This window comes from Shinella sp. M31, assembly GCF_049199205.1.
Classification (GTDB): domain Bacteria; phylum Pseudomonadota; class Alphaproteobacteria; order Rhizobiales; family Rhizobiaceae; genus Shinella.
The window spans coordinates 54824-111405 of sequence record NZ_JBLZPH010000170.1 but is presented as its reverse complement, the minus strand read 5'-3'; the positions used below and the strand labels follow the sequence as shown (position 1 = coordinate 111405).

The window sequence follows — 56582 nt, the reverse complement described above, 5'->3', positions numbered from 1 at the left end:
TTCCGACGTGACCTGTCCGGACACTTCGCCAAAGCTTGCCATAACGCTTTCCTTCGGCGTCGTGCTGGAGAAGCCTATGCGCTTCGCCGACCAGTTCGCCGAGGTGAAATAGAGGAGTTCCGGATCGTAGATCCCGTCCATCTTCATCGTATCGACGAGATAGGTGAAGGAGCCTTCGCCGCGCATCGTGCCCTTGATGTCGAAGCTGTCGCTCGATTCGAATCGATAGGTGCCTTTCGGCTGCGGGCGCAGATAGGCCGTCATCGGCTTCAGGCCCTCGACCTTCACCGAATTTTCCTTCGCCTTGTCCAGGAGGACGGTCGGATTGAAGCGCAGCTCGTAGAAGGAGGAGGCCGCTTTTACCGTGATGAGGCCGGCATCGACCATGTCCTTCGGCAGGTAGTGCGTCAGGCGCTGCTGGAGGCTTTCCGCACCGGCAGGCGAAATCTCCTGGGCGGCGGCGGGGCTTACCGAAACAAGCGCAAGGGCGGCCGAGGCCATCAGGATCTGTCGTCTCATTCTATTCTCCTTCACCGAAGCGTTCGCCACCGAACATCCAATCGCGGCGGCAGCATGTCAATCCAGGGTCGAGCCGGCCCCGCCCCTTGCATTTCCGGGCATTCTTGTTTATGCAGCCCCCGTCCGCGTAGACACCCTTGGAGGCAACGTGGATGAGGCTTTCACGAAATCCTCAAGCCTTTTGCATCGCCGGGCGCAGCCCGATGCGCGAAAGGCTCTCCAGTAACACACGAAAGGTAAAGCCATGAGCCACGAAACTTACGAGCTCAAGGCCGAGACGCGCGAACGGGTTGGTAAGGGGTCCTCCCGTGAACTTCGCCGCAACGGCCTTATTCCTGCAGTTATCTATGGCGACAAGCAGGCCCCCCTGTCGATCGCCCTCTCGACCAAGGACGTCACCCAGCGTATCCACGCCGGCGGCTTCAAGACGACGGTCGCCACGATCGACGTCAACGGCGAGAAGATCAAGGTTCTGCCGAAGGACTTCCAGCTGGATCCGGTCCGCGACTTCACCATGCATGTCGACTTCCTGCGCGTTTCGGGTAACACCCACGTCGTCGTCGAAGTGCCGGTTCACTTCATCAACGAAGAGAAGTCCCCGGGCATCAAGGCCGGCGGCGTCCTGAACATCGTTCGCCACGCAGTCGAGCTGCACGCTCTGGCCGGCGACATTCCGGAATTCCTGACGGCTGACCTCTCCGGCCTCAAGGTCGGCGACGGTATCCACATCTCGCACATCAAGCTGCCGAAGGGCACGAGCCCGGTCATCTCCGACCGCGACTTCACCATCGCAACGATCGCCACCCCGGCGGCCGGCGTGAAGGAAGAAGAAGAAGCCGAAGGCTCCGCAGAATAATCCCATTTCCGGGATCTTCTCGAAACCCCGCGTCTTACCCAAGGCGCGGGGTTTTTCTTTGCCGGAACGGACCACACTACCGTTGCGGGAAGTTTGGATTACCAGCACTTTTGCGGGTCGCCATTTCAGCAACATTTAAGACTTTGATGAAAATCTAGCCCCTGGGGAAAATGGCAAAAGCCAAAGAGGGGCATATGAGCTGGCTTTGTAACGCGGCAGAGGGGCGACCGGCATGAAAATGCATTCGGTTGAAAGCCGCTTCATCGCCATCGTCATCGGCGCCCTGCTTGTCTTCGTCGCCCCGCTCTTCCTGCTGTTCCTGATCCTGTCGTCCGACCGCGTCGCGCGCGAGCGGCTGCAAAATACCGAAGTGCTGCTCCAGGCCAATGTCCAGGCACTCGGCAAGCCGCTGTGGGATTTCGACAAGGACAGCATCGACCAGATCGTCACCGCGCTACAGGCCGATGCCGATATCAGCTATGTGCAGGTGCGCGACACCTCCGATGTCATCGACATCCGCAAGCCGGCCCTCTCGCCCAATCCGGATGACGCGCGCTCCATCGTCAAGACCGATATCCTCTACAAGGCGACCGACGGCATCAAGAAGGTTGGCACGGCGGAAATCTGGATCCGCAAGGAAGGCCTCTTCTCGCGTTTCTCGGCGGATGAGCTGAGCATCTTCGCCATCTTCTTCTTCGCCGTCGCGACGCTCTTCACCGCCGCCATCATCGGCAACCGCATCACCATCATCCGTCCGCTGATGCGGCTGACCGCGGCCATCGAAGCGACGCGCCGGCTCGGCTCGCGCCACCATGTCGACTGGACCTCGAATGACGAGATGGGCGCACTCGCCCATAACTTCAACGAGATGCAGAGCAAGCTGGAGCGCGAGGAGAACGAGCTGAAGCTCGCCCATGCCCGCGCCACCGATATCTACAACCTGACGCCGGCCATGCTGTTTTCCATCGATGCGCAAAACCGCATCACGGCCGTCAGCGACTATTGGCTGACCGCGACAGGCTATCGCCGCGAGGCCGTGATCGGCCAGGAATTCACCGACTTCGTCGTCGAGGAATGCCGCGAGACCTATCGCAAGCGCCATACCACGAACATGGAGGACGGCGGCATCTGCGAGGTGACCCTGCGCTTCCTGTGCGCCGACGGCAGCGTGATCGACGTGCTGATCCTGGAAACCGGCGTGGAGGCGAGCCGCAACCGCCAGGCGCTCTCGCTCTCGGTCATGACCGATGTCACCGACCTCAAGGAAGCAGAGACCCGCAACCATCGCCAGGCCATTACCGACCACCTGACCGGCCTGCTCAACCGCCAGGGCTTCGAGACCGTGTTGGACGAACTGATCGGCGAGGTCGACGCGCATGGCCAGCAGCTCGCCTGCCTTTTCGTCGATCTCGACCGCTTCAAATGGATCAACGACAATCTCGGCCATGCCAGCGGCGACGACGTGCTCTGCCAGGTCGCCATGCGGCTGCGCCGTCAGCTGCGCGCCAATGACGTCATCGCCCGCCTCGGCGGCGACGAATTCGCCATCCTCCTCTCGGCACCGAATGCGCGCCAGCTTGCGATGGATATCAGCGACAGGCTGGTCGCCAGCCTGCGCGCACCGCTCATCGTCAACGGCGCGGAACTCAATGTCAGCGCCAGCATCGGCATCGCGGTCTATCCGGACCACGCCGCCACCGCCGCCTGCCTGCTGCAGAAATCCGACATGGCCATGTATGCGCGCAAGCGCGGCGGCAAGAACGGCGTGCAGCTCTTCGACAACAACATGGTCGATATCGCCCGCAAGCGGCTCGAAATCGAACAGTTTATCGATCAGGGCCTGCGCGACGACTGGTTCACCACCCATCTCCAGCCCATCGTCAGCCTCGCGGACGGCCGCGTCGCCGGGTTCGAGGCGCTGATGCGCCTGCATCACCCCGAGCGCGGCATCCTGCCGCCGGCCGAGATCATCGGCATCGCGGAGGAGAACGGCACGATCGCGCGGATCGGCGACTGCATCCTCTCGAAGGCCATCGCCAATCTGGCAACCATCTCCAAGCTCGACGGCCTTGGCGACACCTATCTCGCGGTCAACTTCTCGCCGCTGCAATTCGAACAGGCCCTGCCCGCCCGGATCGCGACCCTCCTGCTCGAAAGCGGGATCACGCCATCGCGCATCGTCGTCGAGATCACCGAGGCCGTGCTGATGCTGGACAATCCCGTCGTGCGCGAGGTGCTCGACGCGCTCTCCGATCTCGGCTGCCGCATCGCGCTCGACGATTTCGGCACGGGCTACTCTTCGCTCAGCTATCTCAACCGGTTCCCGGTCGATATCGTCAAGGTCGATCAGTCCTTCACCCGCTCGCTCTCCTCCGACCAGCCGGATGTGCGCCGCAAGAGCCGCATGCTCGTCGAGGGCATCCGTACAATCTCGCACCAGATGGGCTGCGCGGTGGTGGCCGAAGGCATCGAGACGACGGAGCAGTGGGATATCCTGCAGAGCATGGATATCGAATTCGGCCAGGGTTACCTGTTGAGCAGGCCCTTGCCGCTTGACGCGCTGCTCGAAAAGCTCGACGAATTTGCAAAGCCCGACGTGCCCGAGCGTCGTGCCATGGCCTCCTGACGGGCCCGAGGGACAGGACGATGAAGACACTGCTTTTGACGCTCTGCCTGTCGCTTGCCCCGCTTTCCTCAGCCCTTGCTGGCACGCTGCATTTCGTGACGGAAGAATATGCCCCCTTCAACTACACCAAGGACGGCAAGATCACCGGCATCGCGGTAGACCAGGTGGAAACGATCGCCAAGGCTGCCGGCATCGACTACACGCTGGAGATCATGCCCTGGGCCCGCGCCTTCGCCATGGCCGAGAACCAGCCGAACACCTGCGTCTTCACGACGGGTCACAACCGCAAGCGCGCCGACCGCTTCGCCTGGGTCAATCCGCTGCTCAAGGACCAGATGGTTCTCGTCAAACGTCAGGGCGATACGCATGACGGCCTGACACCTGCCAAGGCACTCGAACTCAAGGTCGGCTCACAACGCGGCGATTTCGCCGTAGAGGCGCTCGAACGCCTCGGTTTCAAGGATATCGACCTCGCCGCCGATATCGACATCACGCTGCGCAAGCTCCTTTCCGGCCGCATCGACCTGATGCCGACCTCCGTCAAGACCTACAAGAAGCTGCTAAAAGACGGGATTCCGGTCGAGAAGGCCATGCTTATGGATGGCCAGATTTATGGCCTCGCCTGCAACAAACAGACGCCACAGGACCTGATCGTGAGTCTCCAGGCTGAATTGGACAAGCTGATCGTGAACGGCGACCAGGACCGCATCTTCACCGCCTACGGCCTGCCGCCGGATACGCGCACGGCCGACAACGGCATGAAGAATTGACCCAAGGCGGTTGACTTCCAGCCGCTTTCGCGGTGGTGAAGACACGGACACCTCCACTTGCGGACCACTTCCATGCAGATCATCGCGGGGCTCGGCAATCCGGGCGCAAAATATGCGGGCAACCGCCACAATATCGGCTTCATGGCGCTGGATGCGATCCACCGCAAGAACCCGTTCTCGCCCTGGTCGAAGAAGTTCAAGGCCGAAATCGCCGAAGGCGAGATCGCCGGCGAGAAGGTGCTGCTCGTCAAGCCGCAGACCTTCATGAACCTTTCGGGCGAATCCGTCGGTGAGGCGATGCGCTTCTACAAGCTCGCTCCCAAGGACATCGTCGCGATCTATGACGAACTCGATCTCGCACCCGGCAAGGTGCGCATCAAGGTCGGCGGCGGCCATGGCGGGCATAACGGCATCAAGTCGATCGACGCCCATTGCGGCAGGGACTACCGGCGCATGCGCCTCGGCATCGGCCATCCCGGCACTAAGGAACTGGTGACAAACCATGTACTCGGCGATTTCGCCAAGGCCGATCATACATGGCTCGATCCACTGCTCGACGAACTGGCGCTCAACATCGACATGCTGGTGCGGGGCGATGATTCGCAGCTGATGAACAAGCTGGCACTCGCCACCGGCGGGAAGCCGGAGGAGAAGGCCGCGCCCGAAAAGAAGCCGGCCGGCCAGTCCCATATCCGCCAGGCGCGCAACCACAATCAGCCGAAAATCCTGCCGACGACAGGACCGATGGCGGAAATGCTGAGGAAGCTGCTCGGCAACAAGGGCGACTGACGTGCCCCGCGACGCCATCCTTCGCCCCGCCGGTCTTGATGACCTTGCCGGCCTGCTCGCTCTCTATGCCGAGCTCAACCCCGACGATCCGCCGATGGATGCGGCAACGGCACAGGCGCACTTCGCCGTCATCCTCGCCCAGCCGGGCATGACGATCTATGTCGCAGTCAAGGATAGCATCCCCCTCGCCTCCTGTACCCTCCTCGTGGTGCCGAACCTCACGCGCGCCGGCGCGCCTTATGCGCTGATCGAGAATGTCGTCACCGCAAAAACCGCGCGCCGAACGGGTCTTGGCCGCGCTGTCCTCAAACACGCCGTCGATGCGGCATGGCAGGCCGGCTGCTACAAGGTGATGCTGCTGACGAGACGCGGTGAGATGGGCGCGTCGGACTTCTACACGCGCTGCGGCTTCGAGCAGAACAAGACCGGTTTCCAGATCCGCCGATCCTGAGGCCTACTCCTCCGGCTCCGTCTGGAACAGCAGCGGATAACCCGCCTCCTTGGCGAGGTCCGTCGCCTCTTTCGCCTTGGTCTCGGCGATGTCGCGCGCGCAGATGACGACGACGCAGGTGCCCATCTTGTGGGCGGTCATCATCACCCGGTAGCTCGTCTCCTCGGCCATGCGGAACACGGCCTTCAACACCAGCACGACGAATTCGCGCGGCGTGTAGTCGTCGTTGACGAGCAGAACCTTGTAGAGCTTCGGCCGTTCGAGCTTCGGCTTGGTTGATGTCTTCGGGGTGAGGGTCGTGTCACCATTGCTCATGGGAAGCTCCTCATGACGTTGGCTTCGAGCGATGTTGGCCCATTGTGCACCGCAAGAGGTGCGAGTTCAAGGCCCCAAGGCCGCCAAGCTCTTGACCCTGCCCCTCCCATCCCCCATAGCGAGGGCAACGATTTTCTTACGACGAATGGACCATCTCCATGGGCTTCAAATGCGGTATCGTCGGTCTGCCGAATGTCGGCAAGTCGACCCTCTTCAACGCGCTGACCAAGACGGCGGCCGCCCAGGCGGCGAACTATCCCTTCTGCACCATCGAGCCGAACACCGGCGAAGTGGCGGTTCCCGATCTACGCATGAAGGCGCTGGCCGCCATTGCCGGCTCCAAGGAAATCATCCCGACGCGCATCTCCTTTGTCGACATTGCCGGCCTCGTGCGCGGCGCGTCGAAGGGTGAAGGCCTCGGCAACAAGTTCCTCGCCAATATCCGCGAAGTCGACGCCGTCGTGCACGTGCTGCGCTGCTTCGAGGACGACGACATCACCCATGTCGAAGGCCGCATCAATCCGGTGGGCGATGCCGACACGATCGAGACCGAGCTGATGCTCGCCGATCTCGAAAGCCTGGAGCGCCGCGTCGAACAGACCCGCAAGCGCGCCGCCAGCAAGGACAAGGACTCGCTCGCCCAGCTGCCGATCATGGAAGCCGTGGTCAAGCTGCTCAACGAGGGCAAGCCGGCCCGCCTTCTCCTGAAGACGCTGGCGCCGGAAGAGATCGAGGTCCTGAAGGGCCTGAACCTCCTGACCTCCCACCCCGTTCTCTATGTCTGCAACGTCGCGGAAGCCGATGCCTCGACGGGCAACGAACACACCGCCGCCGTCGCCGCCATGGCGAAGGAGCAGGGCGCGGAATGCGTCATCATCTCGGCTGCGATCGAATCCGAAGTCGCCCAGCTGCCGGAAGAGGAAGCCGAAGAGTTCCTTTCGGCGCTCGGCCTCACGGAAGCCGGCCTCGATCGCCTCATCCGCGCCGGCTACCACCTGCTCGACCTCATCACCTATTTCACCGTCGGCCCCAAGGAAACGCGCGCCTGGACCATCGTGCGCGGCACCAAGGCCCCACAGGCCGCCGGCGTCATTCATACGGATTTCGAACGCGGCTTCATCCGCGCCTTCACCATCGCCTATGACGACTACATCGCCTACAAGGGCGAAGTCGGCGCCAAGGAAGCCGGCAAGGGCCGCGACGAAGGCAAGGAATACGTCGTCAACGACGGCGACGTCATCCACTTCCGCTTCAATACGTAAGACGACGCGGCAACCTCTATTCGAAGCCGCCGTCCCTCGGCTCGAGGGGCTGCGGTTTTTCTTTGCGCTTGAAGGACGTGGGTGTTCCACCGTCCCCACCCGCGCTTGCAAAAGCCCGCCGCCCTCGCCATTGTTCACCCGCAATGGAACGGATCGCGACATGCCCCACTATACGTTTGAGGACTTTACGCCGGGCCGGCGCTTCGACTTTTCGAAGCGTACGATGACGGCGGACGAGATCATCGCCTTCGCGCGGGAATTCGACCCGCAACCGATGCACATGGACGAGGCCGCCGGCCGCGCCAGCATTCTCGGCGGCCTTGCCGCCTCCGGCTGGCACACCAGCGCCGTGATGATGCGCATGCTGTTCGAGGCCTATATCGATGGCTCGACCTCGGAGGGCTCGCCCGGCGTCGATCTCATGGAGTGGAAGCGCCCGGTGCTGGCGGGGGATACGCTTGGCGGCCATTGCGAGGTGCTGGATGCTCGCGTCTCGCGCTCGCGGCCGGAGATCGGCATCGTGCGCATGCGCGCCGAGGTAACCAACCAGCGCGGCGAGCTGGTCGCGGTGTCCGAATATATCAATATGATGCGTGTTGCTGCGAAGGGAGCCGACCATGCGGATGGCTGAGCTTTATCCGTTCGGCGAGGCCGTCGAGATCGGGTCCAACACCTTCACCGCCGAAGACATCATCCGTTTCGCCAAAAACTTCGACCCGCAGCCCTTCCATCTCGACGAGGAGCTGGCCAAACACGCCTTGTTCGGCGGTCTCTGCGCCTCGGGCTGGCATACCTCCGCCGGCTGGATGAAGTGCTTCGTGCCGTTCTGGCTTGGCGAGTGCAAGCGCCTCGCCGCCGAAGGCACCGTGCCCCCGAGCCTCGGCCCCTCGCCGGGCTTCATCAAGCTCGCCTGGCTGAAGCCGGTCTTTGCCGGCGACACGATCACCTATTCGGTGACGCTGCTCGCTTCCCGCGAACTGGCGACGCGCAAAGACCGTCTGATCAATTCGATCCTCTGCGCCGGCCGCAACCAGAACGGCGAACCGGTCATCCGGTTCGAGAGCACGGTTCTGGAATTCGTCTGATCTCGTCTGTAGGCGATTTGCGGAGCTTGCCCCTCACCCTAACCTTCGCCCCGCTTGCGGGGAGAAGACGCCGGCAGGCCGGGTGAGGCGCTACCTCAATGCCCGTCGAAGGCCACCAGCGTGCGCACTTCCACGCCGAGCGCTTCCAGTTTCTTGCGGCCGCCGATTTCTGGCAGATCAATGACGAAGCAGGCGGCGACGATGTCGGCGCCGATCTGGCGCAGCAGCTTGACGGCCGCTTCCGCCGTGCCGCCGGTGGCGATCAGGTCATCGACGAGGATGACCTTCTCGCCCGGCTTGATGGCGTCCTTGTGCATCTCCATCTCGTCCACGCCGTATTCCAGGCTGTAGGCGATGCGCACGGTCTCGTGCGGCAGCTTGCCCTTCTTGCGGATCGGCACGAAGCCGGTCGACAGCTGGTGCGCCATGGCGCCGCCCAGGATGAAGCCGCGCGCCTCGATGCCAGCCACCTTTGCGATGCCGATGCCCGCATAGGGATGCACAAGCTCGTCCACCGCGCGGCGGAAGGCGCGCGGATTGCCGAGCATGGTGGTGATGTCGCGGAAGATGATGCCGGGCTTGGGATAGTCCGGGATGCTGCGGATCGCGGCGACGAGTTCTTGTTCAACGGTAGGCATGGAATTTCCCGACTGCGGAAGGATTTTTCGGTTATCGCAGGTGCGTCACCGCCCCACAACAAAAAAGGCGGCCCGGAGGCCGCCTTTCGAACCCAAGCGATCGGATCGCTCAGTGTTCCTTGTTCGCGTAAACCGACTTCTTCGTCAGGTAGATCAGGCCGGTGAAGATCACCAGGAAGATCATGACCATGAAGCCGGTGCGCTTGCGTTCTTCGAGGTGGGGCTCGGCGGCCCACATCAGGAAGGATGCGACGTCGCGGGCATACTGGTCGACCGTCTGCGGCGCGCCGTCGTCATAGGTGACCTGGCCGTCGGAGATCGGCTTGGCCATGGCGAGTGCGGCGGCATTTGCGAAATACGGGTTGTAGTGCGTGCCTTCGGCGACTTCGAGATGCGCCGGCTTCTCTTCGTCGTAACCGGTCAGCAGCGAGTAGATGTAGTCCGGGCCGCCTTCCTGGTACTGCGTGAAGATGTCGAAGACGAACTGCGGGAAGCCGCGGGTAATGCCGCGTGCCTTGGCGATCAGCGAGAAGTCCGGCGGAGCCGCGCCATTGTTGGCGGCGGCTGCCGCCTCATGGTTGGCAAAGGGCGACGGGAAATGGTCGGACGGCACGGCCTTGCGGGTGAACATCTCACCATCGCTGTTCGGGCCGTCCTGCACTTCGTAGTTCGCCGCGAAAGCCTTTACCTGGCCTTCCGAGTAACCAAGATCTTCCAGCGTGCGGAAGGAAACAAGGTTCATCGAATGGCAGGCCGAACAGACTTCGGTGTAGACCTTCAGGCCGCGCTGAAGCTGGCCCTTGTCATACTTGCCGAAGGGGCCGGCGAAGGTCCACTTTTCCTGCTTCGGATGATGGATCGGGTAGTGCGGGGTGGCATGTTCGGCCTCCGCACCGGCAGCCGGCGCTGCCTCTTCCGCCGTGGCGTAGGAGACGCCGAGACCGGCGACGAGTGCGAGCGACAGAATGCCTGCAACAAGCTTTTTCATTGTCATGGTTCCTAGTCCTCGCTCTCAGGCCTTGGCCAGCTTGGCGTTCTTCTTTTCCAGAACCGCTTCCGTGATCGAATTCGGAATGCGCTTCGGGGTCTCGATCAGGCCGAGGACCGGCATGATGGCGAGGAAGAAGCCGAAGTAATAGAGCGTGCCGAGCTGCGAGAGGACGACGTAGATGCCTTCCGCGGGCATGGCGCCGAGCCAGCCGAGCATGATGGCATTGGCCACGAACAGCCAGAAGAACAGCTTGTACCACGGACGATAGACGGCCGAGCGGACCTTCGACGTGTCGAGCCAGGGCAGGAAGAACAGCACGATGATCGCGCCGAACATCACAAGGACGCCGCCAAGCTTGGAGTCGATCGGGCCGACGTTGAAGGTGATGGCGCGCAGCATCGCGTAGAACGGCAGGTAGTACCATTCCGGAACGATGTGGGCCGGGGTCTTCAGCGGGTCGGCCGGGATGTAGTTGTCCGGGTGGCCGAGATAGTTCGGCATGTAGAAGACGAACCAGGCGAAGACGATCAGGAAGACCGATACGCCGAGCGCATCCTTCAGCGTCGCATAGGGCGTGAAGGGAACCGTGTCGGTCTTGGACTTCACTTCGACGCCGGTCGGGTTGGTCTGGCCGGTGACGTGCAGCGCCCAGATGTGCAGGACGACGACGCCGGCGATCATGAAGGGCAGCAGGTAGTGCAGCGAGAAGAAGCGGTTCAGCGTCGGATTGTCGACCGCGAAGCCGCCGAGCAGGAACTGCTGGATCCACTCACCGACCCACGGGAAGGCCGAGAAGAAGCCGGTGATGACGGTCGCGCCCCAGAAGGACATCTGACCCCAAGGCAGAACGTAGCCCATGAAGCCGGTCGCCATCATCAGAAGGAAGATGACCACGCCGAGAATCCAGAGGATTTCACGCGGCGCCTTGTAGGAGCCGTAGTAGAGGCCGCGGGCGATGTGCAGATAGACCGCGATGAAGAAGAAGGACGCACCGTTGGCGTGCATGTAACGCAGCAGCCAGCCGTGGTTCACGTCACGCATGATCTTTTCGACCGAGTTGAACGCGACGGTGGTTTCGGCCGCATAGTGCATGGCCAGAACGACGCCGGTCAGGATCTGCACGATCAGCATCACCGACAGCATGGCGCCGAAGGTATAGGCGTAGTTCAGGTTGCGCGGGACCGGGTAGGAGACGAAGCTGTCATGGATCATGCGCGGCAGAGGCAGGCGCGAATCGACCCACTTCTCGATGCCAGTCGTCGGCTGGTAGGTGGAATGTTCAGCACTCATTATCAGGTGTCCCCTCAACCGATCTTGATGACTGTGTCGGATACGAACGAGAAGGTCGGCACAGCGAGGTTCTGCGGGGCCGGACCCTTACGGATACGTCCAGCAGTGTCGTAGTGCGAACCGTGGCAGGGACAGAACCATCCGCCGAAATCGCCGGCCTGGCCGAGCGGAACGCAGCCCAGATGGGTACAGGAGCCGATCATGATGATCCAGTTTTCCTTGCCCTCACCGGCGGAGCGGTCGAGGTCCGTCGCTTCGGCGTCGGCAGCGATATTGGCATTGCGCGCGACCGGATCCTTCAGATCCGAAAGGGCTACGGCCTTGGCTTCTTCCACTTCCTTGTCGGTGCGGTTGCGGATGAACACCGGCTTGCCGCGCCACTTGGCCGTCAGCGACATGCCGGGCGTCAGGCTGGAGACGTCGACCTCGATGGAGGCGAGCGCCAGCGTGGACGCATCCGGACGCATCTGGTCGATGAACGGCCATGCAACCGCAACGCCGCCCACGACGCCCGCCATACCCGTGGTCAGGTAAAGAAAATCACGGCGAGTGGGCTCGCCCAGGGATTCGCTTGTTGTCTCGTGTTCGCTCACGGCTAAACCATCCTCTCACGCAAAGTCTGCGGAAAACCGCAACGCCCCTTTGGAAACCGGCAATTCCGGACACAATACGGCCATAGATTCCCCGTCAATCCGGCGCGTTCTATGCTTGATCGCAAATTATGTCCAGCCTTGGCAAGGGGTGGTGGGCACATTGTCGCGGGAAAAACGGAGCATCTTGACAAGGCACAGCCATCGCCTTGAACCTCAAGCGCTTCCCGGCTGAAAAGACAGTCGCGAAACGACGCTTTGCGGCACTATTGCGCCGCTTCCTCGTGGCTGAGGAACCCGCCCGACTGGCGTGACCAGAGATCCGCATAAAGCCCGCCCTTGGCGACGAGCTCGGCATGGCTCCCCTCCTCCACGATATGGCCGCGATCCATGACGATCAGACGGTCGAGTGCCGCGATGGTGGAGAGCCGATGGGCGATGGCAAGCACGGTCTTGCCGCGCATGAGACGTTCGAGGTTCGACTGGATCGCCGCCTCGACTTCGCTGTCGAGCGCCGAGGTCGCCTCGTCGAGCACCAGGATCGGCGCATCCTTCAGCATGACGCGGGCAATGGCGATGCGCTGGCGCTGGCCGCCGGACAGTTTCACCCCGCGCTCGCCGACATGGGCGTCGTAGCCGGTACGGCCGCGCTGATCCTCGAGCTGCAGAATGAAATCATGCGCCTCGGCCTTTTTCGCCGCCTCGATCATCTGGGCTTCGCTGGCATCGGGATTGCCGAAGAGGATGTTGTCGCGGATCGAGCGGTGCAAGAGCGCCGTATCCTGGCTGACCATGCCTATACTGGCGCGCAGGCTCTCCTGCGTGACGGCAGCGATATCCTCGCCGCCGACGAGGATGCGCCCGCCTTCCAAATCGTAGAAACGCAGGAGCAGGTTGACGAGCGTCGACTTGCCGGCACCCGACCGGCCGACGATGCCGACCTTCTCGCCGGGGCGCACCACAAGCGTCAGGTCGTCGATGACGCCGGAGGCGCGGCCGTAGTGGAAGCGCACGTGATCGAAGCGGATTTCCGGATGCGTCACCGCCATGACCGTGGCGTCCGGCCGGTCGACGAGGCCAATCGGCTGGGAGATCAGGTCCGCGGAGTTCTGGATCGTGCCGATATTGCGCATGATGCCGTTGAGCTGCGTCATCAGCCGATTCAGCAGGAAATTCAGCCGCAGCACCAGCGCCATGGTGAAGGCGACGGCGCCCGAGCTGATGATGCCGGTCAGCCAGAGATGGATGCACAGCACCGCCATGCCCGCGATCATAAGGCCCGAGAGAAACGCAAGAGAGGCGCGCAGCGACGTGAGAAGCCGCGTGAAATTCAGGATCGTCGTCTGGAAGATATCGAAACCGTCGCGCATGTAGCGGTCGTTCGCATCGTCGCGGCCGAACAGCTTCAGCGTCTGGATGTTCGAATAGGCATCGACCATGCGGCCGCTGATCATCGACCCGGCTTCCGCCGATTGGCGCGCGTGCTCGCGGATGCGCGGCACGAAATAGCGCGCGAGCACCGCGAAGATCGACAGCCAGACAAGCAGCACCACCGCCAGCCGCCAGTCGAGCTGGCCGAGCAGCACGAGCGTCGAGACCGTATAGATCGAGACGAACCAGATGCTCTCCATGAAGGAGGTGATGACATCGCCCGTCGCCTGCCCCGCCGACCAGACCTTCGTGACAATCCGCCCGGAAAAATCGTTCTGGAAGAAGGAGAGCGACTGGCGCGCGACATGCACATAGGACTGCCAGCGCACAAGATTATAGAAGCCCGGCGTGATGACCTGCTGGTCGATCAGCGCCGTCAGAAAGGCCACGACGAAGCGCACGACGCCGATCAGCCCGAGCATGACAAGCAGTTCCGGCCCGTGCGCCGAAAGTAGCCCGCTCCATCCCTCGCCCGGCGTCACCGTCGCCAGCATGTCGACCAGCCGCCCGACAAACCAGAACGTCGCCGCCTCGATGCCCGCCGTTATGCCGCCGAGCACCAGCAAAGCCGCAAACGGCGCCTTGGCCTGGCGCACATAGAACCACACGAACGCCACCAGCCCCTGCGGCGGCCGAAGATCATCGCGCCGTGCGAAGGGCTGGATCCAGGTCTCGAAGAAGGAGAAAAGCGGGCGGAAGGTCATGCCCTGGATATAGGCTGTTTTGGATGGCGGGCAAATTAAAGATCGGAAGGAAAGAGGCCGATCCCGTATCAGGATCGGCCTCCCTTTTTACTCCGCCGCCGCTTCCGCCTCAGCTGCGTCATCCGCTATGAACCCGCCCGACTGGCGGGTCCAGAGGTCGGCGTAGATGCCGCCTTTCGCGACGAGTTCGGCGTGGGTGCCGGTCTCCGAGAGGCGGCCCTTGTCGAGCACGACGATGCGGTCCATCTCCGTTAGCGTCGACAGGCGGTGGGCGATCGCGATCACCGTCTTGCCCTGCATGAGGGCGAAGAGGTTGTCCTGGATCGCCGCCTCGACTTCCGAATCGAGTGCCGAGGTCGCCTCGTCCAGCACCAGGATCGGCGCGTCCTTCAGGAAGACGCGGGCGATCGCGATACGCTGACGCTGGCCGCCCGAGAGCTTCACGCCACGCTCGCCGACCTGGGCATCGAGGCCGGTGCGGCCCTGCTGGTCGGTGAGGCTCTCGATGAAGTCCCAGGCATTGGCGCGCTTGGCCGCCTCGATGATCTCCGCATCATCAGCTTCCGGCTTGCCGTAGGCAATGTTGTCGCGGATCGAGCGGTGCAAGAGCGACGTGTCCTGCGTCACAACGCCGATCTGCGAGCGCAGGCTGTCCTGCGTCACCGTCGCAATATCCTTGCCGTCGATGGTGATCTTGCCCGACTCCAGATCGTAGAAGCGCAAGAGCACGTTCATCAGCGTCGTCTTGCCCGCACCCGAGCGGCCGACAAGGCCGACCTTCTCACCGGCGCCGATATTCAGCGACAGATCCTCGATCACGCCCTTGTTCTTGCCGTAGTGGAAGCGGACATGATCGAAGCTGATGGCGCCCTTGGCGGCAGCAAGAGCCGGCGCCTCGGGACCGTCCTGGATGTCGTGCGGCTTGGTCATCATGCCCATGCCGTCATAGACCGTGCCGATATTTTCGAACAGCGCGGTCACTTCCCACATCACCCACTGCGACATGCCATTGATGCGCATGACGAGACCCATGGCCACCGCCACCGCACCGACCGAGACATCGCCATGCATCCAGAAATAGATGCCGATCGCCGCCGTGAAAAACATCGTCAGCACGTTGTTGATGTCGATCGCGATGTTGAACAGCGTGATCTTGCGCATCTGCTTGTGCACGGTCTGGAGGAACTCATCCATGCCATCGCGGGCATAGGTCTCCTCCCGGCCGGCATGTGAGAACAGCTTGACGGTCGCGATGTTGGTGTAGCTGTCGACGATCCGGCCCGTCATCATCGAGCGCGCATCCGCCTGCTCGCGCGAAATCCGCATGAGTTTGGGCACGAAATAGCGCAGGATCGAGACATACACGACGAACCACACGAGCAGCGGCACGACGAGACGCAGGTCCGCTGCGGCGATGATCGCGATCATCGAGATGAAGTAGCTCACCACATAGATGAAGACGTCGATGATCTTCATCACCGTTTCACGCACGGCAAGCGCCGTCTGCATCACCTTCGTCGAGACGCGGCCGGCGAACTCGTTGGAGAAGAAGGTCATGCTCTGGCGGATGAGGTAACGGTGCATCTGCCAGCGGGCGATCATCGGGAAATTGCCCGCAAGCGCCTGGTGCATGGTCATCGTATGCAGCGCGCCGAAACCCGGAATGAGAACGAGCAGCAGCACGGCCATACAGACCAGCGTTCCGCCCTCGCGGGCCAGGAACGTGTGGGGATCGCCGGCCGAAAGCCAGTCGACGATATTGCCGAGGAACTGGAACAGCAGCACTTCGGCAATGCCGAGCGCCATCGAGCAGAAACCGAGCACGAAGAGCCAGGGGGCCGCCGGCTTGGTATAATGCCACAGGAAGGCGGTGAGGCCCTTCGGCGGAAGCGAAGGGGCCTCGGAAGGATAGGGATTCAAACGTCTTTCGAACCAGCCGAACATGGCTATCTCCGTAATATCAAATGACGGAACCGGGCGGACGGCGCAAAACGGGCGCAGTCGGGAACCAGGTTCCGAGAGATGTGCCGATGACGACAGAAGGCGTCACACAGCGAATTGAAATGGGTAGGCGAAGGGAGTTTGGCGGCGAGGTGCCTACGCGAGAAGTGGCGTGATTCCAGCCGGGAGGCGCAGTCGACGTGTGATAACCATCATGATCCTCCCTGTTCTCGCGTTGAAGATGCAGCTTGGGTAACCCGAAACGGCGCAATTTGCCAGCGCCTTCGTCGCAAATTTGCATCTGCGGCCAATTCTGTTGCCTTCCAGCCACATCCCGGCTACCCCCAAACCATGTCCGAACTCCGCATCGCCCTCTACCAGCCCGATATTGCCGGCAATACCGGCACGATCCTGCGTTTCGCCGCCTGCCTGGGGCTCGCCGTCGACATCATCGAGCCGGCCGGCTTCGACCTGTCCGACCGCAACCTGAAGCGGGCCGGCATGGACTATCTCGCGGCCGTGACGCTGACGCGACATGTCAGCTGGGACCCGTTCGAGGAGTGGCGGCAGACGACCGGCCGCCGCCTCGTGCTCGCCTCCACCAAGGCCGCTGGGCTCTATACCGACTTCGCCTATCGGCCGAATGACATCCTGCTCTTCGGCCGCGAAAGCGCCGGCGTGCCGGACAGGGTGCACGACATCGCCGACGGTCGCGTGCTCATTCCCATGGTCGAGGGGCAGCGCTCGATCAACGTCGCGCTCTCCGCCGCGATGATCTGCGGCGAGGCGCTGCGCCAGACCGGGTTTGCCTGATCTAGCCATCGCCCCACCGAAAGAGACGGGCGGCCAAGGCCACGAGGCCGAGCACCAGCACGATCGCACCGACCACGGCATAGGCCGTGCCGTAGCCGGATGCGCCGATCAGCGGCTGCGAGACGATCGGCGACAGGAATTGCCCGGCGAAGATGCTGGAGACCAGAAGACCTGAAATCCGGCCGCGCAGGACGGGCGGCGCGAGCAGCATGGCGCTGGCCGCGAAGTTCGGCATGATCGTGCCCATGCAGATCCCCGAGACGGCCATGGCGGCCAGGACGCTGCCGTAGCTTTCCGCGCCCGACAACAGCAGGAAGGACAGTCCCGAGGAAATGAAGCCAAGGGCGAACACGCCCATCAGGCCGATCCGCCGCCGGACCGGCGCGAAGACCAGCGAGCTGACGACACCGACGAGTTGCCCCGCCCCGATCGCGGCCCCGGCAAGGCTGGGTGCGGCAAAACCGAGGTGTTCCAGATAGAAAGGCAACTGCGTCGGGATCATGTAGAAGGCGATCATGTTGACCGCGGCCGCGGCGAACAGAACACCGAGCAGCATCGTCCTGCGCCCGTCGAGCCCACCCTCGCCTGTTGGGGCAGCGGCAGGGCGAGCCCGTTGTGGCTCGGGCAGGAAGGCGATGGTGGCCGGCAGAAGCAGGATCGCCACGGTGTAGATCAAGAACGGTCCGCGCCAGTGGATTTCGGCAAGGAAGCCGCCGCCGGTCAGGAAGAGCGTGCCGCCGATACCGACGAAGGCCTGCTGCAAACCCATGTACCGATCACGCGCCGGCCCCTGGAAGAAATCGCCGACCAGCGCCGTCGTCGCCGTCATGATGCCGCCGACGGCAAAGCCGAGCACGGCGCGGCCGACGAGCAGGCCGGGCAGCGTATCGAGAACCAGACCGGAGGCACCCGCAACGGCGAAGAGGGCGAGCGAGACCAGCAGCAGGGGCTTGCGCCCGAAGCGATCGACGAGAAGACCCGCGACAGGCGAAAACAGCGCGATGAACACGGCCGGCAGCGTCAAGACCAGCCGGCTGAGCAGCGCGACATTCTCCACGTCGGCAAACCGGGCGGCAATGCCGGGCAGGGAGGCGGAAATCGTCGCCCCCGACATGATGGTCAGCGTGCTGACGAAGAGCAGCGTCGCATTGCGCCAGCGCTCCTGCGGCGAGCGGGCGATTTCCGCCAGGGCGTAGTGTTCCGGTTTCATGCTGCCGCCTCGTCGTAACGTGTCGCGATGCGCGCCGCCTTCAGCGCGTTCGCCCACCAGGTCAGGCGCTTCATCAGCACGGCGAGCTGACCGTTGAGATGGCCGGGACGGAAGGGGTTTCCGGCGGGATCGAACTGCGTCCAGGCATGGGCGAGGCTCACGGTCTCGCGGATCGCCACGGCATGCAGTTCGGCGAAGACCAGCCGCAACTGTTCGACGGCGCGCAGACCGCCCGACACGCCGCCATAGGAAATGAACGCGATGGGCTTGGCATGCCAGGGGCGGAAGCAGCTGTCGATGATGGCCTTCAGAGCCGCCGGATAGGCGTGATTGTATTCCGGCGTGACGATGAGGAAGGCATCGGCCTGTGAAATCCGGCTTTCGACGCTTTCTGTCGAACCTGCATCGAGACCGCCGGGCGTAAAGATCAGTTCCGCCGGATCGATACGGATGACATCGTATTGATGGAAACCCGCGAGCTCCGGTTCCAGCCATCCCGCGATCGTATCGGCAAAGCGTCCCTCGCGGCCGCTGCCATAGATGAGGGCGATGGTCAGTCTGTCTGTCATGCGTCTGGGCTCCATTTTGAAATCAGGGAGCCCGTGGTATAAAACCTCAAGCAAAGTTGAGGTCAACAGTCATGACGGAAAATTGTCCGAACAGCAAAATGTCGCGGGAACTCAGCGTCGGCGAGGTCGCCGAGCGCAGCGGCGTGGCAGTTTCCACCCTGCATTTCTATGAGACGAAGGGGCTGATCCGCAGCCAGCGCAACCGCGGCAACCAGCGGCGCTATCCGCGCAGCATCCTGCGCCGCGTCGCGGTCATCAAGGTCGCGCAGCGCACCGGCATTCCATTGTCTGAGATCGCGGACGCATTGTCCGTGCTGCCGCATGACAGGCCCTTAACGGCCGAGGATTGGCGGGAACTTTCAAAAACCTGGCGCCGCCAGCTGGACGACCGCATCGCACGGCTCACCAAGCTGCGCAACCAGATCGACGGCTGCATCGGCTGCGGCTGCCTTTCGATGCAGGAATGCCCGCTGCGCAATCCGCTCGATACGCTTGGCGCGGAAGGCCCTGGCCCGAGATTGCTCGAGCCCGATCCGTTGGAAAGACCTTAAGGATCCAGACGCGTCGCCAGAAGCTTGTCGACGCGACGGCCATCCATGTCGACGACCTCGAAACGCCAGCCCTGGGTTTCAGTGATCTCGCCGGTTTTCGGCAGCTTCTGCAGCGATTCGATGACGAGGCCGGCGGCGGTCTGGTAGCTGCGGCGGCCGGGCAATTGCAAGCCGAGGCGGTCAGCCATCTCGTCGATCGGCATGGAGCCGGAGATCAGCCAGGAGCCGTCCTCGCGCTGCACCGCATGTTCGTCGTCGCCCTCTTCGATATCGGCGCGGAACACGCCGGCAATCGCTTCCAGCACGTCGGCGGGCGTGATGACGCCTTCGAAATGGCCGTATTCGTCATGGATGAGCAGGATCGGCACTTCGGAACTGCGCAGCGATTCGAGCACCCGCATGGCATCCATCGTGTCGGGCACGATCGGCGCGGGGCGAATGAAGGCGCGGATATCGAGCGGCTGGCCCGTCAGCATGGCCGACAGCAGCTCGCGTTTCTGCACGATGCCGACGATCGTCTCCGGCCCGCCATCGGCGACCGGCAGGCGCGAATGCTGGCTCTCGATCAGCTGCTGGTGGATTTCCTCGACGGTATCGCCGAGATCGATCCAGTCGACATCGTTGCGCGGGGTCATCAGGCCGCGCGCCTCGCGGTCGGAAAAGCGCATCACGCCGGCGATCATCAGCTTCTCGCCACCCTCGATGACGCCGGCGGCCTCCGCTTCGGCGACGATGGTCTTGATCTCTTCATCCGTCACGATGCTTTCGGCAACCTCGTGCTGGCCGAGCAGGCGGAAGATCAGGCGGGTCGAGGCGTCGAGAATCCAGACCGCCGGTGCGCCGACCTTCGACAGCAGCGACATGGCGGGTGCCACGAGCGTCGCGAACCGCTCCGGGTTCTTCAGCGCGATCTGCTTGGGCACCAGCTCGCCGACGACGACGGAGAGGAAGGTGATGATGAAAATGACGATACCGTAGCCGAGAGGATCGGCCAGCCAGTCCGGCACACCCTCGGCAAAAAGGATGTCACGCAGGCGTCCACCGAGGGCCGCACCGGAAAACGCACCGGCGAGAATGCCGATGAGCGTGATGCCGATCTGGACGGTGGAGAGGAATTTACCGGGATTTTCCGCCAGTTTCAGCGCAGACGCAGCACCGCGCGAGCCCTGGGCCGCCATAGTCTTGAGGCGAGGCTTTCTTGCGGAAACGATGGAAAGTTCGGAAAGAGCAAAGACCCCGTTGAGGAGGATCAGGAAGACGGCAATCGCGAGTTCGAACAAGGACTGTGAGCCGTGCTTGAGAACCGCAACGGCGCCTTTCTATTGATGACGATGGCCGCAAGATAAGGGCGCGACGGCCCGCCGTCAATCGACGTTGCAGATCACAGGCGCGTCAGACGGGTGTACAAGCGCCGTGTGACGCTTTAATCCGCGCTCGGCAGCCGGCGCATGGTGAACTCGATGCGGTCGCCATCCAGCATCCGCCAGCTCTCCACTTCGGTCCAGTAGGCGGCCTTCGGCCAATGGTCGAACCATTCGCGCGCCTTGTCGCGCGCCGCCTGCCGCTCCATGCAGAAGGTCTCGCGCACGAAGTTGCTCTCCCGCGCCGGCTTCTCGCGCCGGTGGCGCTCGATCTGGCGGCGGAGCCCGTCGAGGGGCGGCGGTCCGGGAACACGCGCCATGTCGTTTCTCCTGGCAGCACATTCTACAAGGCAAACATAGGCCGCCGCCGCGCATTTTGCGAGTCCGGCCGTCCCCAGCGAAAAATCCGTTTTTGTTGCCAAACGGGCCAAAGTTAACGAGGGTGACCGAAATGCGATTCGGCGGCTCTGCCGCCAGCGGGAAACACCCCGGCGAGACATATCCCAGCGAGACATACCATGGAACGACCAGACCTGCCGAAAGGCCTTCCCGACGACATCGAGGACAAGAAGGACGCCGCCCGTACCTGGTTCGAGCACCTGCGCAATGCGATCTGCTCCAGCTTCGAGGCGCTCGAGGACGAGTTGGCCGGTCCGCTTTCCGATTTGCCCGCCGGTCGTTTCGTCGCAAAGGACTGGCAGCGCGACGGTGGCGAAGGCGGCGGCGGCCGCATGTCGATGATGGAAGGCCGCGTCTTCGAAAAGGTCGGCGTGCACACCTCCACCGTCCATGGCGAGTTCTCGCCGGAATTCCGTAGCCAGATTCCCGGAGCCAGCGAAGACCCGCGCTTCTGGGCCTCCGGCATCTCGCTGATCGCCCACCCGGTAAACCCCAACGTTCCTGCCGTGCACATGAACACCCGCATGGTCGTCACCACCAGCCGCTGGTTCGGCGGCGGGGCTGACCTGACGCCGGTGCTCGACCGCCGCCGCACGATGGACGATCCCGATACGCAGCTCTTCCACAAGGCGATGGAGATCACCTGCAACCGGCATCCGGTCGCCGATCACCAGAAGTTCAAGGCGTGGTGCGACGACTATTTCTTCCTGAAGCACCGCAACGAGCCGCGCGGCACCGGCGGCATCTTCTATGACTGGCTGCATTCCTCGGAAGAGCTTGGCGGCTGGGAGGCGGATTTCGCCTTCACGCAGGATGTCGGCCGCGCCTTCGCCATGGTCTATCCGCGTATCGTGCGCAACAATTTCAACAATGGCTGGACGGAAGAGGACCGCGACGAACAGCTCGTGCGCCGCGGCCGCTATGTCGAGTTCAACCTGCTCTACGACCGCGGCACGATCTTCGGCCTGAAGACGGGCGGCAATGTCGATTCCATCCTCTCGTCGCTGCCGCCAGTGGTGCGCTGGCCCTGAAGATTCAAGCGGCGATCCCGCTCTTGTGATGGCGGCTTTACGCCCTTCATGGTAGAATGCGCCTTGCATGAGTCCATGGAGGAGGCAGTCATGATCCCCACATCCCAGGATGCGGCGATCGCGGACCTCAATCCGCAATTCGCCGATTTTCTCGACCGTTTTGCCGAAACCATGCGCGCCGAAGGCGGCATGGATCTTCCGCACGCCTATTTCGTCGAAGAGGCCAGGCGGCAGCTGGCCGGCAGCACGGTCTATCATCTCGCCGATCACCACACCAAGCCGGAACAGTTCCAGTCGTCCGCCTGCTTCGATGCCTGGGCAAAAGACGAAAACGCGGCGTGACGGCGTTTCCGATGCGAGACTATTCACGGGCCTTGGGGGGAACTCCCAGGCCCGATTTTCGTTTCCCGTACGGCGCGGTTTGGCCGATCCCGCCTTATCTGCTATATTGATCCCGTTGAAACGACAGGAGATAGGTCATGAGACTTTTTGAATGCGGTTCACTCGTCCCCGGATGCGAATGGCATACGCGGGCCAGCGACGATGCGGAAGTCGTGCGTCGTGCCGTCGAGCACATGCGCTCGGCCCACGGCGAGACCATGATCCGCGAAAGCATGGTCGATCATATCAAGGAACGCATCGTCGACGAGAAGGCGGCCGACGCCGCCTGACGTCCGGGCTGATCGACATTCAGTCCAGGCTGTGGCGAAAATGGCGGTTTTCCGTGATCCGGAGCACAGCGTACTAAACGTACGCGAGCACCGGAAGCGCCGGAAAGCGCCATTTGCAGACCTGCATGGGCTGAATGACGACCGGCCCGGGGCAATCAGCCCTCTTTTGCGAGAGCTTCCAGCCGGGCAAGCAGCTTTGCCCGGCTGTCATGGAAGTTGCCCGCCACCCACTCATCCTCGATCACGCGCAAGAGCGCCCCGACCTTCCGTCCTGCGGGGATGCCGGATGCCAGTACATCCGCGCCATTGAGCGGAAAGGACGGCTTCTGCCATTTCTGCGCCCGCGCCAGCAACCGCTGGCAAAGACCGGCAAAGGAGAGTGCTTCGGGATCGCCGAGGCCGCGCGCGCGGGCGGAAGCGAGCGCCAGCTTCACCCGCATCGTGAGCCCCTGCTGGCCGTGGCGGTAGAGCAACCGGTCGAAGGCCGTTTCGGCAAGTTTCGGCGCGATCTCGGGGGCGGACGCCCAATAGTCCATCGTCGCGACCTCGGCCTTGGAAAGCCGCAGGCGCTCGGCCATGGCCTTTAGCCGTTCGCGGTCCGGCGGCACCATGGCGGCAAGCCGCAGCAGCGCATCGGGCGTCCAGCCGAAGGCCTTCTCCGCCTCGATCAGGCCGGGAATGGCATCGATGCCCCACTTTTCCGTCTCGGGCAGGATTTCCGTGAGCACGCCGGCCTGGCGCATCCAGAGCAGCGCGCGGCCCGGATCGGGCGCGGCGAGCAGCTTCTTCGTCTCCGACCAGACCCGTTCGGCCGAGAGCTTGCCGAGGCTGCCCTTGGCGCGCGCGCAGGCCCGCAACCCGTCGGCATCCGGCCGGCCGCTGCCATAGAGCGCGAAAAAGCGGAAGAAGCGCAGGATGCGCAAATGGTCTTCCGAAATGCGCGTCGCTGCATCACCGATGAAGCGCACCGTGCGGCTTTCGATATCCGGCAGGCCGTTCACGAGGTCGATGACCGCGCCGTCGGCGGTGGCATAAAGCGCGTTGATGGTGAGGTCACGCCGTTCAGCATCCGTCTGCCAGTCCGTGCCGAACGCGACATCCGCGTGGCGGCCATCGGTCGAAACGTCGCGGCGCAGGGTCGTCACCTCGAAGGGTTTTCCGTCGATGACCAGCGTCACCGTGCCGTGCTCGATGCCGGTCGGCACCGCCTTGATGCCGGCCGCTTTCGCGCGCTCGATCACCATGTCGGGCTTGAGCGTGGTCGCGATATCCACATCGGCGACCGGCAGGCCCATCAGGCTGTTGCGCACGGCGCCGCCAGCAACCCGCCCCTCGCCGCCGTCGCTGTTGAGCAGCGCCAGCACGCGAGAGAGCGCCGGATCGGCAAACCACGCCTCACCCGAAACAGACGTCATGCATAAAGCCTTTCATAGATCACCCGCACGATGCCGGCGGTGATGCCCCAGATGTTATGCCCCTCATAGGGCATGCGATAATAATGCCGCTCGGAGCCCAGCCAGACGCCGCTGCCCCGTTCGTGGTTGCGCGGATCCATCAGAAAGGAGAGCGGCACGTCGAAAACCGTCTCGACCTCCGCAGGGTTCGGGACCAGTTCGAAACCGGGCTGCACCACGGCAAGCACCGGCGTGATCGAGAACCCGGAGAGCGCCTTGTACTGTGGCAGGCGGCCGACAGGCTCGACGAAGCGGCGGTCGAGGCTGATCTCCTCCTCCGCCTCGCGCATCGCCGCCGTCTCGACATCCGCGTCGTCCTCATCGACGCCGCCGCCCGGAAAGGCGATCTGGCCGGAATGTTTTCTGAGCGTCGCCGTTCGCTGGGTGAAGATGACGCGCGCATCGTCGCCGTCATCGACGACCGGGATCAGCACTGCCGCATCCCTGAGCTTCATGCCCTCGATATGCTCGATAACGCCGGGATTGAGCAGGCTGTCGCCATGGTCGCGCCAGCTCCCCTCGCCGAGCGTCAACATTTGCTCCGCCGCGCGACGGCGGAATTCGGCGGCACTATAGGGGGCAAAGCTCATCGCGACAGCGCATCCAGTTCAGCCGCCGGCATGACCGGGAAGACCACGCCGCCGGAGCGCACCGCAAACATCTCGACGCCATCGATTTCAAGGACTTCGCCCAGTTCGACGAGATCGTACATGACCGCGCGCGAGACCAGCGCCTCCAGCCGGCCACGCACGAGAAGATAAGGCTTCAACTCGTTGTTTTCACCCGAAACCACGAAGCGCAACGGATTATCCGCCCCCGCCTCGACGACATCGCCGACATTCGTGCGGAAGGTGAGCCTGCGATCCTCACCCTCCCCGCCGACATTCATCTCGACGGCCAGGAACGGCGCATCGACGATACGGATGCCGACCTTCTCGACCGGCGTCACCAGATAGGTCTTGCCGTCCTCGTCCTTGCGCAGCACCGTGGAAAAAAGCCGTACCAGCGGCGCGCGGCCGATCGGCGTGCCCAGATAGAACCAGGTGCCGTCGGCGCGGATTTCCATGTCGATATCGCCGCAGAACGGCGGGTTCCAGCGCTCGACCGGCGGAAGCCCCCGCCCGCCGGTTTCCGCGGATGCCCGCGCGATCAGCGCGGCCAGTCCCGCCGCGTCGCTGCTGCCTTGAATTTCGCCCGTTGCCATTGTTCCGTCCCGGTTCAACCCTATCTCGGCGAGAGGAAAAGGTGGATACATCCTTTTTCACGAGATAGTCATTTCGTGGCCGCTTGTCAGCCACAGGTGAGCTAATAAGCTTTCTATGTAGGACGCGAACGCGGCAAGGCCACGATTCGCCGCGCGTTTGGAACCGGTACTGGAGATAAAGATGGGCGTTCAGAATTCCTCCGAGTCCGGCCTGGACGAAAAAGCCGTCATCGCCGCGGCCGAACGGGCGCTCTCCGACATCGCCCTCATCCGCCAGGAAGTCGCCAAGGTCATCTTCGGCCAGGAAAGCGTGGTCGAGCAGACCATGCTCGCCGTGCTCTCGGGCGGCCATGCGCTGCTCGTCGGCGTGCCGGGCCTTGCCAAGACCAAGCTCGTCGCCACGCTCGGCACCGTGCTCGGCCTTTCCGCGAGCCGCATCCAGTTCACGCCGGACCTAATGCCGTCGGATATTCTTGGCTCCGAGGTCATGGATCAGGACGACAACGGCAAGCGCTCCTTCCGCTTCGTGCCCGGCCCAATCTTTACGCAGCTTTTGATGGCCGACGAGATCAACCGCGCCTCGCCGCGCACCCAGTCCGCCCTGCTCCAGGCGATGCAAGAGTATCACGTCACCGTCGCCGGCCGGCCGAACGACCTTCCCAAACCCTTCCACGTACTCGCGACGCAGAACCCGCTGGAGCAGGAAGGCACCTATCCACTGCCCGAGGCCCAGCTCGACCGCTTCCTGCTGCAGGTCGACGTGCACTATCCGGAACTCGCCGCCGAACGGCAGATCCTGCTCGAAACCACCGGCGTGCACGAAGCCCATGCGGAGGCAGCCATCACCGCGGCGCGCCTCATCGAGATCCAGACCCTCATCCGCCAGATGCCGGTCAGCGAAAAGGTGCTCGACGCGATCCTGTCGCTCGTGCGTTCCGCCCGTCCCGGCAATGGCGTCGCCTCCACCGACAAGCATGTCTCCTGGGGCCCCGGCCCGCGCGCCGGCCAGGCCATGATGCTCTGCGCCCGCGCCCGCGCGCTCTATGAAGGCCGCCTCGCGCCCTCCGTCGACGACGTGTTGGCGCTTGCCGAACCGATCCTCCAGCACCGCATGGCCCTGACCTTCGGTGCCCGCGCCGAAGGCATGTCGGTGCGCGACGTCATTGCAGGCCTCGTCCGGCAGGCGGGCGGCTGATCAAGGAAAGCGCATGGCATCCGTCGGCCAGATCGTCGCGCCTACCCCGACCCGCGAGGTGCTTTCGCGGGCGCAGGCGCGCGCGGCCCTCATTCCCGATTGCATGGTCGAAGCCCAGCGCCTCGCCAACACCGTGATTGCCGGCTGGCACGGCCGCCGCAAGCGCGGCATCGGCGAGAATTTCTGGCAGTTCCGCCCCTATGTCGACGGCGAAAGCCTGTCGCGCATCGACTGGCGCCGCTCGGCGCGCGACGATCATACCTATGTCCGCGACCGCGAATGGGAAGCAGCCCACACCGTCTGGATCTGGGCCGACCTGTCGCCGTCGATGATGTACAAATCGACGCTTGGCAGTGTCTCGAAGGAAAGCCGCGCGCTGGTGCTGATGCTGGCGCTCGCCGAAATCCTCGCCCGCTCGGGTGAGCGCATCGGCTGCCCCGGCATCATGGAACCGATCGCCGCGCGCAACGCCGCCGAACGGCTCGCCACCGCCCTCATGCACAACGGCACCACCGGCGGCCTGCCGGACACAGGCATGATCCGCGGCAACAGCGATATCGTGCTGATCGGTGATTTCCTCGATCCCGTCGAAGACGTCATGAACCGCCTCGGCCCGCTCGCCCGGCGCGGCCTGCGCGGCCATGTCGTGGAGATCGCTGACCCTGCGGAAGAGACATTTCCTTATGCCGGTCGCACCGAATTCACCGATCCCGAAAGCGGCCGGAAGCTGACGGCCGGCCGCGCCGAAACGCTGAAGGACGACTATGCCCGCGCCTATGTCGCGCGCCGCGAGACGCTGGCCGACAACCTTCGCCATCTCGGCTGGAGCTTCGTGCCGCATCGCACCGACCGGCTCGCCTCCGAGGCGCTGGTCGCCGTGCACATGTATCTCTCCGGCATGCCGGCCATGAAAACGGAGGGCCGCGGCCGATGAGCGCCTTTGCCTTCGCCTTTCCCGCCGTGCTGACGACGCTGGTGCTGCTGCCCGTCATCTGGTGGCTGCTGCGCCTGACGCCGCCGAAGCCACTCACGGAAGTCTTCCCGCCCTTCGCCATCCTCGCCTCCATCCTGAAGCGCGAGGAGACGCCGGCACAGAGCCCCTGGTGGCTGACGCTCTTGCGTATGCTGATGGCCGCCGCCGTCATCTTCGCCATCGCCGATCCGGTCTTCAACCCGCGCATCAACACGCTGGCTTCCAGCGGTCCGCTCGTCCTCGTCGTCGACAACACATGGGCGTCGGCCACCGACTGGCCGCGCCGGGTCGAGACCGCCACCGCGCTGATCGACGACGCCGAAAGCCGCGACGTGCCGATCGCGCTGGTTCTCACCGCCGACCGCCAGCACGACGCGGTGCCTGTCGATGCCATCACCGCCCGCAACCGCCTAGCCGCCGCCGAGCCGCGCCCGCTGCCCGCCGATCGCACCGGCGCCATCGCATCCTTGCGTACCGCCCTCGACGGCACTGCCCCCGGCACTATCGCCTTCATCAGCGACGGCATGGCGAGCGGCGAAACGGATGAGACGGTCGCGGCCCTCAAGGCATTGTCGCCCGCCGAGTTCCGCCTGATCGAGAGCGACGGCGCGTCCGCCGTCGCCATCACCGCCGCCAACAACGGCGCCGATGCCCTCTCCGTTACCCTCACCCGCCTCGATGGCCGCGCGCCGCGCAGCCTGCCGCTGACGGCGCATGACAGCCGCGGCCGGCCGATCGCGACCGGCACCGCCGAATTCGCCGCCGGTGCGACCGCCACGACCGGCACGATCACCGCGCCCTTCGAGCTGCGCAACGATTTCGCCCGCCTCACCGTTGACGGCCTTGCCAATGCCGGCGGCACCTACCTGCTCGACGACGGCTTCCGCCGCCGCCGCGTCGCCTTCCTGTCCGGCGAGGTGGTGGATGCCAGCCAGCCGCTGCTCTCGCCGCTGCACTATATCAACCGGGCGCTCGCCCCCTATGCCGACCTGATCGAACCGAGCGTCGCCGACCTCTCGGTGGCGGTGCCGGAACTTATCGAACAGAACCCCTCCGGGCTGATCATGGCCGATATCGGCCGTCTACCGGAGGATGTGCAGGCCGAGGTGAAGCGCTGGGTGGAAGCCGGCGGCATGCTGATCCGTTTTGCCGGTCCGCGCCTGGCCGCTGCCCCCGCCGACGATCCGCTCGTGCCGGTGCTGCTGCGCAAAGGCGAACGCGCGCTCGGCGGCGCGCTCTCCTGGTCCGAGCCGCAGCCGCTATCGGCCTATCCGGCGGGCAGCCCGTTCTTCGGCATGCGCGCGCCCGACAATATCCTCGTCAAGCGCCAGGTTCTGGCGGAGCCGACGCCGGATCTGGCCGAGCGCACCTGGGCAAGCCTCGCCGACGGCACGCCGCTTGTGACCACCGGCCCGCTCGGTTCCGGCCGCATCGTACTCTTCCATATCAGCGCGGAAACCGGCTGGTCGAACCTGCCGCTGTCGGGCGATTTCGTCGAGATGCTTCGCCGCACCGTGCAGCTGTCGCGCGGCGGCGGCGTCTCCTCCAAGGGGGGCGAGGCGCAACGCCTGCCGCCCTATCGTCTGATGACCGCCAACGGCACGCTGGCCGCCGCGACCGGCGAGGCCAAGCCGCTCGCCGCCAATGACGGCGCCAAGGCTATCGCCACCTTCGACAACCCGCCCGGCCTCTACGGCACCGAGGATGGCTATATCGCGCACAACCTCTTCCCGCCCGGTTACGAAATCCGCCCGCTCGCCGTTGCCGAAGGTGCCGGCGTGCTGCGCGAACCACTCGCCGGCAAGGAGACCTGGTCGCTGAAACCGCATCTCTTCACGCTGGCCGTGCTGCTGCTGCTGGCCGACTGCGCCATCGTGCTCATCATGGGCGGAGCCTTTGCCGCTGCCATCAGCCGCGTGCCGCGCCGCGGCGCGACCGCCGCCGTGCTCTTGGCGCTGATGGCGGGCGTATTGATCGCCCTGCCCGGCGAAAGCCGTGCGGACGATGCCAAGCCCGGCGACGATACGATCCTCTCGCGGCTCGATACGACGCATCTCGCCTATGTCATGACTGGCGAAGGCGAGGTCGACCGCATCTCCGAGCGCGGCCTGGCCGGCCTCACCGAGTTCCTCACCTACCGCACGACGCTGGAGCCCGGCGAACCCGTCGGCGTCGATATTGCCAAGGACGAGCTGTCGCTCTACCCGATCATCTACTGGCCGGTGAGTGCCAGTGCAGAAATGCCCTCCAGCGCCGCGATCAGCCGCATCGACGCCTATATGCGCAATGGCGGCACGGTGCTGTTCGACACGCGCGACCAGTTCGTCTCGCTCGACGGCAATTCGACGAGCCCGAACACCGAGCGGCTGCAGGCGATCCTCGCCAATCTCGACATTCCGCCGCTGGAGCCCGTCCCGGCCGATCACGTCCTGACCAAGGCCTTCTATCTGCTTGCCAATTTTCCCGGCCGCTATGCCGGAAGCCCGCTCTGGGTGGAAGCAGAGCTCGACCGCAAGGAAGACCCGTCGCGGCCGGCCCGTGCGGGCGATGGCGTTTCGCCGATCATGATCACCGGCAACGACTTTGCCGGCGCCTGGGCGGTCGATGCCAACGGCATGGCGCTTTTGCCGACCGTGCCGCCGGACGAGGTGCAGCGCGAGCATGCCTTCCGCTCCGGCGTCAACATCATGATGTATATGCTGACCGGCAACTACAAGGCGGACCAGGTCCATGTGCCCGCCCTCCTCGAGCGGCTGGGGCAGTGATATGACCGTGCAGTTCTCCCCCTTCCTGCCCTGGATCGCGATTGCCCTGATCGGCCTTCTCGGCGCGTTGCTTTCCGCCCTCGGCCTCTGGCGCGGCCTGCGCGGCGCGCTGGTGCGTGCGCTTGCCCTTGCGCTGCTCGTGCTGGCGCTCGTCAATCCCGTGCTGATGCAGGAGGATCGCGAGGCGCTGTCGACCGTGGTACCCGTCATCGTCGACCGCAGCCAGAGCCAGGACAGTGCGGAGCGCACCGCCGAGACGGATGCGGCGCTTGCCGGTCTCAAGGAACGGTTCGCCCGCTATCCACGCATTGAGCCGCGCATCGTCGAAGCCGGCGACGACGGCACGTCGGACACGCCTTCCACCCGCCTCTTCGACGCCTTGAATTCAGCGATCGCCGACGTCCCGCGCTCACGAGTCGGCGGCGCGATCTTCATCACCGACGGCCAGGTGCACGACATTCCCGAGGCGGGCGCCTTCTCGGGCTTCGATGCCCCGGTCCATGCCCTCGTCACCGGCCGGCCGGATGAATTCGACCGCCGCATCGAGGTGGTCAGCGCCCCGCGTTTCGGCATTGTCGGTGAACCCCAGGAGCTGAAATTCCGCGTGGTGGACGATGGTGCCGGCCCCGGCGGCACGGCCCGCGTTACCGTGCGTCTCAACGGCAACGAGATCGCCTCGGAGATAGCCGAGCCGGGTACCGAACAGCCACTCGGCTTCACCGTCCCGCGCGGCGGCAACAACATCCTCGAATTCGCGGTGGAACCGGTCGAAGGAGAGATCACGACGGCCAACAACCGCGCCGTCCATGTCATCGAGGGCATCCGCGAGAACCTGCGCGTGCTGCTCGTCTCCGGCGAGCCGCATGCCGGCGAGCGCGCCTGGCGCAACCTCCTGAAGTCCGATACCGCGATCGACCTCGTGCATTTCACCATTCTGCGCCCGCCGGAAAAGCAGGACGGCACGCCGATCAACGAACTGTCGCTGATCGCGTTTCCGACACGCGAACTCTTCGTCGACAAGATCAACGAGTTCGACCTGATCATCTTCGACCGCTACCAGCACCGCGGCGTGCTGCCGATCCTCTACTACGACAACATCGCGCAATATGTCGAAAACGGCGGCGCGCTGCTGATCGCGGCGGGGCCGGAGCATGCGGGCAACGATTCGATTGCCGGCACGCCGCTCTCCGTCGTGCTGCCCGCAAACCCGACCGGCGAGATGAATGTCGCGCCGTTCTATCCGCGACTGTCCGAGCAGGGCAAGAAACACCCCGTCACGCGCGGCCTTGAAGGCGCCGATTCGGAGCCGCCGCACTGGGGTCGCTGGTTCCGCACCGTCGATGTGCAGCGCCCGCAGGGCAATGTCGTGATGGAAGCCAATGACGGCAAGCCGCTCCTGGTGCTGAACCGCGCCGGCAAGGGCCGCGTCGCCATGCTGCTCTCCGACCAGGGCTGGCTCTGGGCGCGCGGTTTCGAAGGCGGCGGGCCGCATGTCTCGCTCTACAGACGCACCGCGCACTGGCTGATGCAGGAACCGGCGCTCGAGGAAGAGGCGCTGACCGCCCGCACCTTCGGGCGCACGCTGCAGATCAACCGCCAGACGATCGGCGACGCGCCGGGCGAAGCCACGCTGAAGCTGCCCTCCGGCAAGACGGAGCAGGTGAAGCTCGCAGAAGCCGAATCCGGCCTCTACCGCGCGGAACTCCCGACGACCGAGACCGGCCTTTACGAAATCACCAACGACGATCTCAATGCACTGGTGCATGTCGGCGCGGTCGATGCGCCGGAATTCAAGGCGACGATTTCGACGACCGGGACCCTGAAGCCCCTCGCCGATGCCACCAAGGGCACCGTGCGCCGGCTGGTCGGCGAGAATGGAGAGGCCGTCTCGCTGCCGCCGCTGCTCCCCGTCTCCGGTCAGGTCCGCACGGTGGACGAGAACAGGCTGTCGCTGCGCATGACGGATGAGACCGTGCTGAAGGGCATCAACACGCTGCCGCTCTTCGCCGGCTTTGCCGGTGTCGGCCTGCTGCTCCTCGCCTTCTCCGGCACCTGGTATCGCGAAGGCCGTTGAACGGCCGGGAAGGTGCGCCCGCCTTCCCTTTTGCACAACCGAAATCCCGCCCAAAACCGCAGAAATCCGGCCGCCTCCCGCGTGCCGGAAGACGACACCTGCAACTACAGGCTCAGGCAAGCTCACCCCTGTAACGCATACACTGACCGATAGTGGATTTCGTCTGTTCTTTCGTCTCATTTTCTCAGGATTTTACCTATGACGTCGATCGTTTCCTCCTTGAGCATCACCCAGATCAAGGCGCTTTCGACAGCCGCCATCCAGAGCTGGTCGACCGAGGATGTCGCCTCGCTGACGACCTCGCAGCTCAATGCATTCTCCTCCAAACAGATCGCGGCCCTTGAAGCGGAAGACATCGAGGTTCTCGGCTCGCAACAGCTGAGCGCCATCTCCAATACCGCCATCATCGGATTGACGCTGGAACAGCTCGGTGCGCTCGACCGGGCGATCAGCAGTCTCACCCCCAACCAGATCATGGCCCTCAGCACCACGCAGATGAAGGCATTGAATGAAGATCAGGCCGAAGCGCTGACATCGGCGCAGGTGCGCGTCCTGAGCGCCGCCCAACTCGCCGTCTTCACACCTGAGGAAATCGCCACCTTCTCCACCGAGGACATGGCCGCGATCAACTACAAGGCCGTGCAGGGCCTCAGCACGGCGGCCATCGCGCTGCTTTCGGACGAGCAGATCGGCACCCTGAACGCCCAGGCGCTGGCCGGCTTCTCGAACGTGCAGATGAGCGCGCTCACGCCCGAGCAGGTCGCCGCCCTTTCCACCGCGCAAGTCGCTCAGCTGAAGCCCGCGCAGATCGCGGCACTCTCGACCGCAGCCGTCGCCGCCTTCACCTCGACGCAGATTCCAGCCCTGACCAGCACCGCCATCACCGGCCTGAGCGCAACGCAGATTCGCGCGCTCGGCACCGACCAGCTCGAAGCGCTGACGCCGCGCCAGACAAAGATGCTGACCGCCGCGCAGCTGAACGCCATGGGCTCGGATGGCATCCTCACCTTTTCCTCGGCCGATATCGGCGCCATTTCCGTCGGCGCGCTCTCCGGCGTCAGCACCGGTGCGATCGCCGCGCTCACCAGTGAACAGATGGCCGGCCTCACCGCAAGCATCATCGCCGGGCTGACCGCCGCGCAGATCAGCGCCCTGACACCCGATCAGATCGGCGACCTGACATCCGCGCAGATTCGCGCCCTGAGCTCCACGCAGCTTGCCGGCCTGTCTTCCGAGGACATCGCAGCGCTTTCGACAGACGCCATGTCCGCCCTCACCGCCAAGGCGTTGAAGGGCCTCGGTACGGGTGCCATCGCAGCGCTGTCCGACAACCAGATCGCCGCGCTGACGACCGCGCAGATCAATGCGCTGGCTGCCTGGCAGATCGCAGCCCTCGGCACGGCCGGCATCTCCGAATTCAGCACGGCCCAGATCACGGCCATCAGCGCGGCGGGGATCACCGGCCTGACCTCGGCACAGATCACCGCCCTCGATATGGACCAGCTGGAAGCCTTCACGCCGGTCCAGACCAAGGCGTTCACGTCCACACAGCTCTCCGCGCTCGACGCCGACACGATCGAGGCCTTCTCGGCCATGGACATCGCCGCCTTTTCCGCGACGGCCATCGCCGGTCTCAACACGGCCGCCATATCGGGATTGTCTTCCGACCAGGTCGCGGCGCTGAGCGCCAAGACCATTTCGAGCCTGACGACGGCCCAGATCAACACGCTCTCGGCCGAACAGGCCGAAGCCCTGACTGTCGTGCAGATCCGCGCGCTGACCGCCACCCAGGTCGGCGCGATCGATCCCTACACGTTCGAGGCCTTCACCAGCACGAAGATCGCCGCCCTGCAGCCGGCAGCGCTCTCCGGCCTCGGCACCGATGCACTCGCCTCCCTCAGCACGGCACAGATCGCCGCGATGGCCCCCAGCCAGATCGCCGCACTCAAGCCCTGGCAGCTCGGCGCGCTCGATGCCGATCAGGCCGAGGCGCTGACGCCGGCGCAACTTCGCCAGCTGAGCGCGACGCAGTTGGCGGGTTTCAGCGCGGAAGCACTGGAGACCTTCTCGACCGCCGATATCGCAGCCCTGGCCAACAAGTCGGTTGCCGGGCTCACCACCGACGCGATCGCCGCGCTGTCGACTGCCCAGATCGCCGCCCTCAGCGCCGCCGCCTTCTCCAGCCTGACGGGTGCGCAGGTCGGCGCGCTCAGCACCGAGCAGATCGGCGCGCTTTCGACGCTGCAGGTCGCCGCCCTCGGCGTGACGCAGCTTCGCGCGCTGGATCCGGAAGGCTTCGAGTCCCTCACGTCAGCCCATATTGCTGCGATCAACAGCAAGGCCATATCGGCGCTCGGCACCGATGCCATCGTCAACCTTTCCACCGACCAGATCGCGGCCCTCAGCACCGGCACCATCGCAAGCCTTACCGCCAAGCAGCTCGGCGTGATGACCACGGCCCAAGCCGAAGCCCTCACCTCGGCGCAGGTGCGCGCCCTCACATCGAGCCAGCTTTACACGCTCGGCAACGATAATATCGCCACCTTCTCGACCGAAGACCTCGCAGCGATCCACAGCAAGGCCGTGCCCGGTCTTCCGACCGGTGCGCTTGCTGCTCTTTCCAGCAGCGAAATCGCCATCCTGACGACCGCCCAGATCGTCGGCCTCACCACCACGCAGATGGCGGCCATGGATCCGGATTTCCTGGGATCGCTGACGACAGCCCAGATCGCGGCGCTCAGCACCGCCGTCATCGCCAGCCTCAGCACGGCGCAGATCGCCGAACTCGACACCGCGCAGGCCGAGGCGCTGACCTCCGCGCAGGTGCGCGTCCTCACCTCGGACCAGCTGGCCGAGTTCACGTCGCAGGAGATAGCGACCTTCTCCACCGCCGATATCGCCGCCATCACCAGGGGCGCCGTCGGGCTGAGCGAGGAGGCGATCGCCGGCCTGTCGACCGCGCAGGCCGCGGCCCTCAGCCGCAACGCGCTTGCCGTTCTGACATCCGGGCAGGTCACGGCCTTGACGACCGCCCAGATCGCCGCCCTCACGCCGACGCAGATCGGCGCCTTCACCTCTGTCCAGATCGCAGCCCTCGAATCGCAGGACATCCGCGCGCTGTCCACCGCGCAGATCGCGGCAATCGCCAACCGTGCCCTTGCCGGCTTCACGCCGGGCACCATTGCCGGGTTCAACTCCGATCAGATCGCAGCCATCGGCACCATTGCTATCTCCGGCCTCACCACAGCACAGATCGATGCGTTGAGCTCCAATCAGGTGCGCCAGTTCTCGACGGCGCAAATCAAGGCACTGACCGCCGCCCAGGTCGGTGCGTTCGGGGCAAACCTGGCCGTGTTCTCGAGCGCGCAGATCGCAAGCCTTAGCACGACAGCCATTCCGGGCATGACCACCGATCAGGTCGACGATCTCACCGCAGACCAGATCGCGGTCCTCTCCACCGCGCAGATCGGCGCGCTGACCGGCCAGCAGATCTCTGCCTTCAGCCCGGAGGAGATCGCGGCCTTCACCACCACCCAGATCGCAGCCCTCGGCGTCACCGGCATTCCGGGCCTCACCAGCAACCAGATCGAGGCGCTCGGCACCGGCCAGATCGGCGCGCTCTCCAGCCGCCAGATGGGTGCACTCACCTCCGCTCAGCTCGGCGCGATGACCACCCAGAACATCGCAGCCCTTACCCCGGAGCAGATCGCCGGGCTCAATGCGGGGAGCATTCCGGGCTTCACGTCCCAGCAGCTCGCCACGCTCACCACCAGCCAGGCCGAGGCGCTGAACGAAGCGCAGATCGGTATCATCAGTTCCGAGCAGATCAGCGAACTCGGCACCGATGACATCGCCACCTTCTCGACCAAGGATATCGCCGCGATCACGGCGAGCGCCATCGGCGGCCTGTCGGCCGCAAAGATCGCCGCGCTCTCGCCGCAGCAGATCGCAGCCCTCAACACGGCGGCCATTGCGGCCATGACGACCGCGCAGATCGCAGCCCTTTCGACAGCGCAGGCCGAAGCGCTGACCAACACGCAGGTCGCCGCCCTCGGCTCCTCGCAGCTCTCCGCCCTCGGCGCAGACGATATCGCCACCTTCTCCTCCAAGGATCTCGCCTCCATCACCTCGGATGCGATCGGCGGTCTTTCGACGGCGACGCTGGCTGCCCTGTCGACCGGGCAGATTGCATCCCTCGGCACCGCAGGCATCAGCGGGCTGACGGCCCGCCAGATGGCGGCGCTGGGTACGGCGCAGGCCGAAGCCCTGAGCAGCACGCAGATCGCCATGCTCTCCTCCACCCAGCTGGCCGCGCTCTCCTCAGATGCGATCGCCACCTTCTCGACGCGTGAAATGTCCGTTATCGGCTCGGACGCCGTGACAGGCCTCTCGACGGGCGCGATCGCCGCCCTCTCCACCGGCCAGATCGCCGCGCTCAACTCCATGGCCATCGGCAGCCTGTTGCCGCGGCAGATCGCGGCGCTCACCAGCGATCAGCTCGATGCCATGACGCCTGCGCAGGTGCGTGCCCTCGGCGCCCGACAGATCGCTTCGCTCGGCACCGAATATATCGCCGCCCTTTCGACGGCACAGATCGCAGCGCTATCGACGGCCGCCGTCGCCGGCCTGTCGACCGCACAGATCGCGGCCATGACGACCGCGCAGGCCGAAGCCTTGACAAGCACGCAGGTCGGTGCGCTGACGTCGCGTCAGATCGCCGCGCTCGGCATGGACGATCTCGACACCTTCTCGACCGCCGACATGGCCGCCATCAGCTCCAGCGCGATGTCCGGCCTGTCGACCGGCATGCTCGCCTCGCTGACGACGAGCCAGATCGCCGCACTGGGCCCGGCTGGGCTTTCCGGCATGACGAGCGAGCAGATCGCGGCCCTCAGCAGCACGCAGGTCGCAGCCCTTACCACGGCGCAAATCGCTGGCTTCGGCTCCAGGCAGGTGGCGGGTCTCGCCACGGAAGACATCGCCGCCCTCTCGGCCGCGCAAATCGCAGCGCTCGGCACCGGCGGCATTGCCGGCCTGACGACCGCACACATCGCCGTGCTCTCCACCGCGCAGGCGGAGGCGCTGACCAGCACGCAGATCGCAGCGTTCAAATCGACGCAGATCGCCGCCTTCCACACCGACACGATCGAGACCTTCACCGCCCGCGAAATCGGCGCGATCAGCTCCAGCGCGGTCGCTGGCCTCTCAACCGCGATGATCGCCGTCCTGACGACGGCGCAGATCGCCGAGATCAACGGTTCGGGCCTGACGAGCACGCAGGTCAACGCCTTGAGCTCCCTACAGCTCGAAGCCCTGACGACGACCCAGCTCGCCGCGTTCGGCTCCGCCCAGGTCAGCGGCCTCGGCACGGACGATATCGCGCTGCTTTCGCCCGCGCAGATCGCTGCGCTCGGCACCGCCGGTGTTGCAGCCCTTTCGACCGGCCAGGTGGCGGCCCTTGCGCCCGATCAGGCCGAGGCGCTGACCAGCACGCAGGTCGCCGTGCTCAGCTCCACGCAGATCGGCGCGCTCAGCACGGATGACCTTGCGCAGTTTTCCAACGACGACATGGCCGCGATCAGCTCGCGCGCCGTGGCCGGCCTCTCGACCGCTGCGCTCCATGCCCTGACCGAGAGCCAGATCGCGGCAATGAGCCCGTCCGGCATTTCCGGCCTTGCCAGCGACCAGATCGCGGCCCTTAGCAACGATCAGGTCGAGGCGCTGACCAGCGCGCAGGTCGGCGCGCTCACCGCCCGCCAGCTTTCGGCCTTCACCGCCGACCAGCTGCGCACCTTCTCGACCGCCGACATGAGTGCCATAAGCTCGATCGCCATGTCGGGCCTGCCTGCCTCGATCCTGTCAGGCTTCAGCGCCGAACAGATCGCAGCCCTCAGCCCCGCCGGTTTCGCCGGCCTGTCGACGAGCCAGATCGATGCGCTCAGCACAAGCCAGATCGCCGGGCTTTCCACGGCGCAGCTTGCCGCCCTCGGCTCCCGCCAGATCGGCACGCTTGGCGTTGACGACATCGCCGCCCTGACGGCAGCACAGATCGCCGCCTTCAGCGCCCACGGGATCGCAGGTCTCACAGGCTCGCAAGCCGCGGCCCTGACGCAGGAACAGGCCGAAGCGCTATCTTCGACACAGGTCGCATCGCTCAGCTCCGGCGCACTGGCTGGCCTCTCGACGCAGGCGCTCGATACGCTCTCGCTGGCCAAGCTCTCGGCCATCGGCTCCACCGCCATCCGCGGCCTGCCGGCCAGCTATCTCTCGACCCTGTCCGACGCGGAAATCGAGGCGCTCAGCACCGGCGCGATCTCAGGCCTGACGAGCAGTCAGATCGGCGCGCTTAGCGTCACACAGCTGGAAGCCTTCTCGGTCGCGCAGATCGGGGCCCTCAGCGTCTCCGGCCTCGCTGGCCTGACGACTGCCCAGATGCAGACGATCTCGGCCGACGAACTCGCCGCGATCAGTCCCGCGGCCCTCAAAGGTCTCTCCTCCGCCGCCATGGGCTCGCTCTCCACCGAGAACGTCGCTGCGCTCAGCAAGACCCAGCTTGCCGCATTGAGCTACAGCCAGATGGCGGCGCTCAGCGCCACGCAGATCGGCGCGCTCTCGGCCGATCAGGTCGGCGCACTGACGGCAACGCAGGCGGCCGCGCTTGGCGCCGACGACTTCGGCCACTTCTCGGTCGATCACATCCTCGCACTGAGCTCCAACGCCATCTCCGGCCTCAGCACGGCTACGCTCGCCGGCCTGACCTCCGAACAGGCCAGCGCCTTCACGCCCGGCCAGCTGGCGAGCATGACCTCGTCGCAGATCAGCGCCCTTTCGCAGGCCGGCTCCGGCGGTGCTTCGGCGCAGAGCTTCTCGTTCACCGACACCTCGTCGGATATATCGGAACCCTCGTCCGGATCGGGCAACGACGAGATCGCCTCGATCATCTCGTCATACCTCTCGACCTGACGCGTTCGGACCGGAATCGAAAAGGCCGCCCCCAACATTCGAGGGCGGCCTTTTCGTTTGATCTGCATTTTCGGTCAGGACGGATTGTAGGTCGGGAACCCGCTGCATTTGCCGACCGCCGACCGGTGGCAATCGCTGGGCCGGTAAAGCCGCTTGTAGCCACCTCGTTCGGCGCGCAGCCGCTGCTTACGTTGATGCGCGCTGAGCTGCGCTTCGGAGCTGGAATAGTGCGTGCCGGTCCCCCGGGGCGGAGCTGTCGTGCAACCCGCCATACCGAAAGCGCCTGCCATGATCACGGCGACAACGGGGAAAAAAGCTCTGTTCCTGCGCATCCGATCCTCCTGCAATCGACCGAGCATAGCACGCACCGCCCTTTCGATGAATGACACAAGCGACTTTTCAAAGCGTCCTCGCCTGCGCTATGGTTCCACCACGGCCGGAGGCGGCCGGCAGACCCGCGCCTTTCCAAGGCATGGCGAACGCCTCCGAGAAACCCTTTCTCCACCGTTCATCGTGGGCGAAGGCGTCGGCAATGCGGGCACTGACGAGGACTTCGCCGCAACGAAAGGAACGGACATGCGCGATTATCGCGATGCCAAAGCCATGGCAAAAGCCCTGCGCGAAACCCTTGCAGCCCGCAACACCAAGATCAACCACAGCGAAGCGCTGGAAATCGTCGCCCGCCAGTTCGGCGTCGATACCTGGAACATCCTGTCGGCAAAGATCGAGGCCAAACCCGAGCCGGCCGGTGTGGTCTTCGAGCTTGCCGTGCCGATCATGCGGATTTTCGACGTCGCGAAGGCACACGAATTCTATCTCGGCTTCCTGGGCTTCTCGATCGACTGGGAACATCGCTACGGCGACAATTTCCCCCTCTATACGCAGGTCTCCCGCGCCGGACTGCGCCTGCATCTTTCCGAACATGCCGGCGATGCGACACCGGGCAGCACCGTGGTCGTCTATATGAAGGGCATCCGCGCCTTCCAGGAGGAACTGATCGCCAAGGACTACCGCTATATGAAGCCCGGCCTCGAAGACGAAGGCACGCGGCTGGAAGTGACGGTCACCGACCCCTTCCAGAACCGCATCCGCTTCATGGAGCACAAGGATTGAGGCTCTGACAGACGAGGGGTTTTCCCCTCGTCACTCCGCCCGCCAGGCGATGACGCCTTTCAGCCGCTCATGCGTGTCTTCCGCGAAGGGCATGACGAGCACGCGGGCGGGATCGACCGGGCCGGGGAAGGCCAGCGCATTCCAAGCGACCTTTTCGAAACCGAGCGGACCGTAATAAGGCGGATCGCCGACGAGCACCACAGCTTCCGAGCCCTTCCGCTTGGCGGCGGCGCAGGCGATGCGCAGCAATTCGCGGCCGATGCCCCGGTTCTTATGCGAGGGGCGGACTGCGAGCGGGCCGAGCAGATGCGCCTTCACGCCGCCGGCCAGAACCGGCGTCATGCGTACCGAGGCGATCGTCTCGCCGTCATCCGTGCAGACGAAGGAGAGCGACAGATCGTGCGGCCCCTGCTCGCGGATGCGGGCTGCGGCACGCACATGCCGGCCGGGACCGAAGGCTTCTTCGTTGATATGTTCGATGGCGGCGTCGTGGGAGGCATCTTCCGTCAGGTAGACGATATCGTGCTTGAGCATGTTCATGAGATCAGGAAACCGGATACGAAGCTAGGGATGCGGGTTATCGCGCCGCCGCCGAAGGGGGCGCAGCAGGAGCATCAGCGTCGTCGTGGGTTTCCCGTGTGGAACATGCGATCGTCTTCCTCGCCGGCTTGAGCGCCGGTGCTGATCTGCGCGGATAGCAGAAATTTTCAGTCTGTCAAAGAGCAAAACGCACCGTTCACTAAAAAGCGCCTATCCAGCACATGCCCATGCGCTATCTATGAACGCAAGTTCAGGCCGCGACCGGCCACAAAGGAGATCATTATGGGCATGCTTGTTGACGGCGTCTGGCACGACGTCTGGTACGATACCAAAGCGACGAAAGGGCACTTCAAGCGCTCCGTCTCGCAGTTCCGCAACTGGATCACGCCGGACGGCGCGCCCGGCCCGACCGGCGAAGGCGGCTTTGCGGCCGAAGCCGGCCGTTATCACCTGTATGTGTCGCTCGCCTGTCCCTGGGCGCACCGCACGCTGATCTTCCGCAAATTGAAAAAACTGGAAGACCTGATCAGCGTCTCCGTCGTCGATCCCCTGATGCTGGCCAAGAGCTGGGAGTTCAAGGGCGAGAACGGCGGCACGCTCGATCCGTTGTTCAACGCCTCCGCCCTCTATGAGGTCTATCTCAAGGCCGACCCGCACTATTCCGGCCGCGTGACCGTGCCGGTGCTGTGGGACAAGAAACTGAACCGGATGGTCTCCAACGAATCGGCCGAGATCATCCGCATGTTCAATTCGGCCTTCGACGGCCTCACCGGCTCGCGCGACGACTATTACCCGGAAATCCTGCGCGCCGAGATCGATGCGCTGAACGACAGGATCTACGACACCGTCAACAACGGCGTTTACAAGGCCGGCTTTGCAACGACGCGGGAAGCCTATGAAGGCAGCGTCACCACACTGTTCGAAATGTTGGACAGCCTGGAAGACCGGCTTTCGAACAGGCGCTACCTCACCGGCGACCGGATCACCGAGGCCGACTGGCGGCTCTTCACAACACTGGTGCGCTTCGATCCCGTCTATGTCGGCCATTTCAAGTGCAACATCCGCCGCATCGCCGATTATCCGAACCTCTACGGCTATCTGCGCGAGCTCTACCAGGTGGAGGGCGTCGCCGAGACGGTGAACATGCGCCACATCAAGGAGCACTATTACCGCAGCCACACGATGATCAATCCGACCGGCATCGTGCCCGTCGGCCCGGAAATTCATCTGGCAACGCCGCACGGCCGCGACGCGCTGAAGGCGGCCTGAGCCTACCAGACATCCGCGAAGGCGGCCCGCCCGGCGATTTCCTCCAGCCGCCGGCGGGTCGCCGCGGTGGTGGCCGCGGGCAAGGCATCCAGCGCGAAGAAGCCGGCCTCGACAATCTCGTGGTCTTTTGGACGCGGTGCGGTCTGCGTGACGCCATCGCAGCGATAGAGCAGGACGTGATCGCGCTTGCTGGTCTGCCTGTTGAAATAGACCTGCAGAAGTTGCGGCGGCGCGTGCAGCACGAGATTGCCTTCCTCGCGGATTTCCTTCGCGACGGCCTCCAGCGCCGTCTCGCCCCGCTCGATGCCGCCGCCCGGCAGGTGCCAGCCGGGCACATAGCTGTGGCGCACGAGAAAGACCCGGCCCGCCTCATCGAAACAGGCCGCCCGCACGCCCATCGTCATGCCGCGATCCACGGCAAAATAGAGATGCACGAGACGGGTCATGACGCGCGCCGCAAGACTGCGGGTCGGTGGCGAAGCGGGTGGCGGCATATCCTGTTCCATTCCGGCACTTCGCCGGAACCTTTCGGCCAAATCAAGCCTTGCAGGCCGAAGCTTCGGGAATATCCACGCGCTTCGCGTTTCCCTATGCGGACTTATGCTCTAAGGAGGGGGGTATGTTCAGACTTGCCCATATATCGGACGTCCATCTCGGTCCGCTGCCCGCCCTCACCTTTCTCGAACTTTTTTCCAAGCGGATCACCGGTTTCGTCAATTGGCACCGCAATCGCCGACGCCATCTGTTTACCAACACGCTGGACATCGTGCTCGATGATATCGAACGGCGAAATCCCGACCATCTGGCGATCACCGGCGATCTCGTGAACCTCGCCACCTCGCTGGAAATCTCTGCGGTCAAGAAATGGCTGCCGGAAGCCGGGACGCCGGACCATGTCTCGGTCGTGCCGGGCAACCACGACGCCTATGTGCGCGGCGCCTACGAGAAGACGACGCGCGCCTGGTATCCCTATATGCGCGGCGATGCGGCCCCGGCCGAATGGGAAGAGGACATGCATGTCTTCCCCTATCTGCGCATCCGCGGGCAGGTCGCGATCATCGGCTGCTCGACGGCCATCGCGACACCCCCCTTCTCGGCGTCGGGCTATTTCGGCAGCCGGCAGGCGCGCGAGACCGTCAACCTGCTGCGGGCGGCCGGCGAGGCCGGGCTCTTCCGGGTCGTGATGATCCACCATCCGCCGATCCGTGGTGCGACCGCGTTCCACAAGCGCATGATCGGCATCCGCCGCTTCGCCGCGACGATTTCCACCGGCGGCGCGGAACTCGTGCTGCATGGCCATACCCACCTCAACACCGTGCACTGGCTACCGGGCCAGACGAAGCAGGTTCCGGTGGTCGGCATCGCCTCGGCCTCGCAGGGACCGGGCGGCCACAAGCCGCCAGCGGGCTACAATCTCTTCACGATCGCGGGCGCACCCGGAAACTGGAACCTCATGCGCGAGCGCTACGCGCTGACGCCGGACGGCCTTGCGCTGACGCTTGCTGAAACCACGCGTTTCTGACGCTTTCCAGCGAATAAATCCTCTAGCCCATCCGTATGTCCTTCTCAGAGCGGTCTGCCGAAAGCCGGCCGTTCGAGACGGCCCGCGTCCGGCAGATTCCGATCGAGAGGGAACTCATGACCATGCTTCGCCACACCATGCTGCTTTCATTCTGCGCCGCCGTTGCGCTGACGGCGCTGTCGGCCGCGCGCGCCGCCGATTCCGACACCACCACGCCGCCGGTCGCCACGGAAACGACGACAACCTGCACCGACGGCAAGATCTGGAACGCGGAAAAGAAGGAATGCGTCGCGCCCGAGGACATGAAGCCTGCCGAGACCACCCCGGCTGAAGGCACGACCCCGGCTGACGACAAGGCCAAGACCGAAGAGCAGAAGAAGACCGAGCGGGAGATCGACGACAAGCTCTATGCGGCCGCCCGCGAATTCGCCTATGCCGGCCAGCATGAGAACGCGCTGCGGGCATTGCGCGCCGCCTACAATCAGGAAGACCCGCGCATCCTCAACTATATGGGCTACAACACCCGCAAGCTCGGCAACATTGAGCTCGGCATGAGCTACTACAAGCGCGCGCTGCAAAAGGACGAGAACTATATCCTCGCCCGCTCCTATATGGGCCAGGCCCTGATCGAACAGGGCGACATCGAGGGTGCGCGCGTCCAGCTCGTCGAAATCCGCGACCGCGGCGGCGAGAATACCTGGGCCTACCGCGCCCTTCTCCAGTCGCTCGGCGGCGAGCGCACCACCTACTGACCTGCCGTCAGGCGCCGTCCGAAACCGGGACGGCGCCCATCACATCACGATCAATCGTTGAGGAACGCGGGAAACTGCGCTCAGGGATGCCGTTCATGCTTGCAGACCCTAGGAAGAATGTTTCATATCAGGCGGTCGCTTCACCTCAGGGAGCGAATAGAGTTTTGATCCCGAACGTTTCCTTGGAAAAGCAATGCGTCCGACGGCAGAATCGAATGAGTTCCGGCGAGAATTGGTCAATCTGCTGCCTAAGTTGCGTCGTTTTGCCATGACGCTGACGCGCAACAGCAGCGATGCGGACGATCTCGTGCAGGAGGCTTGCGAAAGAGCCATCACACGGGCTCATCTCTGGAACGGGGAAGGCCGGCTGGAAAGCTGGGTTTATGCCATGACACGCAATCTGTGGGTGGACGAGATCCGCAAGCGAAAGGTCCGCACAGGCCAAGGCACGGTAGATGTCGCCGAGCAGGATACTCTTCACATCGAGGCATCGGCCGACAAAGCGGTCTATGCCAAACAGTTGCACAAGTTGATCATGACCATGCCCGAGGGCCTTTCCAGCGTTTTTCTTCTGGTGAATGTGGAAGGCCATAGCTATCGCGACGCCGCCGATATTCTCGGCATTCCGATCGGCACCGTGATGAGCCGGCTTTCGGCGGCCCGCATCCGGCTGGCGGCCATGATCTCCGAGCAGACGGAAAGGAGGGCCTGAGCGTGGAAAGCACACAGGGTCTTCCGATCGAAGTGCGGCTGTCGGCCTATCTCGATGGGCAACTGCCAAAAGCGGAAATGAACGAAATCGACGAAATCCTCGCGCAGGACGACGATGCGCGCGCGGTCTTCGAAAAGCTGAAGCTCGGCAGCGAGTTCGGCGCGCGCGCCTTCGAGCGCATGTTGCAGGAGCCGATCCCGCTCGATCTCGTGCGCAACATCAAGGAAGCCCGCGCCGGCGATGACGACGAAGCGCCGAAGCTTGGCATCGCCGGCATTCCGGTCGCCGCCACGCCCGCGCCACGCCGCAGCGCGTTCTGGCCGCAGGCGCTGGCCGCATCGCTGGCGATCTTCATGGCGGGCGGTGTTGCCGGCTATCTGATCTCCGAGCAGCAGGACACCGACGCACCGCTGCAGATTGCCGCCGCACCGCGCACCTGGCTGGACGATATCGCGGACTATCACCGCATTTATGCCCGCCAGACGCGCCATCTCGTGGAAGTGCCCGCGAGCGAGCAGGCGCATATCGTGGAATGGCTGTCGGCCAGCACCGGCGTGCCCTTCAACCTGCCCGATCTATCCGGCCAGAACCTGAAATTCGAAGGCGCGCGCCTGCTTGTGGCCGGCGGCAAGCCGACGGCACAGCTGCTGTATCGCGATGCCGAAAACGAAATCTTCGCCATCTGTTTTCTGCAAAGCGACCCGTTCGAAGGCAGGACGACGCTGGCCGAAAGCATGCGCAACGACATCGGTCTCGTCTCATGGCAGCAGGGCAAGGCTTCCTACGTCGTGGTCGGCCCGTCGGCGGACCCCAATCTCGAGCGCATCGCGGAAGCGGTTTCCACGAGCATCTGAGCAACCGACGCATACCAGGACGGCAGAGCTACGCCTCCGCCGCGCCCATGCGCCTTCCGTGTTTCGGCACCCCCATCTCCCCTCCGATCACACCCCAACTTTGGCCAAGTCCTGCGCCGCGTCCGTCCACAGGCCACTTGTGGCCGCCGCTGTGATCGTCCATGAGGGTTTGATATTGGGGAGAGTGGAATGAGCGATGCCTTCGGTTTCATGTTCGCCTTTTACGGCCTCTTGCTGGGCCTTGCCGTCGTCGAGGTCGCCTCCGGCTTCTCGCGCGCCTATGACGAGCGCCAACAACGCAAGATTGGCATTGTCGCGCCGCTCTTCGGCCTGCTGCTTCTGGTCGATCTCATCACCTTCTGGATGAATGCCTGGGCCTATCGCGACATGGCCGAGGTCAACTACATCATCGCCTATGCGGTCGCGGTCGTCGCCCTGCTCTACTATTTTGCCGCCACACAGGTTTTCCCGAAGGCGACCGAAAAGAACACACTCGACAACCACATTATGGAGCATCGCCGTGTCGTGGTGTTCTGCGTGCTGGGCAGCAATCTGATGACCCAGATCCCGCCGGCGATCTCTGCCGTCACCACGCCATGGCCGCTGTCGACCTTCGCGCTCTGGATCACGCTCAATTCGATCTACTACGCGCTTCTCCTGACCGCCGCCTTCGCGAAGAGCAAGCGGGTGGTGACGATTGTCGTGGGGGTGGCGGTGCTTTATGTCCTCACCGCGACGGCACTGTTTGCCGGATAGGCTTTCCGCAAGCCCAAACGAAAAAGCCCGGAAGCGTTCGCTACCGGGCTTTGTTTTGAAAGGCGTTACGATCAGCCGCGCGTCGCGAGCACGCGGTTGGCGGCCGAGACGATGGCTTCGAGCGAGGCCGTCACGATGTTGGTGTTGATGCCGACGCCGAACAGCTTGCCGCCGGGATGCACGACTTCGACATAGGCGATGGCCGCCGCATTCGAGCCCTGCTGGAGCGAATGCTCGGAATAGTCGGCCACCGACATCGGAATGCCGAGATAGATCGACAGAGCATTGATGAAGCCGTCGATCGGGCCGGTGCCCTTGCCCTCGATGCGCTTCGTCTCGCCGCCATCGGTGACTTCCGCGGCAACGATGCGCGAGCCCTTCTGGCCGCTTTCGTCCGGATAGGTGTGGTGATCGACGAAGCGCAGGCGCGTGCCCGGCTGCGTGACGTAACGCTCCATGAAGCTCTCATGGATGCGCTTGGCCGGCAGTTCGACGCCCTCTTCATCCGTGATACGCTGGATCTCGTCGCGAAACTCGACCTGCAGGTTGCGCGGCAGGTTGATGCCGTAGTCTTCCTGAAGGATATAGGCGATGCCACCCTTGCCGGACTGCGAGTTGATGCGGATGATCGCCTCGTAGGAGCGGCCGACGTCCTGCGGGTCGATCGGCAGATAGGGCACTTCCCACAAAGGCTTGTTGGCTTGCCTGATCGCCTTCATGCCCTTGTTGATGGCGTCCTGGTGCGAGCCGGAGAAGGCCGTATAGACCAGCTCGCCGACATAGGGGTGGCGCTCGGGAATGGCCATCTCGTTGGAATATTCATAGACCGACTTGATGCGCTCGATATCGGAGCAGTCGAGCTTGGGATCGACGCCCTGCGTGTACATGTTGAGCGCCAGCGTGACGACGTCGACATTGCCGGTGCGCTCGCCATTGCCGAACAGCGTGCCTTCGACGCGGTCGGCACCCGCCATCAGGCCGAGTTCCGTCGCAGCGATGCCGGTGCCGCGGTCGTTGTGCGGATGCAGCGAGATGATGACGTTCTCGCGGTTGTCGATGTTGCGGCACATCCACTCGATCTGGTCGGCATAGATGTTCGGCGTCGCCATCTCGACGGTCGAGGGCAGGTTCAGGATCAGCTTGTTGTCCGCCGTCGGCTTCACGATCTCGACGACCGCGTTGCAAATTTCCAGCGCCACTTCCAGCTCGGTGCCGGTGAAGCTTTCCGGCGAATATTCGAAGCGGTAGCCGCCGCCGGCCTTGGCGGCCATGTCGGTGATCATCTTGGCGGCGTCGGTCGCGATCTGCTTGATGCCGTGGACATCCTTGGCGAAGACCACCCGGCGCTGCAACTCGCTCGTCGAATTGTAGAAGTGGATAATCGGGTTATGCGCGCCTTCCAGCGCCTCGAAGGTGCGGGTGATCAGCTCCGGACGGCACTGCACCAAAACCTGCAGCGAGACGTCCTGCGGCACGTTGCCCTGCTCGACGCACCAGCGGGCGAAATCGAAGTCGGTCTGCGACGCGGAGGGGAAACCGATCTCGATTTCCTTGAAGCCCATGTCAAGCAACAGCTGGAACATGCGGGCCTTGCGGTCGTGGCCCATCGGGTTGATCAGCGACTGGTTGCCGTCGCGCAGGTCGACCGAACACCAGATCGGCGCCTTGTCGATCACCTTGCCAGGCCAGGTGCGGTCGGGAATGTTGATCGTGGGATAGGGCTGATACTTGGTTGCGGCTTCAGGCATGCCCTGCTTGGGAGAATGGGTCTTCAAAATCATTGCTTCGTCTCTTCGTCATCCCGGCATTCGCGAAAGCGTCATAGCGCCTAACGAGCGCGAATGCACCGGAATTCATACACTGGGGGTGAAACGAGGAGCTATTGCCGGGCGGGCTTTGTCGGCCGCCGGGCGCTCCTCAGCGAACCCGGCAACCGCGCGTAAGGCCGAGAAGAAGAAGCGAGGAGAAGCCGCGCGAACGCTCCGCGACAGCAGTGCTGCCACGGGAAACGCGTTCGATGATCTGTGCGCTGGTCTTCAACATAGGCCGTCTATACCGGCGGGATAATGAAAGCGCAAGCGCCCGCCGCCTGAAACTTTGATACCTGCCGCATCGTTCATTAAAAGACACAATTGACGCGGACAATCAAAGCACGCAGCTTAGGCGGACGATGATGAAGTATCTTTCCCTTATCCCCCTCGCGCTCCTTGCCGGATGCATGACGCCGCCCTCGCCCCAGACGATCGAGGACAACGCCTATTGCACCCGCCTCTACGGCGCCGTCAGCGACTACAAGACCCAGTGTCTTTACGAGCGCTCGATCGGCAACAACGATCCACGCGATCCGTTCTCGCGCCGCAAACAATAAAAAACCCTCCGCCCGGAGGCGGAGGGTTCTCGATCCAGCGAAAACGCAGCCGCTTAGATATCGGCCTGCGAGGTCACGATGCGGGAAACGAGGCCATAGCCCTTGGCTTCCTCGGCGGAGAGCCAGTAGTCGCGGTCCGTGTCCTTGGCGATCTTTTCGATCGGCTGGCCGGTGGCGTCGGCGAAAATCTTGTTCAGGCGCTCGTTCATCTTGATGATTTCACGCGCCTGGATCTCGATGTCCGATGCCATGCCGCGGGTGCCGCCCGACGGTTGGTGCAGCAGGAAGCGGGTGTTGGGCAGGCAAAGGCGCCGTTCCTTGGGCGCGGCGACATAGATCAGCGCACCGGCGGAGGCGACCCAACCGGAACCGATCATCCAGACCTTCGGCTTGATGAACTTGATCATGTCATGGATCGAATCGCCCGATTCGACATGACCGCCCGGCGAATTGACGTAGATGCGGATGTCTTCGTCGCTGGCGGCGGCAAGCGCTACGAGCTGCGAGCAGACCTTCTGCGCCAGCTCCTGGTTGATCGGCCCATAGATGAAGATCGAACGCGACTTGAAAAGGTTCGCCTCCGTTTCCTTGCCCAGGGGCAGTTCCGTCTTCTTGTCGTCCTCGTCGCTCATCCAAAGTCTCCGGATTTGTCGTCAGAATAGTCTTGGTCGCTGTCAGATAATGCGACTCACTGGCCAAGACAATGCAACAAAACCGATAGAGGGCGATAGAGCCCGCCGACATGACCGGAAAACACGGTAAATGGCGCCGGTCAGCCGCGGCCGCGATAGGGCTGCACGCCCTGTTCGGGGATCCATGCGCCCTCGGGTGCCGCCCCGGTCTGCCAGAAAACGTCGATTGGGATGCCGCCGCGCGGATACCAATAGGCGCCGATACGCAGCCATTTCGGCTCCAACAGGTCGACGAGCCGCTTGGCGATGTCGATGGTGCAATCCTCGTGGAAGGCACCGTGATTGCGGAAGGAATGCAGATAGAGCTTCAGCGACTTCGATTCGACCAGCCAGCCGTTCGGAATGTAATCGATGACGATATGCGCGAAATCCGGCTGGCCGGTCATCGGGCAGAGCGAAGTGAATTCGGGTGCGGTGAAGCGCACGACGAAATCCGTGCCGGCATGGCCGCTCGGCACGCGCTCCAGCACCGCCGTATCCGGGTCCGTGGGGAGATCGACCTTCTGCCCCAGCTGGGAAAGGCCTGAAACGTCCGTCTTGCTCATCGTAAAACCCTTTCGATCTTGACCCTGATGCCATGCGCCTTTTCGGTTTCCGGCTCGACATGGATGGCGATCTGCGCACCGGGCTGTACGGCGACGATCGACTCCTCCAGCCGGTCGCAGATCTCGTGCGCCTGCCCGACCGGCATCGCCGCCGGCACGACGAGGTGGAAATCGACGAAGGTGGCCGATCCCGCCCGCCGGGTCTTCAGATCATGCACACCGAGCGAGCCCGCGCCATGGGCTGCGATTGCAGCCTTGATGGCCTCCGCTTCACCCGGCTCAACCGCGTGATCCATCAGGCCATCGACCGAATGGGTAATGACCTTCCAGCCCTGATAGAGAATGTTGAGCGCAACGAGCACGGCCAGCAAGGGGTCGAGCACCGCATACCCCGTCAGGATGGCCAGCACGAGGCCGACGAGCACGCCCGCCGAGGTGACGACATCGGAGAGAATGTGCTGCCCATCCGCCGACAGCGCCGGCGAACGATAACGGCGGCCGGCGCGGATCAGCACATAGGCCCAGAGCGCATTGATCGCACCGGCCAGAAAGTTGATCGCAAGGCCCAGCACCGGCGCTTCCATGGCGGTCGGCGCGAAGACGGCCGGCAGGGCCTCCTTCACGATGAGCAGCGCCGCAACAACGATCAGCACGCCCTCCAGAACCGCCGAAAGATATTCGGCCTTGTGATGACCGAAGGGATGCGTCGTGTCGGCAGGCTTGGCCGCATAACTGATCGCGGCGAAGGCGACGATGGCCGCCACCACATTGACGGTCGATTCCATGCCGTCCGACAAAAGCGCCACCGAACCCGTCACCCACCAGGCAACGAGCTTCAGCCCCATCACGCCCAATGACAAGGGGATGCCCCAAAGGGCCAGCCGCTTGACCGTGCTGCTATCCGTGTTTTCCATAACGCTCTCCATGCGCATGCAAACGAGTTGCAAAAAGCCTGGCCCATCAACGCAAAACCGCGCGCACGGGGACGTGCACGCGGTTTTCTCTTGAAGTCCCTATCGGCCAGTTCGGCCGTTTTGTCAAAGCCTCAGGCGGCTTTGACCTTCGCTTTTTTCGAAAGATGCGCCACCACGTTCTCGATCATGCGCATGCCGGCATCCTGGCCGAGCGTCATGATGGATTCGGGATGGAACTGCACCGCGGCGACCGGCTCGCTTGAATGTTCGATGCCCATGATCGTGCCGTCCTCGCTTTCCGCCGTGATGATGAAATCACGCGGCAGGGTCGAGGGGTCGGCAAAGATCGAGTGGTAACGGCCGACCGTCACTTCCTTGCCGAGGCCGGAGAACACGATGCCCGGCTCCAGCACGCGGATGCGCGAGGGCTTGCCGTGCATGGGGATGGCGAGCTGGCGCAGATCGCCGCCATAGGCCTCCGCCAGCGCCTGCAGGCCGAGGCAGACGCCGAAGATCGGCAGGTTGCGGGCGCGCGCCTTCTTGATCGTCGCCTTGCAGTCGAAATCCTTCGGGCTGCCAGGACCGGGCGAGAGAACGACGAGATCGGGCTTGATCCGGTCGAAGATTTCTTCCGGCACCGGCGTGCGCACGGTCGTCACGTCGGCGCCTGTCTGACGGAAATAGTTGGCGAGCGTGTGGACGAAGCTGTCCTCGTGGTCGACGAGCAGGATCTTGACCCCGGCACCGACCGACGCAACGTCGCGCTGGCTCTTTGCGGAATTGCCCGACTTGGCGTCGCGGATGGCTGCGATCATGGCGGAGGCCTTCAGTTCGGTTTCGGCTTCTTCTTCGTCCGGGTTGGAATCGTAGAGCAGGGTCGCGCCGGCGCGCACCTCGGCAATGCCGTCCTTGATGCGGATGGTTCGCAGCGTCAGGCCGGTGTTCATGTCGCCGTTGAAGCCGACCATGCCGATCGCCCCACCATACCACGCGCGCGGGCTCTTTTCATGCGCCTCGATGAAGCGCATTGCCCAGAGTTTTGGCGCGCCCGTTACCGTCACAGCCCAGGCATGCGACAGGAAGCCGTCGAAGGCATCCATGTCGTCACGCAGGCGGCCCTCGATATGATCGACCGTGTGGATGAGGCGCGAATACATCTCGATCTGCCGACGGCCGATGACCTTCACCGAGCCGGGTTCGCAGACGCGGCTCTTGTCGTTGCGGTCGACGTCCGAGCACATGGTGAGCTCGGATTCATCCTTCTTCGAGTTCAGGAGCTTCAAGATCTGCTCCGAGTCGGCGATCGGATCGTCGCCGCGCTTGATCGTGCCCGAAATCGGGCAGGTCTCGATGCGGCGGCCCGACACGCGCACGAACATTTCCGGCGAGGCGCCGACGAGATATTCCTGGTTGCCGAGATTGATGAAGAACGAATAGGGCGACGGATTGATCGCCTTGAGACGGCGGGAGATTTCCGACGGCTTGCTTTCGCAGCGCTCGAAGAATTTCTGGCCCGGCACCACCTCGAAGAGATCGCCGCGCCGGAAACTTTCCTTCGCCTTGACGACCAGCTCGGCATACTCGCCGGGGCGGTGATCGCCATGCGGCGGGATGACGTCAACGGTCTGGAACGGTTCGGACGCGATGGTCTCGCCCTTGCCTTCGGTCGAAAGGCCGTCCTTCGTAAAGTCGTAGCGGTCGATCCAGGCCTTGGCGGCATAGTGGTCGACGACGAGGATTTCATCCGGCAGGAAGAGCACCATGTCGCGCTGGTCGTCCGGCCGCTTCAGCTTCAGGTCGATGGCGTCGAATTGGAAGGCGAGATCGTAGCCAAAGGCACCGTAGAGGCCGAGGCTCGCATCCTGATCGGAATGGAACAGGTCCGTCACGGCGCGCAGCACCGTGAACACCGTTGGCATCTTGGAGCGTTCTTCCTCGGTGAAGACCCGCTCGGGCAGCTTCACGTCGAGATCGAGCCGTGTGGAGGTGCGCGCGCCGAGCTTCAGCTCCGGCACATGGGCCAGACGCTCGGCGATAAAGTCCAGCAGCACCTCGCCGCGGCCATTGTAGGCTTCGATCCAGACGGAGCGGCCGAAGGAGGAGATGGCGAGCGGCGGATCGACGACGGCGGTGTCCCAGCGCGTGTAGCGGCCGGGATATTCGTAGTTCGAGGAGAAGACGGCGCCCCGCCGCTCATCGAGCTTGTCGATATAGGCGGAGATCGCATTTGCATAATCCGCCGCGCGGCGGCGACGGGTGACGGTCACGCCACCCTTGGTTTCATAGGCTTCGCCGCCGTCTTCCAGTATTCTCGTCGCCATTCCCCAACTCCGTTTCAGGCCCGGTTCGAGGCGGCTGAAAACAAAAAAGCCGCCTCGAAACTTCCGGGCGGCTTGTCGTCTCAATCACGCATGACTGGTCAAGGCCGCCTCAGCGAGCCCACCACCAACCAGCAATGTTGATCATCTTTTCCATGGCCTGGAGTGTTAGCGTGAAGTAGGACGCCGTGCAAGAGCGATTACGGGAATGGGCCGCCTTGCCGGAAATTGCGGCCAAAGCGCTTCTAGCTTTATCAATCCTGCTCGTTGCGAGATCAACACGCAACAAATTGTCAAGCTCGCGAAATTCGCCATATCGCGATATTTGCTCATTGGGTGAGCATGTGCTAATCCCCGCGGCCTGGAACATTAGAATCAAGGCAAATACCCTATGGTCGATGTCATGGTCGAAGAGTTCCGCGAGATGCAGCGCCGGCTCGCGGGCACATTGGAAGACTACGAAACCCCCGAGTTCAAGGAGCTCGACGGCCAGATCGCGCATGTCTTCGACGCCATCTACCAGCACGAACCGCAAACCGCAGAGGAAGCCCGCACCATGGCCGGCTTCTTCCTCGATCTCATCGGCGACAACGATGCGGGTGACAACATCCACCTGATCGAGAAAGTTCGCACCATCGTCGACGACTGTGCTACGCGCTGCGATCTAACGATGGAAATCGTGCACGGCGCCGGCATCTAGCACATCGCCGGCAACCAATTTCGTCGAACGGCGTTTCCCTACTGACCTTGTCAGCCGGGAGACCGACCCATCGCACATCGCCGCGCCCTCCTCCTCATCCTCACCATTCCGCTTCTCGCCAGTGCCGCCGACCTGCCGAAGGACGGCCCGCTGCCCGTATCCCGGCCCGAGCAGAAAACCGAGGACAAAGCGAGCAAGGATGCCGAAACCGCACCGGATACGTCGGTGAAAGAGGATGCCGAGCGCAAGGCACAGGACGACGCCAAGGCGGAAGCGGAAAAGAAAGCCACTGCAGAGGCTGAGAAGGCAGCGCAGCGCCCGCATGAGGACGCGAAGGCGGAAGCAGCTTGCCGGGCGGAGCTCAAAACCCTTGGCGTGACCTTCGAGGAGGCGCCCGTCGTCAATGACGGTGCGGCCTGCGGCATCGATAAACCGGTACTGCTCAAGGCGCTTCCCGGCGGCGTGAAGGTGGAGCCGGAAGCGACGGTGCGCTGCGAGACGGCCCTGCAGGTCGGCCGCTGGCTGGATGGATCTGTCAAACCCTCGCTGGAAGCGGCGATGCCCGGCGAGACGATCACGGTCCTCTCGCAGGCCTCCGCCTATGTCTGCAAGAACCGCAACGGCGCCGAGGAGGGCAAGATCTCCGAACATGCCTTTGGCAACGCGCTCGATATTGCCGGCTTCACCCTGAAAAGCGGCAAGACCATCACCATCCGCCCTGCGGACAAGGAGCCGACGCTGGAGGGCGCCTTCCAGCGCGCCATTACCGAGGCCGCCTGCCTCTACTTTACGACGGTGCTCGATCCCGGCAGCGACGCCGCCCACCAGAACCATCTGCATCTCGACGTGAAGGAACGGCGCGGCGGCTATCGCTACTGCTGGTAAGGAGGCAGGCCGCTTCCTATCTGTAGCGCGTCACTCGCCGTTTCATCCTTCAAAGGGCCCTTCCATGTCGATTTCCGCCTACGAACTCACCATCCCGACCCTGCAGCGCGGTTTTGCCGTGCTCACCAGACTGCTCGACAAGGCCGAGGCCTTTGCCGAGGAGAAGAAGATCAAGCCGGAAATCCTCGTCAATGCGCGCCTGGCACCCGACATGCTTTCGCTTGCCGGCCAGATTCAACGCCTCAGCGACACCGCAAAGGCAGCCGCCGGCCGCCTCACCGGCACGGAAGCGCCGAGCTTCGCCGATGACGAGGTGACGCTGGTCGACCTGCGCGCGCGCATTCGGAAGACGACGGACTATCTCGCCGCCATGCAGGAATCCGCCTTCGAGGGCGCGGCCGAACGCACCGTGACGGTCAAGACGCGCGGCGGCGAGCTCAGCTCCTCCGGCAAGGAGTACCTCCTCACCTTCGTCCTGCCGAACTTCTACTTCCACCTGAGCATGGCCTACGCGATCCTGCGCCACAACGGCGTCGCCGTCGGCAAGCTGGACTTCCTGGGCCGGGCGTAAGCGCGGCGTGAGGCCAGCCTCGTAAGTTGACGAGCGTTGACGGGGAGCCCTCCTCCTCTCTGACGTCATCCTCGGCCTCGAGCCGAGGATCCACTATCGCACACGGAGCGTGGATGGTCGGGTCAAGCCCGACCATGATGGAAGCGAAGGCATAGCCTAAGGCAGCAACCTTCGAGCAGCTCAGAAAAGCCCCTCAATATAGCCCTGCTCGTTGAGATAAATCTTCTCCGACGACGGCACCTTCGGCAGGCCGGGCATAGTCATGATCTCGCCGGTGATGACGACGACGAAACCCGCGCCGGCCGATAGCCGGACCTCGCGCACCGGCACCGTGTGGCCGGACGGCGCGCCGCGCAGGTTCGGGTCGGTCGAGAAGGAATATTGCGTCTTGGCCATGCAGACCGGCAGGTTGCCGTAGCCCTGCTCCTCCCAGACGCGCAACTGGTCGCGCACGGATTTGTCGGCGATGACCTCCCCGGCATGATAGATGTCCTTGGCGATCGTCTCGATCTTCTGGAACAGCGGCATGGCATCCGGATAGAGCGGCGAAAACTGCGACAGGCCGGATTCGGCAAGCTCG

Annotated in this window: 52 protein-coding genes (2 of these 52 running past the window's edge); 29 read left to right on the top strand and 23 right to left on the bottom strand. The window is 63.9% G+C overall.

Annotated elements, in window-relative coordinates:
* Window positions 1-519, bottom strand: partial view of a hypothetical protein gene (locus ACOZKU_RS26910; protein ID WP_421581480.1) — the 5' portion only. It extends 927 nt beyond the left edge of the window; the window shows 519 of its 1446 coding nt (coding positions 1-519); the start codon lies at window positions 517-519; its stop codon lies off the left edge, out of view.
* Between the two features lie 244 nt (window positions 520-763).
* Here ACOZKU_RS26910 and ACOZKU_RS26905 point away from each other — a divergent pair, with 244 nt between their 5' ends.
* The 5 genes from ACOZKU_RS26905 to ACOZKU_RS26885 all read left to right on the top strand — a co-directional run bounded on the left by ACOZKU_RS26905 (window position 764) and on the right by ACOZKU_RS26885 (window position 6011).
* Window positions 764-1375, top strand: coding sequence for a 50S ribosomal protein L25/general stress protein Ctc (locus ACOZKU_RS26905; protein WP_421581479.1), 612 nt, complete (start codon window positions 764-766; stop codon window positions 1373-1375).
* A 238-nt stretch (window positions 1376-1613) separates the two neighbouring features.
* Window positions 1614-4001 (top strand): EAL domain-containing protein, encoded by a 2388-nt coding sequence (locus ACOZKU_RS26900; RefSeq protein ID WP_421581492.1) that lies wholly within the window; start codon window positions 1614-1616, stop codon window positions 3999-4001.
* Between the two features lie 20 nt (window positions 4002-4021).
* Window positions 4022-4771 carry a substrate-binding periplasmic protein gene (locus ACOZKU_RS26895; RefSeq protein WP_421581478.1) on the top strand — a complete coding sequence of 250 codons (750 nt, stop codon included), beginning with the start codon at window positions 4022-4024 and terminating at the stop codon, window positions 4769-4771.
* Between the two features lie 72 nt (window positions 4772-4843).
* Window positions 4844-5560 (top strand): aminoacyl-tRNA hydrolase, encoded by a 717-nt coding sequence (gene pth, locus ACOZKU_RS26890; RefSeq protein ID WP_421581491.1) that lies wholly within the window; start codon window positions 4844-4846, stop codon window positions 5558-5560.
* Between the two features lies 1 nt (window position 5561).
* The gene (locus tag ACOZKU_RS26885; RefSeq protein ID WP_421581477.1) at window positions 5562-6011 is read left to right on the top strand and encodes a GNAT family N-acetyltransferase; all 450 of its coding nucleotides are present in this window, start codon (window positions 5562-5564) and stop codon (window positions 6009-6011) included.
* A 3-nt stretch (window positions 6012-6014) separates the two neighbouring features.
* On the opposite strand, the gene clpS is transcribed toward ACOZKU_RS26885, so the two are convergent.
* On the bottom strand, window positions 6015-6326 hold the full coding sequence (gene clpS / locus ACOZKU_RS26880; RefSeq protein ID WP_117366769.1) for an ATP-dependent Clp protease adapter ClpS: 312 nt from the start codon (window positions 6324-6326) through the stop codon (window positions 6015-6017).
* A gap of 158 nt (window positions 6327-6484) precedes the next feature.
* Between clpS and ychF the strand changes: the two genes are divergently transcribed.
* The 3 genes from ychF (at window position 6485) to ACOZKU_RS26865 (ending at window position 8673) form a co-directional block, all read left to right on the top strand.
* Complete coding sequence (gene ychF / locus ACOZKU_RS26875; protein WP_314085425.1) at window positions 6485-7588, top strand: redox-regulated ATPase YchF; 1104 nt, start codon at window positions 6485-6487, stop codon at window positions 7586-7588.
* Window positions 7589-7748: 160 nt separating this feature from the next.
* Window positions 7749-8219, top strand: a complete 471-nt coding sequence (locus ACOZKU_RS26870) for a MaoC family dehydratase (RefSeq protein ID WP_421581476.1) — start codon at window positions 7749-7751, stop codon at window positions 8217-8219.
* Entirely contained in the window at window positions 8206-8673 is a 468-nt protein-coding gene (locus tag ACOZKU_RS26865) for a MaoC family dehydratase (RefSeq protein WP_421581475.1), read from the top strand. The genes ACOZKU_RS26870 and ACOZKU_RS26865 overlap by 14 nt, the downstream gene beginning before the upstream one ends.
* A 95-nt stretch (window positions 8674-8768) precedes the next feature.
* On the opposite strand, the gene ACOZKU_RS26860 is transcribed toward ACOZKU_RS26865, so the two are convergent.
* From ACOZKU_RS26860 to ACOZKU_RS26835, 6 genes are all read right to left on the bottom strand, one after another.
* The gene (locus tag ACOZKU_RS26860; RefSeq protein ID WP_314085432.1) at window positions 8769-9311 is read right to left on the bottom strand and encodes an adenine phosphoribosyltransferase; all 543 of its coding nucleotides are present in this window, start codon (window positions 9309-9311) and stop codon (window positions 8769-8771) included.
* A gap of 109 nt (window positions 9312-9420) precedes the next feature.
* Window positions 9421-10299, bottom strand: a complete 879-nt coding sequence (locus tag ACOZKU_RS26855) for a cytochrome c1 (protein ID WP_314085434.1) — start codon at window positions 10297-10299, stop codon at window positions 9421-9423.
* Between the two features lie 24 nt (window positions 10300-10323).
* Window positions 10324-11592 carry a cytochrome b gene (locus ACOZKU_RS26850; protein ID WP_314085437.1) on the bottom strand — a complete coding sequence of 423 codons (1269 nt, stop codon included), beginning with the start codon at window positions 11590-11592 and terminating at the stop codon, window positions 10324-10326.
* A 14-nt stretch (window positions 11593-11606) separates the two neighbouring features.
* Complete coding sequence (gene petA / locus ACOZKU_RS26845) at window positions 11607-12185, bottom strand: ubiquinol-cytochrome c reductase iron-sulfur subunit (protein ID WP_117366783.1); 579 nt, start codon at window positions 12183-12185, stop codon at window positions 11607-11609.
* Window positions 12186-12448: 263 nt separating this feature from the next.
* The gene (locus ACOZKU_RS26840) at window positions 12449-14317 is read right to left on the bottom strand and encodes an ABC transporter ATP-binding protein (RefSeq protein ID WP_421581474.1); all 1869 of its coding nucleotides are present in this window, start codon (window positions 14315-14317) and stop codon (window positions 12449-12451) included.
* Window positions 14318-14404: 87 nt separating this feature from the next.
* Window positions 14405-16261, bottom strand: a complete 1857-nt coding sequence (locus ACOZKU_RS26835; RefSeq protein ID WP_421581473.1) for an ABC transporter ATP-binding protein — start codon at window positions 16259-16261, stop codon at window positions 14405-14407.
* 348 nt (window positions 16262-16609) lie between these two features.
* On the opposite strand from ACOZKU_RS26835, the gene ACOZKU_RS26830 reads away from it, so the two are divergent.
* On the top strand, window positions 16610-17071 hold the full coding sequence (locus tag ACOZKU_RS26830; RefSeq protein ID WP_421581472.1) for a tRNA (cytidine(34)-2'-O)-methyltransferase: 462 nt from the start codon (window positions 16610-16612) through the stop codon (window positions 17069-17071).
* Between the two features lies 1 nt (window position 17072).
* Here the strand turns inward: ACOZKU_RS26830 and ACOZKU_RS26825 are convergent, their stop codons facing one another.
* Window positions 17073-18281: an MFS transporter gene (locus ACOZKU_RS26825; protein ID WP_421581471.1), complete on the bottom strand. Its 1209-nt coding sequence runs from the start codon at window positions 18279-18281 to the stop codon at window positions 17073-17075.
* Entirely contained in the window at window positions 18278-18850 is a 573-nt protein-coding gene (locus tag ACOZKU_RS26820; RefSeq protein ID WP_421581470.1) for an NADPH-dependent FMN reductase, read from the bottom strand. Before ACOZKU_RS26820 ends, ACOZKU_RS26825 begins: the two co-directional genes overlap by 4 nt.
* Before the next feature lie 98 nt (window positions 18851-18948).
* On the opposite strand from ACOZKU_RS26820, the gene soxR reads away from it, so the two are divergent.
* Window positions 18949-19401, top strand: a complete 453-nt coding sequence (soxR, locus tag ACOZKU_RS26815) for a redox-sensitive transcriptional activator SoxR (protein WP_421581469.1) — start codon at window positions 18949-18951, stop codon at window positions 19399-19401.
* On the opposite strand, the gene ACOZKU_RS26810 is transcribed toward soxR, so the two are convergent.
* Window positions 19398-20681, bottom strand: a complete 1284-nt coding sequence (locus ACOZKU_RS26810; RefSeq protein ID WP_314085452.1) for a hemolysin family protein — start codon at window positions 20679-20681, stop codon at window positions 19398-19400. The genes soxR and ACOZKU_RS26810 overlap by 4 nt on opposite strands.
* Window positions 20682-20824: 143 nt before the next feature.
* Window positions 20825-21082 (bottom strand): hypothetical protein, encoded by a 258-nt coding sequence (locus ACOZKU_RS26805; protein ID WP_117366799.1) that lies wholly within the window; start codon window positions 21080-21082, stop codon window positions 20825-20827.
* 198 nt (window positions 21083-21280) lie between these two features.
* Here ACOZKU_RS26805 and hemF point away from each other — a divergent pair, with 198 nt between their 5' ends.
* From hemF to ACOZKU_RS26790, 3 genes are all read left to right on the top strand, one after another.
* A complete protein-coding gene (gene hemF, locus ACOZKU_RS26800; RefSeq protein ID WP_421581468.1) occupies window positions 21281-22192 on the top strand; it encodes an oxygen-dependent coproporphyrinogen oxidase in 912 nt (303 codons plus the stop codon).
* A gap of 90 nt (window positions 22193-22282) precedes the next feature.
* Window positions 22283-22534, top strand: coding sequence for a hypothetical protein (locus tag ACOZKU_RS26795; protein ID WP_421581467.1), 252 nt, complete (start codon window positions 22283-22285; stop codon window positions 22532-22534).
* A gap of 137 nt (window positions 22535-22671) precedes the next feature.
* The gene (locus ACOZKU_RS26790) at window positions 22672-22863 is read left to right on the top strand and encodes a DUF1059 domain-containing protein (RefSeq protein WP_244759658.1); all 192 of its coding nucleotides are present in this window, start codon (window positions 22672-22674) and stop codon (window positions 22861-22863) included.
* A 155-nt stretch (window positions 22864-23018) separates the two neighbouring features.
* Here the strand turns inward: ACOZKU_RS26790 and ACOZKU_RS26785 are convergent, their stop codons facing one another.
* The 3 genes from ACOZKU_RS26785 to ACOZKU_RS26775 are packed head-to-tail and all read right to left on the bottom strand — an operon-like array spanning window position 23019 to window position 25521.
* Window positions 23019-24278 (bottom strand): CCA tRNA nucleotidyltransferase, encoded by a 1260-nt coding sequence (locus ACOZKU_RS26785; RefSeq protein ID WP_421581466.1) that lies wholly within the window; start codon window positions 24276-24278, stop codon window positions 23019-23021.
* Window positions 24275-24907 (bottom strand): CoA pyrophosphatase, encoded by a 633-nt coding sequence (locus ACOZKU_RS26780; protein WP_421581465.1) that lies wholly within the window; start codon window positions 24905-24907, stop codon window positions 24275-24277. Before ACOZKU_RS26780 ends, ACOZKU_RS26785 begins: the two co-directional genes overlap by 4 nt.
* Window positions 24904-25521, bottom strand: coding sequence for a DUF1285 domain-containing protein (locus ACOZKU_RS26775; protein ID WP_421581464.1), 618 nt, complete (start codon window positions 25519-25521; stop codon window positions 24904-24906). Before ACOZKU_RS26775 ends, ACOZKU_RS26780 begins: the two co-directional genes overlap by 4 nt.
* 181 nt (window positions 25522-25702) lie before the next feature.
* Here ACOZKU_RS26775 and ACOZKU_RS26770 point away from each other — a divergent pair, with 181 nt between their 5' ends.
* The 6 genes from ACOZKU_RS26770 to ACOZKU_RS26745 all read left to right on the top strand — a co-directional run bounded on the left by ACOZKU_RS26770 (window position 25703) and on the right by ACOZKU_RS26745 (window position 40604).
* A complete protein-coding gene (locus tag ACOZKU_RS26770; protein ID WP_421581463.1) occupies window positions 25703-26716 on the top strand; it encodes an AAA family ATPase in 1014 nt (337 codons plus the stop codon).
* Window positions 26717-26729: 13 nt separating this feature from the next.
* Entirely contained in the window at window positions 26730-27650 is a 921-nt protein-coding gene (locus tag ACOZKU_RS26765) for a DUF58 domain-containing protein (protein WP_421581462.1), read from the top strand.
* A complete protein-coding gene (locus ACOZKU_RS26760) occupies window positions 27647-30454 on the top strand; it encodes a DUF4159 domain-containing protein (RefSeq protein WP_421581461.1) in 2808 nt (935 codons plus the stop codon). The genes ACOZKU_RS26765 and ACOZKU_RS26760 overlap by 4 nt, the downstream gene beginning before the upstream one ends.
* Before the next feature lies 1 nt (window position 30455).
* Window positions 30456-32528 (top strand): hypothetical protein, encoded by a 2073-nt coding sequence (locus tag ACOZKU_RS26755; RefSeq protein WP_421581460.1) that lies wholly within the window; start codon window positions 30456-30458, stop codon window positions 32526-32528.
* Between the two features lie 198 nt (window positions 32529-32726).
* Window positions 32727-39491, top strand: a complete 6765-nt coding sequence (locus ACOZKU_RS26750; protein ID WP_421581459.1) for a beta strand repeat-containing protein — start codon at window positions 32727-32729, stop codon at window positions 39489-39491.
* A gap of 576 nt (window positions 39492-40067) precedes the next feature.
* A complete protein-coding gene (locus ACOZKU_RS26745) occupies window positions 40068-40604 on the top strand; it encodes a glyoxalase superfamily protein (protein WP_421581458.1) in 537 nt (178 codons plus the stop codon).
* Between the two features lie 30 nt (window positions 40605-40634).
* On the opposite strand, the gene ACOZKU_RS26740 is transcribed toward ACOZKU_RS26745, so the two are convergent.
* Window positions 40635-41144 (bottom strand): GNAT family N-acetyltransferase, encoded by a 510-nt coding sequence (locus tag ACOZKU_RS26740; protein ID WP_421581457.1) that lies wholly within the window; start codon window positions 41142-41144, stop codon window positions 40635-40637.
* Between the two features lie 282 nt (window positions 41145-41426).
* On the opposite strand from ACOZKU_RS26740, the gene ACOZKU_RS26735 reads away from it, so the two are divergent.
* Window positions 41427-42413, top strand: coding sequence for a glutathione S-transferase family protein (locus tag ACOZKU_RS26735; RefSeq protein ID WP_421581456.1), 987 nt, complete (start codon window positions 41427-41429; stop codon window positions 42411-42413).
* A gap of 2 nt (window positions 42414-42415) precedes the next feature.
* Here the strand turns inward: ACOZKU_RS26735 and ACOZKU_RS26730 are convergent, their stop codons facing one another.
* Complete coding sequence (locus ACOZKU_RS26730; protein WP_421581455.1) at window positions 42416-42907, bottom strand: NUDIX domain-containing protein; 492 nt, start codon at window positions 42905-42907, stop codon at window positions 42416-42418.
* Window positions 42908-43032: 125 nt separating this feature from the next.
* Between ACOZKU_RS26730 and ACOZKU_RS26725 the strand changes: the two genes are divergently transcribed.
* The 5 genes from ACOZKU_RS26725 (at window position 43033) to ACOZKU_RS26705 (ending at window position 47009) form a co-directional block, all read left to right on the top strand.
* Window positions 43033-43935 carry a metallophosphoesterase family protein gene (locus ACOZKU_RS26725; RefSeq protein ID WP_421581454.1) on the top strand — a complete coding sequence of 301 codons (903 nt, stop codon included), beginning with the start codon at window positions 43033-43035 and terminating at the stop codon, window positions 43933-43935.
* Between the two features lie 116 nt (window positions 43936-44051).
* Window positions 44052-44687, top strand: a complete 636-nt coding sequence (locus ACOZKU_RS26720) for a tetratricopeptide repeat protein (RefSeq protein ID WP_421581453.1) — start codon at window positions 44052-44054, stop codon at window positions 44685-44687.
* A gap of 193 nt (window positions 44688-44880) precedes the next feature.
* Window positions 44881-45399 carry an RNA polymerase sigma factor gene (locus ACOZKU_RS26715; protein WP_313529193.1) on the top strand — a complete coding sequence of 173 codons (519 nt, stop codon included), beginning with the start codon at window positions 44881-44883 and terminating at the stop codon, window positions 45397-45399.
* Window positions 45400-45401: 2 nt separating this feature from the next.
* A complete protein-coding gene (locus ACOZKU_RS26710) occupies window positions 45402-46253 on the top strand; it encodes an anti-sigma factor family protein (RefSeq protein ID WP_421581452.1) in 852 nt (283 codons plus the stop codon).
* 189 nt (window positions 46254-46442) lie between these two features.
* Window positions 46443-47009 carry a hypothetical protein gene (locus ACOZKU_RS26705; RefSeq protein ID WP_421581451.1) on the top strand — a complete coding sequence of 189 codons (567 nt, stop codon included), beginning with the start codon at window positions 46443-46445 and terminating at the stop codon, window positions 47007-47009.
* 71 nt (window positions 47010-47080) lie between these two features.
* Here the strand turns inward: ACOZKU_RS26705 and leuA are convergent, their stop codons facing one another.
* Complete coding sequence (leuA, locus tag ACOZKU_RS26700) at window positions 47081-48790, bottom strand: 2-isopropylmalate synthase (RefSeq protein WP_314085493.1); 1710 nt, start codon at window positions 48788-48790, stop codon at window positions 47081-47083.
* A gap of 392 nt (window positions 48791-49182) precedes the next feature.
* On the opposite strand from leuA, the gene ACOZKU_RS26695 reads away from it, so the two are divergent.
* Entirely contained in the window at window positions 49183-49377 is a 195-nt protein-coding gene (locus tag ACOZKU_RS26695; protein ID WP_314085495.1) for a hypothetical protein, read from the top strand.
* Window positions 49378-49430: 53 nt separating this feature from the next.
* On the opposite strand, the gene ACOZKU_RS26690 is transcribed toward ACOZKU_RS26695, so the two are convergent.
* The 4 genes from ACOZKU_RS26690 to ACOZKU_RS26675 form a co-directional block, all read right to left on the bottom strand.
* Window positions 49431-50009, bottom strand: a complete 579-nt coding sequence (locus ACOZKU_RS26690; RefSeq protein WP_314085497.1) for an ATP-dependent Clp protease proteolytic subunit — start codon at window positions 50007-50009, stop codon at window positions 49431-49433.
* A gap of 140 nt (window positions 50010-50149) precedes the next feature.
* Window positions 50150-50614: a preQ(1) synthase gene (gene queF, locus ACOZKU_RS26685; protein WP_314085499.1), complete on the bottom strand. Its 465-nt coding sequence runs from the start codon at window positions 50612-50614 to the stop codon at window positions 50150-50152.
* A complete protein-coding gene (locus ACOZKU_RS26680; RefSeq protein ID WP_421581450.1) occupies window positions 50611-51528 on the bottom strand; it encodes a cation diffusion facilitator family transporter in 918 nt (305 codons plus the stop codon). The genes queF and ACOZKU_RS26680 overlap by 4 nt, the downstream gene beginning before the upstream one ends.
* 131 nt (window positions 51529-51659) lie before the next feature.
* Window positions 51660-53849, bottom strand: a complete 2190-nt coding sequence (locus ACOZKU_RS26675; protein ID WP_421581449.1) for an anthranilate synthase — start codon at window positions 53847-53849, stop codon at window positions 51660-51662.
* Between the two features lie 388 nt (window positions 53850-54237).
* Here ACOZKU_RS26675 and ACOZKU_RS26670 point away from each other — a divergent pair, with 388 nt between their 5' ends.
* From ACOZKU_RS26670 to ACOZKU_RS26660, 3 genes are all read left to right on the top strand, one after another.
* Window positions 54238-54546, top strand: coding sequence for a hypothetical protein (locus ACOZKU_RS26670; RefSeq protein ID WP_421581448.1), 309 nt, complete (start codon window positions 54238-54240; stop codon window positions 54544-54546).
* 225 nt (window positions 54547-54771) lie between these two features.
* Window positions 54772-55431, top strand: coding sequence for an extensin family protein (locus ACOZKU_RS26665; RefSeq protein WP_421581447.1), 660 nt, complete (start codon window positions 54772-54774; stop codon window positions 55429-55431).
* 64 nt (window positions 55432-55495) lie between these two features.
* Complete coding sequence (locus tag ACOZKU_RS26660; RefSeq protein ID WP_421581446.1) at window positions 55496-56002, top strand: DUF1993 domain-containing protein; 507 nt, start codon at window positions 55496-55498, stop codon at window positions 56000-56002.
* A 180-nt stretch (window positions 56003-56182) separates the two neighbouring features.
* Here the strand turns inward: ACOZKU_RS26660 and ACOZKU_RS26655 are convergent, their stop codons facing one another.
* Window positions 56183-56582, bottom strand: partial view of a formate--tetrahydrofolate ligase gene (locus ACOZKU_RS26655; protein ID WP_421581445.1) — the final stretch only. 1280 nt of this gene lie beyond the right edge of the window; 400 of the gene's 1680 nt are visible here — the last part of the coding sequence; the start codon falls outside the window, past its right edge; its stop codon occupies window positions 56183-56185.

Excerpts from the sequence above, each read along its gene's own strand:
- ACOZKU_RS26785 (WP_421581466.1), bottom strand. The coding sequence starts at position 24,278 with ATGACGTCTGTTTCGGGTGAGGCGTGGTTTGCCGATCCGGCGCTCTCT.
- ACOZKU_RS26835 (WP_421581473.1), bottom strand. The coding sequence starts at position 16,261 with ATGTTCGGCTGGTTCGAAAGACGTTTGAATCCCTATCCTTCCGAGGCC.
- ACOZKU_RS26765 (WP_421581462.1), top strand. The coding sequence starts at position 26,730 with ATGGCATCCGTCGGCCAGATCGTCGCGCCTACCCCGACCCGCGAGGTG.
- ACOZKU_RS26825 (WP_421581471.1), bottom strand. The coding sequence starts at position 18,281 with ATGAAACCGGAACACTACGCCCTGGCGGAAATCGCCCGCTCGCCGCAG.
- queF (WP_314085499.1), bottom strand. The coding sequence starts at position 50,614 with ATGAGCAAGACGGACGTTTCAGGCCTTTCCCAGCTGGGGCAGAAGGTC.
- ACOZKU_RS26695 (WP_314085495.1), top strand. The coding sequence starts at position 49,183 with ATGAAGTATCTTTCCCTTATCCCCCTCGCGCTCCTTGCCGGATGCATG.
- ACOZKU_RS26675 (WP_421581449.1), bottom strand. The coding sequence starts at position 53,849 with ATGGCGACGAGAATACTGGAAGACGGCGGCGAAGCCTATGAAACCAAG.
- ACOZKU_RS26860 (WP_314085432.1), bottom strand. The coding sequence starts at position 9,311 with ATGCCTACCGTTGAACAAGAACTCGTCGCCGCGATCCGCAGCATCCCG.
- ACOZKU_RS26905 (WP_421581479.1), top strand. The coding sequence starts at position 764 with ATGAGCCACGAAACTTACGAGCTCAAGGCCGAGACGCGCGAACGGGTT.
- ACOZKU_RS26660 (WP_421581446.1), top strand. The coding sequence starts at position 55,496 with ATGTCGATTTCCGCCTACGAACTCACCATCCCGACCCTGCAGCGCGGT.
- ACOZKU_RS26690 (WP_314085497.1), bottom strand. The coding sequence starts at position 50,009 with ATGAGCGACGAGGACGACAAGAAGACGGAACTGCCCCTGGGCAAGGAA.
- soxR (WP_421581469.1), top strand. The coding sequence starts at position 18,949 with ATGTCGCGGGAACTCAGCGTCGGCGAGGTCGCCGAGCGCAGCGGCGTG.
- ACOZKU_RS26790 (WP_244759658.1), top strand. The coding sequence starts at position 22,672 with ATGAGACTTTTTGAATGCGGTTCACTCGTCCCCGGATGCGAATGGCAT.
- ACOZKU_RS26900 (WP_421581492.1), top strand. The coding sequence starts at position 1,614 with ATGCATTCGGTTGAAAGCCGCTTCATCGCCATCGTCATCGGCGCCCTG.
- ACOZKU_RS26705 (WP_421581451.1), top strand. The coding sequence starts at position 46,443 with ATGAGCGATGCCTTCGGTTTCATGTTCGCCTTTTACGGCCTCTTGCTG.
- ACOZKU_RS26840 (WP_421581474.1), bottom strand. The coding sequence starts at position 14,317 with ATGACCTTCCGCCCGCTTTTCTCCTTCTTCGAGACCTGGATCCAGCCC.
- ACOZKU_RS26830 (WP_421581472.1), top strand. The coding sequence starts at position 16,610 with ATGTCCGAACTCCGCATCGCCCTCTACCAGCCCGATATTGCCGGCAAT.
- ACOZKU_RS26855 (WP_314085434.1), bottom strand. The coding sequence starts at position 10,299 with ATGAAAAAGCTTGTTGCAGGCATTCTGTCGCTCGCACTCGTCGCCGGT.
- ACOZKU_RS26715 (WP_313529193.1), top strand. The coding sequence starts at position 44,881 with ATGCGTCCGACGGCAGAATCGAATGAGTTCCGGCGAGAATTGGTCAAT.
- ACOZKU_RS26750 (WP_421581459.1), top strand. The coding sequence starts at position 32,727 with ATGACGTCGATCGTTTCCTCCTTGAGCATCACCCAGATCAAGGCGCTT.
- pth (WP_421581491.1), top strand. The coding sequence starts at position 4,844 with ATGCAGATCATCGCGGGGCTCGGCAATCCGGGCGCAAAATATGCGGGC.
- clpS (WP_117366769.1), bottom strand. The coding sequence starts at position 6,326 with ATGAGCAATGGTGACACGACCCTCACCCCGAAGACATCAACCAAGCCG.
- ACOZKU_RS26680 (WP_421581450.1), bottom strand. The coding sequence starts at position 51,528 with ATGGAAAACACGGATAGCAGCACGGTCAAGCGGCTGGCCCTTTGGGGC.
- ACOZKU_RS26870 (WP_421581476.1), top strand. The coding sequence starts at position 7,749 with ATGCCCCACTATACGTTTGAGGACTTTACGCCGGGCCGGCGCTTCGAC.
- ACOZKU_RS26770 (WP_421581463.1), top strand. The coding sequence starts at position 25,703 with ATGGGCGTTCAGAATTCCTCCGAGTCCGGCCTGGACGAAAAAGCCGTC.
- ACOZKU_RS26755 (WP_421581460.1), top strand. The coding sequence starts at position 30,456 with ATGACCGTGCAGTTCTCCCCCTTCCTGCCCTGGATCGCGATTGCCCTG.
- ACOZKU_RS26760 (WP_421581461.1), top strand. The coding sequence starts at position 27,647 with ATGAGCGCCTTTGCCTTCGCCTTTCCCGCCGTGCTGACGACGCTGGTG.
- leuA (WP_314085493.1), bottom strand. The coding sequence starts at position 48,790 with ATGATTTTGAAGACCCATTCTCCCAAGCAGGGCATGCCTGAAGCCGCA.
- ACOZKU_RS26735 (WP_421581456.1), top strand. The coding sequence starts at position 41,427 with ATGGGCATGCTTGTTGACGGCGTCTGGCACGACGTCTGGTACGATACC.
- ACOZKU_RS26670 (WP_421581448.1), top strand. The coding sequence starts at position 54,238 with ATGGTCGATGTCATGGTCGAAGAGTTCCGCGAGATGCAGCGCCGGCTC.
- ACOZKU_RS26805 (WP_117366799.1), bottom strand. The coding sequence starts at position 21,082 with ATGGCGCGTGTTCCCGGACCGCCGCCCCTCGACGGGCTCCGCCGCCAG.
- ACOZKU_RS26740 (WP_421581457.1), bottom strand. The coding sequence starts at position 41,144 with ATGAACATGCTCAAGCACGATATCGTCTACCTGACGGAAGATGCCTCC.
- ACOZKU_RS26895 (WP_421581478.1), top strand. The coding sequence starts at position 4,022 with ATGAAGACACTGCTTTTGACGCTCTGCCTGTCGCTTGCCCCGCTTTCC.
- ACOZKU_RS26745 (WP_421581458.1), top strand. The coding sequence starts at position 40,068 with ATGCGCGATTATCGCGATGCCAAAGCCATGGCAAAAGCCCTGCGCGAA.
- ychF (WP_314085425.1), top strand. The coding sequence starts at position 6,485 with ATGGGCTTCAAATGCGGTATCGTCGGTCTGCCGAATGTCGGCAAGTCG.
- ACOZKU_RS26795 (WP_421581467.1), top strand. The coding sequence starts at position 22,283 with ATGATCCCCACATCCCAGGATGCGGCGATCGCGGACCTCAATCCGCAA.
- ACOZKU_RS26865 (WP_421581475.1), top strand. The coding sequence starts at position 8,206 with ATGCGGATGGCTGAGCTTTATCCGTTCGGCGAGGCCGTCGAGATCGGG.
- ACOZKU_RS26730 (WP_421581455.1), bottom strand. The coding sequence starts at position 42,907 with ATGCCGCCACCCGCTTCGCCACCGACCCGCAGTCTTGCGGCGCGCGTC.
- ACOZKU_RS26725 (WP_421581454.1), top strand. The coding sequence starts at position 43,033 with ATGTTCAGACTTGCCCATATATCGGACGTCCATCTCGGTCCGCTGCCC.
- ACOZKU_RS26720 (WP_421581453.1), top strand. The coding sequence starts at position 44,052 with ATGACCATGCTTCGCCACACCATGCTGCTTTCATTCTGCGCCGCCGTT.
- ACOZKU_RS26780 (WP_421581465.1), bottom strand. The coding sequence starts at position 24,907 with ATGAGCTTTGCCCCCTATAGTGCCGCCGAATTCCGCCGTCGCGCGGCG.
- ACOZKU_RS26850 (WP_314085437.1), bottom strand. The coding sequence starts at position 11,592 with ATGAGTGCTGAACATTCCACCTACCAGCCGACGACTGGCATCGAGAAG.
- ACOZKU_RS26775 (WP_421581464.1), bottom strand. The coding sequence starts at position 25,521 with ATGGCAACGGGCGAAATTCAAGGCAGCAGCGACGCGGCGGGACTGGCC.
- hemF (WP_421581468.1), top strand. The coding sequence starts at position 21,281 with ATGGAACGACCAGACCTGCCGAAAGGCCTTCCCGACGACATCGAGGAC.
- ACOZKU_RS26820 (WP_421581470.1), bottom strand. The coding sequence starts at position 18,850 with ATGACAGACAGACTGACCATCGCCCTCATCTATGGCAGCGGCCGCGAG.